The 56342-nt window shown below is 52.4% G+C and carries 60 protein-coding genes (1 of these 60 running past the window's edge); 29 read left to right on the plus strand and 31 right to left on the minus strand.

Translation table 11 applies throughout. The features are described from left to right. Positions 1-115: 115 nt before the first annotated feature. The 6 genes from AACY82_RS09610 to AACY82_RS09635 all read left to right on the plus strand — a co-directional run bounded on the left by AACY82_RS09610 (position 116) and on the right by AACY82_RS09635 (position 6211). On the plus strand, positions 116-454 hold the full coding sequence (locus AACY82_RS09610) for a hypothetical protein (RefSeq protein ID WP_339616591.1): 339 nt from the start codon (positions 116-118) through the stop codon (positions 452-454). 67 nt (positions 455-521) lie between these two features. Next, positions 522-953, plus strand: a complete 432-nt coding sequence (locus AACY82_RS09615; protein ID WP_339616592.1) for a YqaA family protein — start codon at positions 522-524, stop codon at positions 951-953. A 397-nt stretch (positions 954-1350) separates the two neighbouring features. Beyond that, positions 1351-3837 carry a ThuA domain-containing protein gene (locus tag AACY82_RS09620; RefSeq protein ID WP_339616593.1) on the plus strand — a complete coding sequence of 829 codons (2487 nt, stop codon included), beginning with the start codon at positions 1351-1353 and terminating at the stop codon, positions 3835-3837. A gap of 201 nt (positions 3838-4038) precedes the next feature. Continuing rightward, entirely contained in the window at positions 4039-5259 is a 1221-nt protein-coding gene (locus AACY82_RS09625) for a nucleoside recognition domain-containing protein (RefSeq protein WP_339616594.1), read from the plus strand. Between the two features lie 110 nt (positions 5260-5369). Further along, positions 5370-5765, plus strand: coding sequence for a VOC family protein (locus AACY82_RS09630; RefSeq protein WP_339616595.1), 396 nt, complete (start codon positions 5370-5372; stop codon positions 5763-5765). Further along, the gene (locus tag AACY82_RS09635) at positions 5744-6211 is read left to right on the plus strand and encodes an FAD-binding oxidoreductase (RefSeq protein ID WP_339616596.1); all 468 of its coding nucleotides are present in this window, start codon (positions 5744-5746) and stop codon (positions 6209-6211) included. The genes AACY82_RS09630 and AACY82_RS09635 overlap by 22 nt, the downstream gene beginning before the upstream one ends. 2 nt (positions 6212-6213) lie before the next feature. On the opposite strand, the gene AACY82_RS09640 is transcribed toward AACY82_RS09635, so the two are convergent. The 3 genes from AACY82_RS09640 to AACY82_RS09650 all read right to left on the minus strand — a co-directional run bounded on the left by AACY82_RS09640 (position 6214) and on the right by AACY82_RS09650 (position 11191). Then, on the minus strand, positions 6214-7710 hold the full coding sequence (locus AACY82_RS09640) for a methyl-accepting chemotaxis protein (RefSeq protein ID WP_339616597.1): 1497 nt from the start codon (positions 7708-7710) through the stop codon (positions 6214-6216). Next, complete coding sequence (locus AACY82_RS09645; RefSeq protein WP_339616598.1) at positions 7707-8660, minus strand: diguanylate cyclase; 954 nt, start codon at positions 8658-8660, stop codon at positions 7707-7709. Before AACY82_RS09645 ends, AACY82_RS09640 begins: the two co-directional genes overlap by 4 nt. 197 nt (positions 8661-8857) lie before the next feature. Continuing rightward, positions 8858-11191, minus strand: a complete 2334-nt coding sequence (locus AACY82_RS09650) for a Tex family protein (protein WP_339616599.1) — start codon at positions 11189-11191, stop codon at positions 8858-8860. Between the two features lie 239 nt (positions 11192-11430). Here AACY82_RS09650 and AACY82_RS09655 point away from each other — a divergent pair, with 239 nt between their 5' ends. From AACY82_RS09655 to AACY82_RS09680, 6 genes are read left to right on the plus strand one after another with little or no spacing between them, the layout of a single operon-like run. Next, positions 11431-12234: a hypothetical protein gene (locus tag AACY82_RS09655; protein WP_339616600.1), complete on the plus strand. Its 804-nt coding sequence runs from the start codon at positions 11431-11433 to the stop codon at positions 12232-12234. Further along, positions 12227-12415, plus strand: coding sequence for an antitermination protein NusB (locus AACY82_RS09660; protein WP_339616601.1), 189 nt, complete (start codon positions 12227-12229; stop codon positions 12413-12415). The genes AACY82_RS09655 and AACY82_RS09660 overlap by 8 nt, the downstream gene beginning before the upstream one ends. A 12-nt stretch (positions 12416-12427) precedes the next feature. Continuing rightward, the gene (locus tag AACY82_RS09665) at positions 12428-12832 is read left to right on the plus strand and encodes a nuclear transport factor 2 family protein (RefSeq protein WP_339616602.1); all 405 of its coding nucleotides are present in this window, start codon (positions 12428-12430) and stop codon (positions 12830-12832) included. Between the two features lie 11 nt (positions 12833-12843). Further along, positions 12844-13155, plus strand: coding sequence for a DUF3144 domain-containing protein (locus tag AACY82_RS09670; protein ID WP_339616603.1), 312 nt, complete (start codon positions 12844-12846; stop codon positions 13153-13155). A 19-nt stretch (positions 13156-13174) separates the two neighbouring features. After that, positions 13175-14164 (plus strand): lipid A deacylase LpxR family protein, encoded by a 990-nt coding sequence (locus AACY82_RS09675; RefSeq protein ID WP_339616604.1) that lies wholly within the window; start codon positions 13175-13177, stop codon positions 14162-14164. Then, positions 14165-15445, plus strand: coding sequence for a glycosyltransferase family 4 protein (locus AACY82_RS09680; RefSeq protein WP_339616605.1), 1281 nt, complete (start codon positions 14165-14167; stop codon positions 15443-15445). Here AACY82_RS09680 and AACY82_RS09685 read toward each other — a convergent pair. Both AACY82_RS09685 and AACY82_RS09690 read right to left on the minus strand, forming a co-directional pair. Beyond that, positions 15442-15876, minus strand: a complete 435-nt coding sequence (locus AACY82_RS09685; protein ID WP_339616606.1) for an MgtC/SapB family protein — start codon at positions 15874-15876, stop codon at positions 15442-15444. The genes AACY82_RS09680 and AACY82_RS09685 overlap by 4 nt on opposite strands. 27 nt (positions 15877-15903) lie before the next feature. Beyond that, positions 15904-16632 (minus strand): SIMPL domain-containing protein, encoded by a 729-nt coding sequence (locus AACY82_RS09690; protein ID WP_339616607.1) that lies wholly within the window; start codon positions 16630-16632, stop codon positions 15904-15906. Positions 16633-16793: 161 nt separating this feature from the next. Between AACY82_RS09690 and AACY82_RS09695 the strand changes: the two genes are divergently transcribed. Then, a complete protein-coding gene (locus AACY82_RS09695; RefSeq protein ID WP_339616608.1) occupies positions 16794-17783 on the plus strand; it encodes an alpha/beta hydrolase in 990 nt (329 codons plus the stop codon). Positions 17784-17795: 12 nt separating this feature from the next. On the opposite strand, the gene AACY82_RS09700 is transcribed toward AACY82_RS09695, so the two are convergent. Next, a complete protein-coding gene (locus tag AACY82_RS09700; protein ID WP_339616609.1) occupies positions 17796-19772 on the minus strand; it encodes a hydantoinase/oxoprolinase family protein in 1977 nt (658 codons plus the stop codon). Positions 19773-19972: 200 nt separating this feature from the next. On the opposite strand from AACY82_RS09700, the gene mutM reads away from it, so the two are divergent. Next, the gene (gene mutM, locus AACY82_RS09705) at positions 19973-20785 is read left to right on the plus strand and encodes a bifunctional DNA-formamidopyrimidine glycosylase/DNA-(apurinic or apyrimidinic site) lyase (RefSeq protein WP_339616610.1); all 813 of its coding nucleotides are present in this window, start codon (positions 19973-19975) and stop codon (positions 20783-20785) included. Between the two features lie 200 nt (positions 20786-20985). Beyond that, on the plus strand, positions 20986-21441 hold the full coding sequence (locus AACY82_RS09710; protein WP_339616611.1) for a DUF2059 domain-containing protein: 456 nt from the start codon (positions 20986-20988) through the stop codon (positions 21439-21441). A gap of 282 nt (positions 21442-21723) precedes the next feature. Here the strand turns inward: AACY82_RS09710 and AACY82_RS09715 are convergent, their stop codons facing one another. The 9 genes from AACY82_RS09715 to AACY82_RS09755 form a co-directional block, all read right to left on the minus strand. Continuing rightward, the gene (locus AACY82_RS09715) at positions 21724-22485 is read right to left on the minus strand and encodes a hypothetical protein (RefSeq protein ID WP_339616612.1); all 762 of its coding nucleotides are present in this window, start codon (positions 22483-22485) and stop codon (positions 21724-21726) included. Between the two features lie 39 nt (positions 22486-22524). Next, the gene (locus AACY82_RS09720; RefSeq protein WP_339616613.1) at positions 22525-23022 is read right to left on the minus strand and encodes a hypothetical protein; all 498 of its coding nucleotides are present in this window, start codon (positions 23020-23022) and stop codon (positions 22525-22527) included. Between the two features lie 490 nt (positions 23023-23512). Further along, on the minus strand, positions 23513-23671 hold the full coding sequence (locus AACY82_RS09725; protein WP_339616614.1) for a YqaE/Pmp3 family membrane protein: 159 nt from the start codon (positions 23669-23671) through the stop codon (positions 23513-23515). A gap of 124 nt (positions 23672-23795) precedes the next feature. Continuing rightward, positions 23796-24359, minus strand: a complete 564-nt coding sequence (locus AACY82_RS09730) for a type 1 glutamine amidotransferase domain-containing protein (RefSeq protein ID WP_339616615.1) — start codon at positions 24357-24359, stop codon at positions 23796-23798. Between the two features lie 209 nt (positions 24360-24568). Continuing rightward, positions 24569-25237 (minus strand): HAD family phosphatase, encoded by a 669-nt coding sequence (locus AACY82_RS09735; protein WP_339616616.1) that lies wholly within the window; start codon positions 25235-25237, stop codon positions 24569-24571. A 304-nt stretch (positions 25238-25541) separates the two neighbouring features. Next, on the minus strand, positions 25542-26084 hold the full coding sequence (locus AACY82_RS09740) for a hypothetical protein (RefSeq protein WP_339616617.1): 543 nt from the start codon (positions 26082-26084) through the stop codon (positions 25542-25544). 59 nt (positions 26085-26143) lie between these two features. Then, positions 26144-27715 carry a Tad domain-containing protein gene (locus AACY82_RS09745; RefSeq protein WP_339616618.1) on the minus strand — a complete coding sequence of 524 codons (1572 nt, stop codon included), beginning with the start codon at positions 27713-27715 and terminating at the stop codon, positions 26144-26146. Positions 27716-27743: 28 nt separating this feature from the next. Further along, the gene (locus AACY82_RS09750) at positions 27744-28265 is read right to left on the minus strand and encodes a hypothetical protein (RefSeq protein ID WP_339616619.1); all 522 of its coding nucleotides are present in this window, start codon (positions 28263-28265) and stop codon (positions 27744-27746) included. A gap of 62 nt (positions 28266-28327) precedes the next feature. After that, positions 28328-28480 (minus strand): hypothetical protein, encoded by a 153-nt coding sequence (locus AACY82_RS09755; protein WP_339616620.1) that lies wholly within the window; start codon positions 28478-28480, stop codon positions 28328-28330. A gap of 391 nt (positions 28481-28871) precedes the next feature. Between AACY82_RS09755 and AACY82_RS09760 the strand changes: the two genes are divergently transcribed. Next, the gene (locus AACY82_RS09760) at positions 28872-30386 is read left to right on the plus strand and encodes an OmpA family protein (RefSeq protein ID WP_339616621.1); all 1515 of its coding nucleotides are present in this window, start codon (positions 28872-28874) and stop codon (positions 30384-30386) included. A gap of 197 nt (positions 30387-30583) precedes the next feature. Next, entirely contained in the window at positions 30584-30820 is a 237-nt protein-coding gene (locus AACY82_RS09765) for a hypothetical protein (protein WP_339616622.1), read from the plus strand. A gap of 95 nt (positions 30821-30915) precedes the next feature. Here AACY82_RS09765 and nirD read toward each other — a convergent pair whose 3' ends face one another. From nirD to cobA, 3 genes are read right to left on the minus strand one after another with little or no spacing between them, the layout of a single operon-like run. Beyond that, positions 30916-31269, minus strand: coding sequence for a nitrite reductase small subunit NirD (gene nirD / locus AACY82_RS09770; RefSeq protein ID WP_339616623.1), 354 nt, complete (start codon positions 31267-31269; stop codon positions 30916-30918). 16 nt (positions 31270-31285) lie between these two features. Then, positions 31286-33826, minus strand: a complete 2541-nt coding sequence (nirB, locus tag AACY82_RS09775) for a nitrite reductase large subunit NirB (protein WP_339616624.1) — start codon at positions 33824-33826, stop codon at positions 31286-31288. Positions 33827-33859: 33 nt separating this feature from the next. Next, entirely contained in the window at positions 33860-34699 is an 840-nt protein-coding gene (gene cobA, locus AACY82_RS09780) for a uroporphyrinogen-III C-methyltransferase (protein WP_339616625.1), read from the minus strand. 503 nt (positions 34700-35202) lie between these two features. On the opposite strand from cobA, the gene moaA reads away from it, so the two are divergent. Genes moaA through glp form a run of 3 tightly spaced genes read left to right on the plus strand, consistent with a single transcriptional unit; the run spans position 35203 to position 38008 of the window. Continuing rightward, on the plus strand, positions 35203-36240 hold the full coding sequence (moaA, locus tag AACY82_RS09785) for a GTP 3',8-cyclase MoaA (RefSeq protein ID WP_339616626.1): 1038 nt from the start codon (positions 35203-35205) through the stop codon (positions 36238-36240). A 44-nt stretch (positions 36241-36284) separates the two neighbouring features. Next, positions 36285-36788, plus strand: a complete 504-nt coding sequence (moaB, locus tag AACY82_RS09790; protein WP_339616627.1) for a molybdenum cofactor biosynthesis protein B — start codon at positions 36285-36287, stop codon at positions 36786-36788. Then, positions 36788-38008: a gephyrin-like molybdotransferase Glp gene (gene glp / locus AACY82_RS09795; protein WP_339616628.1), complete on the plus strand. Its 1221-nt coding sequence runs from the start codon at positions 36788-36790 to the stop codon at positions 38006-38008. Before moaB ends, glp begins: the two co-directional genes overlap by 1 nt. Before the next feature lie 16 nt (positions 38009-38024). On the opposite strand, the gene AACY82_RS09800 is transcribed toward glp, so the two are convergent. From AACY82_RS09800 to nudE, 3 genes are all read right to left on the minus strand, one after another. Next, positions 38025-38264 carry a hypothetical protein gene (locus AACY82_RS09800; protein ID WP_339616629.1) on the minus strand — a complete coding sequence of 80 codons (240 nt, stop codon included), beginning with the start codon at positions 38262-38264 and terminating at the stop codon, positions 38025-38027. A gap of 200 nt (positions 38265-38464) precedes the next feature. Then, positions 38465-39307 (minus strand): 3'(2'),5'-bisphosphate nucleotidase CysQ, encoded by an 843-nt coding sequence (gene cysQ / locus AACY82_RS09805; RefSeq protein ID WP_339616630.1) that lies wholly within the window; start codon positions 39305-39307, stop codon positions 38465-38467. Then, positions 39300-39848, minus strand: coding sequence for an ADP compounds hydrolase NudE (nudE, locus tag AACY82_RS09810; protein WP_339616631.1), 549 nt, complete (start codon positions 39846-39848; stop codon positions 39300-39302). The genes cysQ and nudE overlap by 8 nt, the downstream gene beginning before the upstream one ends. Before the next feature lie 388 nt (positions 39849-40236). Here nudE and AACY82_RS09815 point away from each other — a divergent pair, with 388 nt between their 5' ends. The 9 genes from AACY82_RS09815 (at position 40237) to AACY82_RS09855 (ending at position 48236) form a co-directional block, all read left to right on the plus strand. Then, on the plus strand, positions 40237-40938 hold the full coding sequence (locus tag AACY82_RS09815) for an ABC transporter ATP-binding protein (protein WP_339616632.1): 702 nt from the start codon (positions 40237-40239) through the stop codon (positions 40936-40938). Between the two features lie 2 nt (positions 40939-40940). After that, positions 40941-42179 (plus strand): ABC transporter permease, encoded by a 1239-nt coding sequence (locus AACY82_RS09820; protein ID WP_339616633.1) that lies wholly within the window; start codon positions 40941-40943, stop codon positions 42177-42179. Positions 42180-42201: 22 nt separating this feature from the next. Then, on the plus strand, positions 42202-43461 hold the full coding sequence (locus AACY82_RS09825; RefSeq protein ID WP_339616634.1) for an ABC transporter permease: 1260 nt from the start codon (positions 42202-42204) through the stop codon (positions 43459-43461). A 37-nt stretch (positions 43462-43498) separates the two neighbouring features. Then, complete coding sequence (locus AACY82_RS09830) at positions 43499-44572, plus strand: efflux RND transporter periplasmic adaptor subunit (RefSeq protein WP_339616635.1); 1074 nt, start codon at positions 43499-43501, stop codon at positions 44570-44572. A gap of 74 nt (positions 44573-44646) precedes the next feature. Then, positions 44647-45309 (plus strand): GMP/IMP nucleotidase, encoded by a 663-nt coding sequence (gene yrfG, locus AACY82_RS09835; protein ID WP_339616636.1) that lies wholly within the window; start codon positions 44647-44649, stop codon positions 45307-45309. Continuing rightward, entirely contained in the window at positions 45302-45715 is a 414-nt protein-coding gene (locus AACY82_RS09840; RefSeq protein ID WP_339616637.1) for a S4 domain-containing protein, read from the plus strand. The genes yrfG and AACY82_RS09840 overlap by 8 nt, the downstream gene beginning before the upstream one ends. A 65-nt stretch (positions 45716-45780) precedes the next feature. Next, the gene (hslO, locus tag AACY82_RS09845) at positions 45781-46656 is read left to right on the plus strand and encodes an Hsp33 family molecular chaperone HslO (protein ID WP_339616638.1); all 876 of its coding nucleotides are present in this window, start codon (positions 45781-45783) and stop codon (positions 46654-46656) included. Further along, on the plus strand, positions 46653-47504 hold the full coding sequence (locus tag AACY82_RS09850) for a MipA/OmpV family protein (protein WP_339616639.1): 852 nt from the start codon (positions 46653-46655) through the stop codon (positions 47502-47504). Before hslO ends, AACY82_RS09850 begins: the two co-directional genes overlap by 4 nt. Before the next feature lie 84 nt (positions 47505-47588). Next, the gene (locus AACY82_RS09855; protein WP_339616640.1) at positions 47589-48236 is read left to right on the plus strand and encodes a putative glycoside hydrolase; all 648 of its coding nucleotides are present in this window, start codon (positions 47589-47591) and stop codon (positions 48234-48236) included. 32 nt (positions 48237-48268) lie between these two features. Here the strand turns inward: AACY82_RS09855 and AACY82_RS09860 are convergent, their stop codons facing one another. From AACY82_RS09860 to ubiA, 10 genes are all read right to left on the minus strand, one after another. Next, positions 48269-48721, minus strand: coding sequence for a DUF2147 domain-containing protein (locus AACY82_RS09860; RefSeq protein ID WP_339616641.1), 453 nt, complete (start codon positions 48719-48721; stop codon positions 48269-48271). 62 nt (positions 48722-48783) lie between these two features. Further along, on the minus strand, positions 48784-49728 hold the full coding sequence (locus AACY82_RS09865) for a diguanylate cyclase (protein WP_339616642.1): 945 nt from the start codon (positions 49726-49728) through the stop codon (positions 48784-48786). 107 nt (positions 49729-49835) lie between these two features. Beyond that, on the minus strand, positions 49836-50279 hold the full coding sequence (locus AACY82_RS09870; protein WP_339616643.1) for a hypothetical protein: 444 nt from the start codon (positions 50277-50279) through the stop codon (positions 49836-49838). 60 nt (positions 50280-50339) lie between these two features. Further along, a complete protein-coding gene (locus AACY82_RS09875) occupies positions 50340-52142 on the minus strand; it encodes a DUF885 domain-containing protein (RefSeq protein ID WP_339616644.1) in 1803 nt (600 codons plus the stop codon). An 8-nt stretch (positions 52143-52150) separates the two neighbouring features. Then, on the minus strand, positions 52151-52585 hold the full coding sequence (locus AACY82_RS09880; protein ID WP_339616645.1) for a hypothetical protein: 435 nt from the start codon (positions 52583-52585) through the stop codon (positions 52151-52153). A gap of 21 nt (positions 52586-52606) precedes the next feature. After that, positions 52607-52885, minus strand: a complete 279-nt coding sequence (locus AACY82_RS09885) for a dihydrouridine synthase (RefSeq protein WP_339616646.1) — start codon at positions 52883-52885, stop codon at positions 52607-52609. Between the two features lie 27 nt (positions 52886-52912). Further along, positions 52913-53896 carry a cellulase family glycosylhydrolase gene (locus tag AACY82_RS09890; protein WP_339616647.1) on the minus strand — a complete coding sequence of 328 codons (984 nt, stop codon included), beginning with the start codon at positions 53894-53896 and terminating at the stop codon, positions 52913-52915. A gap of 88 nt (positions 53897-53984) precedes the next feature. Then, on the minus strand, positions 53985-55271 hold the full coding sequence (gene phoR / locus AACY82_RS09895) for a phosphate regulon sensor histidine kinase PhoR (protein WP_339616648.1): 1287 nt from the start codon (positions 55269-55271) through the stop codon (positions 53985-53987). A 37-nt stretch (positions 55272-55308) separates the two neighbouring features. Then, positions 55309-56007, minus strand: a complete 699-nt coding sequence (gene phoB, locus AACY82_RS09900; protein WP_339616649.1) for a phosphate regulon transcriptional regulator PhoB — start codon at positions 56005-56007, stop codon at positions 55309-55311. A gap of 187 nt (positions 56008-56194) precedes the next feature. Further along, positions 56195-56342, minus strand: partial view of a 4-hydroxybenzoate octaprenyltransferase gene (ubiA, locus tag AACY82_RS09905; protein ID WP_339616650.1) — the end only. Its footprint extends 722 nt past the window's final position; the window shows 148 of its 870 coding nt (coding positions 723-870); its start codon lies beyond the right edge, outside the window; it ends in the stop codon at positions 56195-56197.

The following is a 56342-nucleotide window of genomic DNA, read 5'->3' on the forward strand; positions in this document are numbered from 1 at the left end:
AAACACATTAGCCTATGAAGCTAGTTGGCTGACACAGAGTTTTGAACACCCTCGAAGAAGAACACGATAAAATACGAATCACCCATTTAGAGTGACACTCAACAATAATCGAATTATGCGAAAAACCGATAAAAAAATAGATAACCACATTAGAAAGGCTTTAAGCGATGCTTGCGAGACAGCGTTAAATGATTTTTTCGGTTTTGTGTGGTTAACGCACTTGGTTGATTACTCGGCATTCCCGAAAAGTTTAAGGGTTGTTTGTGTGTTTGATACTAACGATAACCTTAAAGACTTTACGGAACAGAATGGTCGTAAAAAATTTGACGCTCTTATTCAAAAAAATCTAACAGCCGTTGGCGTTGCTATGGACTCTGGTCGTATTTATTACGATACCGAAGAGAGTTGTAACAAAGCGAATAATGGCAGCTGGACAGAAAGATTGGCTAAATAATTTCTGAATGGCCCGATTACGCTTCGTATGTGCTAACGGTTGTCGTTTAAATGGGTGTTAGACGTCAGTGGAATATTTTACAGAGTTTGGCTACGTCGGTCTTTTTGTCGCGGCTTTTTTGGCCGCAACGATTTTACCCTTAAGCTCGGAGATCGTATTAAGTGCTTTGTTGCTGAGTGGGCTGCCGCCTACAGCGCTGGTTCTTGTGGCAACGGTAGGGAACGTTCTGGGCTCTCTGACGAACTACGCATTAGGTTATTGGGCAGGCTTGGCTGTGATTAAAAAGTGGCTAAGAATGTCGGACGATGACTTTAATCGGGCAGAGCAGCGTTTTGCTAAATACGGATTACTGTCTTTATGTTTTGCTTGGGTGCCTATAATCGGTGATCCATTAACCGTTATGGCGGGCATACTGCGGGTTCGGCTAAGGTGGTTTATTCTGCTGGTAACGCTGGGTAAGTTATTTCGATATCTGGTGGTGGTTTATCTAATGACATAAAGCACCTAACTGAAGGGTGACTTTGGCATTGAGGGCCGACCATGCCTCTCAGCAATAGGGTTTGCTCGCGTCCGTCAGATTTACGGTTTGGAGTGTATCTCTCATGGTATTGTTAGGCATATAGCTTTTAATCCAGGGCTATTGTAACAAAAGTTTGACGCGATCTTTCAGGGCGCAGTACACCTCATAGCAATACACAAAAACTTGGCGCCGGGCGGATGAGTGATTGTTAAGAAGAGTATTAAGGAATCCTAATAATTGATAAGGGCCATGACGGCTGCGGCGTGCTGAGTTAGACTGATTTGATTGTTTTTTAAGCGGTTGTAGCTCTGTAAGAGTGGTTCTGACTGCTAAGCAAAATAATAATCTTTTCTATTAACTTAGTGTGCCCATAACTATGAATATTCCCCGTATTTTGATGGCATTGCTGTTGACGGTGTCAGCTATATTCGTCATTTCCTGCTCTGAGTCGGAGGTCGCGGTGGCGGCACAGCCGGCCGAGACTCATTCGCCAGATCAGCTACAGTCAGTTTTGATTTTCTCTAAAACGGCGGGCTGGGTTCACGATTCAATCCCTGAGGGGGTGGCGGCTGTCACCCGTCTGGTTGAGCAGAAAGGCTTAACCGCTGTGGCCACAGACGACGCCACTATCTTCACCGATGAAAAGCTGCAAGACATGGCGGCGGTGGTGTTTGTGAACACCACGGGGGATATCCTCAATAGTCAGCAGCAGCTGGCTATGGAGCGTTATATACAAGCGGGTGGCGGCTTTGTTGGTATTCACGCCGCCTCGGATACGGAGCGCGATGGTGGCTGGCATTGGTATCAGCGACTAGTGGGGGCGGAGTTTAAATCTCACCCGGGTGATCCCTCTAACGCGCAGAGCGCAAAGGTTAAAGTGGTTGCTAGCGACCATGTGTCGACGCAGGGGTTGCCCCGTGAGTTTACTATTGCTGATGAGTGGTACGATTTTACTAAGTTATCCGATCTTCGGCACGATTTACTGGTGGTAGACGAGCGTACTTATCAAGGTGGCGTCCACGGCGCCTATCACCCTATTGCCTGGTATCACGATTTTGATGGTGGTCGCTCTTTTTATACCGGTCTCGGGCACACCAAACAGACATTTAAAAACAACTGGTTTGTCGAGCATTTATCGGGCGGGCTCGATTACGCGCTGGCCGGGCGTGCGCCTTTAGATTACTCTGCTGCGAAACCAGATCCGCGCCGCTTTTCTCGGAATACACTGATTGAAGGCTTAAATGAACCGGTTAGCTTTGACGTAACGGCTGATTTTAGCGGGGCTATGATTGCCGAGCGCCAGGGTAAGTTATTTTGGATTGACGTTGCCAGCAAAAAGACTCACACCATGGCTGAGTTTGACGTGTTCGCACCGGCCAAAAAGATTGAGTTTGGTTTAATCGCTATTGCATTTGACCCGAATTTTTCGAGCAATCAATTGATTTACGCCATGTATAACTTGGCCGACGACAGTGGTGAGCACGAGTTATTGCAGCGTGTCGCGCAATTTACCGTTAATGACAAAACGGTGGATATGGCCTCGGAAAAAGTATTATTGGATATTCCCAACGATAACACCTGTTGTCACACCGGCGGAAACTTAGAGTTTGATCGCAATGGCAATCTCTTTATTGCCTTAGGTGATAACTCTAACCCCTTTGAGTCAAACGACTCGGGCCCGATGAATAACAAACCCGATGGCACTTATCACGATGCGTTGCGCAGCTCGGGCAATAGCCAAGATTTGCGCGGTAAAATTTTGCGTATTCACCCCGACCAAAATGGCGGGGATAGCATTCCTAAGGGCAATTTATTTGCATCGGCTGAGCGAGGCAGGCCAGAGATTTACGTCATGGGTACCCGTAACCCTTACACCATTGCGGTAGACGATAGCACTGGTGATCTTTACTACGGCGATATTGGCCCCGATGCTAAAGAAGATAGCGAAGAGTTTGGCCCGCGGGGTTACGATGAAATTAATAAAGTCACCGAGCCCGGTTTTTTTGGTTGGCCCACTATGGTGGCCAATAATAAGCCGTACCGCATGTACGACTATCAAGCGGGAGAAACCGGCAAATTTTTTGATCCGTTAGGCGCAAAAAACTTCTCACCACGCAATACCGGCTTAAAGGTGCTGCCGCCGGCGCAGCCCGCACTTATTTGGTACCCCTACGCCGGTTCTGAGCGCTTTCCCGAGCTTGGCCAAGGCGGCCGTAACGCTTTGGTGGCTGGTGTTTACCCTCAAAGCACTGATACGGAATTGGCCTACCCTGCGTACTACCAAAACAAGCTGTTTATCGGCGATTTTATGCGCAGCTGGATAAAAGTAGTGACGCTGGACGATTACGATAATGTGGTCAAAATTGACAGTTTTGCCCCATCGGTGAAGTTTGCCGGCCCACTTGATATGAAGCTGACTAAAGACGGTCGTTTGTGGGTGCTGGAATACGGCACGCAGTGGTGGGCTGGCGGTAATGAGGCGAAACTAAGTTATATAGAGTACGACCCAGATGCGGTTTTGGCAGCGCCCGTTGCGGATGATTCGGCCGCTAAGCTCGCCGCCGGTGGCCTAGGGCATGAGGCGCAATTGGAGATTGCCCAAGGTAAAGATCTTACACAGACCACTAGCTGTGTTGCTTGTCATAAAGAAAACGCCGCATCAGTCGGCCCCAGCTTTTTACAAATCAAGCAAAAATACGGCACCTTGGAAGATCCGAAAGCTTATATCGTCAATACGATTGCTCAGGGTAGTCGCGGTAAATGGGGCGAGCATGTTATGCCCGCTCATAGTTTTTTGGATGAGTCTACCCGCGGTAAGATTGCCTCCTATATTTTATCGGTTACCGCTGAACCTAACGAGTAATTAATAATTATTCGAGTTCTCGGCGGCCCAGTTCTGGGCCGCCATTTTTATCAAACGTTATCCCGCAGCTGTTAAATTAGCCATATTAGTAAAGGCGTAGTAGCCCAGTAACCGGTTATCGCTTAGCGATCCGCTAGTGGTAACGGCGGTGTTGGCTTATAGTGTGATTACTATAAGTGTTTTTACTAAAAGGGTTTTTCTTTGCTTAACCGCATCTGGGCCAGCCTGATCGTCATTTCTTTGCTGTGGGGAATCTCGGCGAGTTTGTTTGGCTATTCCGAGATCGCCAGTGCCTTGGTGGCATCGCTGTTTGATATGGCGGAGCTGGCTACAAAAATATGTCTCGGTCTGATTGGTGTGATGTGCTTTTGGTTAGGGCTGATGGAGATCGCCAATGTCAGCGGGCTAAGTGAAAAGTTGGCACGTGGCTTGGCGCCATTGTTTAGTCGCCTGATGCCCGAGGTGCCCCGTGGCGACAAAGCCATTAGTAGTATTAGCATGAATATGGCGGCCAATATGCTAGGCCTGGATAACGCGGCGACCCCGGCGGGTATTCAGGCGATGCGCGATCTACAAGTGCACAATAAAACGCCGAGTCTACTCAGCAACGCGCAAATACTATTTTTGGTGTTAAACACCTCCTCGGTAACGCTAATTCCTACTACGGTGTTTGTGTACCGTGCACAACTGGGCGCGATGACGCCTACCGATGTATTTTTACCGATATTACTGGCAACCAGTTGCTCGACCCTGGTGGGATTGTTAACCGTGGCATGGCTGCAAAAGCTTAAGTTATGGTCGCCGGTGGTGCTGGCCTATTTTATTGCCGCGGCGGTGATTGTCGGTGGTTTATTGGCAGCGAGTGTCGACGAGGGCGAGATCGGTAAACGCTCGGCATTGGTGGGCAACCTGACGCTGCTGGTGTTAATTGCCGGATTATTTTTGTATGGTTTTAAGCGCCGAGTGCGGATGTACGATGCCTTTATCGATGGTGCCAAAAATGGTTTTAGTATTGCTATTGGTATTATTCCCTATTTGGTGGCCATGCTGTTTGCGTTGGGTTTACTGCGCGCCTCCGGGGTGCTGGAGTTTGGCCTAGAGCAATTGCGTTACGCGGTGGCATTTATGGGCGGTGATACTCGCTTTGTGGATGCTCTGCCCACGGCACTTATGAAGCCGTTTTCTGGCTCGGGCTCGCGGGCGCTGATGATTGAGACGATGGAGGTGTACGGTGCCGACTCTTTCGCGGGCCGCTTAGCGGCCGTTTATCAGGGCAGTACTGAAACGACGTTTTATGTGCTGGCCGTCTATTGTGGTGCGGTTGCGATTACCCGAACCCGCTATGCTCTGGCCTGTGGTCTTATTGCCGACGGCGCCGGTATTGTGGCGGCCACTTTGCTGGCTTATTGCTTTTTTGGCTAACAGATACAGGCCGCTGCTATTGCTGTAACCTATTGGGCTTGAGCAAGATTTTGTAGGTTAGCCGTTTCAGGCTAACGCCGATACACACCGCAATAGGTAGGATAAACACTATGGCAAATACGATGGTTCCCATGTTGATGTTTGCAGGCGAAGCCGACGAGGCCGTTAGCTTTTACGTATCGCTATTTGAAAACTCCGGAGTCTTGTCGATAGAGTATTACGGGCCCGATGAACAAGGCGCCGAAGGTTCGGTTAAAAAGGCATTATTTGTGGTGGCGGGGCAACAACTATTGGCGATTGATAGCCCGGTTACCCATGAGTTTGGTTTTACGCCGGCCATCTCTTTGTTTGTGGAGTGCGATAGCAAAGCGCACTTTCAGGAGGCCTCGGCCAAATTATCCGAGGGCGGGACAGTGCTTATGCCGGCGGATAACTACGGTTTTAGTGAGTTATTCACGTGGGTGAACGATCGCTTTGGCGTCTCTTGGCAGTTGAGCGTCGGTTGATCCGGTTGTCGCTGTGCAAAAAATCACTGGCTGTCTACGCTGTGGTATTCGCAAGTGCCAGTGGGCCTGCTAACGCGCAAGATCTTTCGCCTTTTACCAGCGATGGTTGTAGCTCGTTCCCCGATGGCACCTTCGCTCAAGAGCAATTGTGGCTCGAGTGTTGCGAGGTGCACGATTTAGCTTACTGGCAAGGTGGCACTTATCAGCAGCGCTTAAGCGCTGATAGGGCTTTAGAGGCCTGCGTGGCAAAGGTGGGCGAGCCCGAGGTGGCACTGTTGATGTTGGCGGGTGTACGCGTCGGCGGTGGCCCGCTATTTATGACGGATTATCGCTGGGGCTATGGTTGGCCCTACCCTCGTTGGTACGGTGCGTTAACCGATGCCGAGCAGCGACAAGTTAAGCGGCTCATGCCAGCCGCGTCCTCCACGGTTGCTACTGAGCCTTAAGCTTAGGCTTTAAACTGCGACATTTCGTCACGCAGGTTATGGCTCTCTTCATCCAGTACCGCACTGGCTTTACGGACCACGTCGGCATTGTGCGAGACGTGCTCGGTTAAGTCGTGTATCGCGGTAATGTTTTGACTCACCTCGCTGGCCACCGAGCTTTGCTCGCCGGCGGCGGTGGCAATGTGGTGATTCATTGCGTTGATGGACTCGACGTTGGCGCGAATTTTTTCCAGTGCGCCATCCACTTGGCTCGAAGCATCAATGGTTTCTTGTACCGCTTTAACGCTGTACTCCATCGAATTGTGAGTATCGTCGGCGGACTTTTGCAGCTCGCGAATAATCGCCTCAATCTCTTCTGTCGATTGTTGGGTTTTTTGCGCCAGTGAGCGCACTTCGTCGGCCACAACCGCAAAGCCACGGCCTTGATCGCCGGCGCGCGCCGCCTCGATGGCGGCGTTAAGGGCGAGCAAATTAGTTTGCTCGGCAATGGAGCGAATAACCTCCATTACCGAGCCGATCGAGTCACTGCGCTCGCGTAGGCCTTTAATTTTATCGGCGGTGGTTTCAATTTGTGTGGTCAGCCGATGAATTGTCGTAATAGCGCCTTTTACAATCTCCGAGCCGTCGTCTGCTAAATGCAATGTGTCTTGTGTGTCGTCGGCCGTTTTGCGCGCGTGGCCAGCGACTTCATCAGCCGAGTGGGACATCTCTTGCAGGGCGGCGGCGACTTGTTCGATCTCGCGAATTTGCTGGCGAATCGAGTCTGAGGTGCCGGTGGCGGCGCCGGTCATTTTTTCGGTTTGTTCGGTCACGCTGGCACTGGATTGGTTAACGCGTTGAATAATGGAGGCAATTTGTTCCATTACCCGGTTAAAGTTGCCGCACAGTTCGGCAATCTCATCTTTGCTGCTGGTGGGTAGCCGACGGGTCAGGTCGCCCCCGCCATCGGCGATCTCCTGCAGTGACGCGCTAACCTCCAGCACCCGATGGGACACCATCTGACGCATCAATAAGGCGACGGTTAACAAGCCCGCCAGCAACAGTGCGATAACGGTTATGATCGTGCTTTGATTTTGGCTGTGGAGTACTGCCAGCATTTGCGCCTGAGAGAAATCGGCGCTGAAGTAACCAATCAGTTTATCTTTGCGAAAAATCTCATGGCGCGGTTTTTTGACCATGACGTCAGTGGCCGGTTGATTGTCGTCTTGCCCCTCGGCCAATAATTTACCGCGATGGTCGTATACCGCAAACGCGGCGATTAGCGGCGTGTTTGCCAACGATTGGGCAATGGCTTCGATCTGCGCCAGATCGTACGAGAATACCGGCTCGCGCAGGGCTGACTCTGCCAGTTGAATTTGACCCGCGACGCTGGAGTCAAAATCGGCCTGTTGCCGTTTGCTCTGTATCTGGTAGCTAACACTGACGATGACCGCTGCCACCAGCAGTAAAATCACAGTAAGGGCAAACATTAATTTAATGGTCAGGGTTCTTCTGATCATGGCGCGTCACTCGGTTGTGGCTCGTGGTTGTCGGTTGCTGAGTCGTCCTGTGACTGGGTGAGTAAATCTTGTTCGGGCTGCTCTGTCTTGTCTGCGGCAGCGGAGGCTGCGAGCTCCGCCGGATCAAACCATAATGTAGGGTTGTCGACAGGAGTCGCGGCGGGCAGATTGGGGTTTTCTAGCGCAAAGGCCCGGCGCTTGGCGATATTGCCCCGTGCCATGACGGTTTGTACGGTGGGGTCGTTCATGATCAGGGTATCGAAGCTGCCGTCCTCCAGGGCGATGGTTAAACCGGTGTTGAGAGCCTCGGCCAGCTCGGGGCGGCGCGGGCTGACAAATAAATAAAATGGCATGCGATAAACAAACATGAGGTTATCGTCAATTGCTAACTCTAGCTCGGAGCGGCTTGCCACCTCGCTCCAGGGTTCGTGGATGCCGCGGGGGAACGCATCAAAACGCTGTCCGTCGGCCATTAAAAATAGGCCTTCGTAGGTGCCGGTTTCGACCGTCAGGCCGTTGTGGCGCATGATGTCGGTGTCGGGCCAACCGCGGCCCTGACCAAACACCAGGCTTTTGAGCTGCGAATAATCCGTGATATCGGCAAACAGGTGGCGGTTGTCTTTGTGAATAATAAATACGCGGTAGCCCAGTAAGCCTTTGTACAGAGGGACGCGGATGGGAATCAGCTGTTGCTCGGTCTGTTTGGTGGTGGCGGCCCACATAATATCGATGGTGCCATCCAGGGCGTCTTGAATTTGTCGCGCGGCGGTAAGTGTGCCGGATGAAATATCGAGCTGATAATCGAGCCCGGCTTTATCGAGGGCGAGCTCAATAACGGCAATGGCGTGTTTGGCATTACTGTCATCGCGCGAGACAAGGGCAATATTCACTTGGGCTAGCGCCGGTAGCGTCAGGCACAGCGCTAACAATAACGTTAGTCGTTTTCTCACTGTGGTACCTTTTGCGGTTTTTATTGTTGTGGACTCAGAGCGATACCCATGAGCACTAGAATTCCGGGTTCCCTCGTGCCGTACAAAGACGGGCAAGAAACACAAAGGTCCCCGGTATCAAGGTTGACGGCGGCGGGTGAGAAAACTTGAGCGCCAATTAATACCTGCTCCGTTGCCGGAGCAGGTTAGCGGGCCGTTTAGTTCTTTTTCTTCATGGCTTGTTGCAATAGCGCACCCATGCTGCCCAGTGAGGCCTCTTTGCTGTTGCTGCCACGCGAGCTTTGATTGCGCGAACTGTCTTGCTTGCGCGCGCGGCGCGGGGCATCGCCGCCACCTGTTTTCTCGCCGGGGGTGTCGTCCAAACGCATGGACAAGCCAATACGCTTGCGGTCGACATCCACCTCCATCACTTTAACTTTAGCAATATCGCCGGCTTTTACCACCTCGCGCGGGTCTTTAACAAAAGTGTTAGACAGCGCCGAGATGTGCACCAAGCCGTCTTGGTGCACGCCGATATCGACAAAAGCCCCAAAGTTGGTGACATTGGTGACGGTGCCTTCCAGGATCATGCCCGGCTCAAGGTCTTTAAGGGTTTCGACGCCCTCCTGGAACTTGGCGGTACGAAACTCGGGTCGCGGGTCGCGGCCGGGTTTGTCCAGCTCTTTTAAAATATCGGTTACGGTGGGTAAACCGAATTGCTCGCTGGTGTAGTCGGCGGCTTTTAGGGTGCCCAAAAAGGCCGAGTCGCCAATCAGGCCGGCAATGCGACGTTCGTTTTTACTGGCAATGGCCTCAACCACGGCGTAGGACTCGGGGTGAACCGCCGAGGCATCCAGCGGGTTCTCGCCCCCGGCGACGCGCAAAAAGCCGGCGGCTTGCTCAAAGGTTTTGGCGCCAAAGCGGGTGACCTTTTTAAGCTGCTCGCGCGAGCTAAACGCGCCATTGGTGTTGCGAAAATCGACGATATTGTTAGCAAGTGTGGTGTTTAAGCCAGAAACTCGCGCTAACAGGGCGGCTGAGGCGGTGTTTACTTCAACCCCCACAGCGTTTACACAGTCCTCTACTACGGCATCCAGCGATCGCGCCAGCTGGGTTTGTGAGACGTCGTGTTGATACTGGCCCACACCGATGGATTTAGGGTCAATTTTCACCAGCTCGGCCAGTGGATCTTGCAGGCGGCGCGCGATAGAGATAGCGCCGCGAATGGTCACATCCAAATCGGGGAACTCTTTAGCGGCAAACTCAGAGGCGGAGTACACCGAGGCGCCGGCCTCGTTCACCATAACCGGTTTGGCGGTTAGCTCGGGGTACTTGCCCAGCATGTCCTTAACAAATTTCTCAGTCTCGCGACTGGCGGTGCCGTTGCCGATGGCGATTAGGCCGACGTTGTACTTTTGGCACAGGGCCGAGAGGGTCTTCTCGGACTCCGCAGTACGCATTTGCGGCATTGTGGGGTAGATGGCGCAGTGATCCAGCACTTTGCCAGTGGCGTCGACCACCGCTACTTTAACACCGGTACGCAAACCAGGATCCAGGCCGATGGTGGCTTTTTGCCCTGCGGGGGCGGCCAGCAATAAATCGTTTAAGTTAGAGGCAAACACTTTAATGGCGCCCTCTTCGGCCCGGTCGCGCAGCTCGCCCAGTAGGTCGGTCTCTAGGTGGGTCAATAACTTAACGCGCCATGCCCAGCGCACCACCTCGGATAGCCATTTATCGGCGGCGCGGCCGTTATCGATAATGCGCCAGTGGTCGGCAACCATGGCCTCACAGGGGTGCGAGGCGGCCGGCTCGTTGGGGTCGCCGACGGTAATCGCGATGGTTAGCACGCCCTCATTGCGGCCGCGAAACATCGCCAGTGCGCGGTGCGATGGAGTGGATTTAAGGGGTTCATCGTGCTCAAAGTAGTCGCGAAACTTTTGCACTTCTTGCGAGTTGTTGGTGTCTTTACCCGTGGCCACGCGGGCGCTGATATTGGCTTCTTTTTGCAGAAAATCACGCAATTTAGCCAGCAAGTTGGCATCTTCGCTGAACTTTTCCATCAGGATAAACTTGGCGCCATCCAGTGCGGCCTTGGTGTCTGTGATCTTGTGTTCGGGGTTGAGGTATTTGGCGGCCTCCGTTTCCGGCTCCAGCGTTGGGTCGGCCAATAGTCCTTCAGCCAAGGGTTCAAGGCCGGCCTCGATGGCGATCTGGCCTTTGGTGCGGCGCTTGGGCTTGTAGGGCAAATACAGATCTTCCAGCCGGGTTTTGGTGTCGGCGGCGCGGATGTCGTTTTCCAGCGCGGGGGTGAGCTTTTCTTGCTCGGTAATACTCTTCAAAATCGCGTCGCGGCGGTCTTCCAGTTCGCGCAAATAGCGCAGCCGCTCCTCTAGGTTACGCATCTGGGTATCATCCAGGCCACCGGTTACCTCTTTACGGTAGCGGGAGATAAACGGCACGGTGGCCCCTTCGTCCAGCAGTGCCACAGCGGCATCTACCTGTTGTTCGCGTACACTCAGCTCGTCGGCGATACGTTGAAAAATACTGCTCATGGATCTTGCCTATTCAGTTCAGAGGGTCTTGTGGGCTCACGCAAGCGGCGTGTGTTCAGCATTATGCGTAAAACCTGCGATGATAACAGTCTTGAATTGCAGCTTGGTTTGTGCCTTTTGTACTGGCGCACACGGTGATTGGCACAGGCGGGCTATGCTGCAAGGGGCGGTTGCGATTTGAACCTGGCGCTAGCCGGGTGGTCGAGGATGCATACATCAACACTTAAGGGGCTCTGTGAGTGATAAAAACACACATTTTGATGGTAGGACTGTTGGTTTTTTGCGGGTGTGCTACTGCGATTGCGGCCGATGATGGAGCCGGGGCCGACGCCGACTTTAGCCAAGCCAGCTTGCGCGACTTAAAGGCGTCCCTGGCGCGCTTAACGGCCGATAGCAATTTAGTCGCCGAGGTGGTGGTTAACTCGGCCCACAATGCGGGGGAGGATGAAGAGCTGGTCTCGCGCACGGGGGCGGCCCGGGTTACTGTGGTTGATGATGACACCGGTTTGAGTGTGCGTTATTCGACGCAGTTACTGCAGCAAATGGCGGCGGAGGCCTCGGCCCGGGCGGCGGACTCGGACGCGCCTACCCCGGCCTATGACGGCGTTGATGAACTGTCTTTACCGGATATACAACCGATGTTGCGCGCGGCTCGGGCCATCGGGCAAGAGCTAGACTCGGCCGAGTTTATTGGCGCTGAAGCCGATACCTATCAAGGTAATAATGCGCGCCGGCTGGATTTTGCCCTCGGGGAAGATCGGCTGACCAAGCGCCAGCGCAAATACGTTAAAGAGTACGATGGCAGCTTTACGGTTTGGATTGATGAACAAGGCGCTCCGCTGGCCAGCCGTACTCGTATCCACGCTCGTGGCCGGGCGTTTATCGTAATCAGCTTTAGCATTACAATAGAGTCCGATAGTCATTACCGGGTAGACAATGATCGTCTGATAACCACCCGCCGAGCTGACTATCAGCTCTCGGCGGGCGCCGGCGAGCGTTCAGAGCGTTTGGTGAACAAAACCCTAGAGGTGATCGATGAATGACACAGTGATAGTCAGCAGTGGTTATGTGGTCGGTTGGGGCACCTTGGCATTAATTAATGCCGGTTTAGCCCAGGGCAAAAATCGCAGTGGTTTGGGTTGGTTTTTGCTCTCGTTATTGCTCGGCCCCATCGCCACCTTGGTTTTAGTGTTGCTGGGCAAACGCAATCGACCCTTTGGTTAACAAGAGCGAGTTATGCCATATTTTATAAACCGCTACACCGTGGCCGCGGTACTTTTTTGGTTAAGCAGCAGCGTGTTAGCCGCACCGTTAGAAACCCTCATCGAGGGGCAAACCCGCGCCTATAATAATCACGATGTGGACGCCTATTCAGGTTACTTTCATCCCGATATCGAAGTTTACAATTATCCCGACCACCCTATCACCGCCGGTCACGGGGCGTTAGTTGAAGCGACCAGCAAAACGTTTAAAGAGCGTAAGCCGCAAGCGGTGGTCGAAAATATAATGGTGTTGGGAGATAAGGCCGTTACCTTAGAGAAGGCGAGTTTTAATGCCGGCGGCATGCGCCGGACGGCCAAAATCATCAAAATTTATCAATTCCAAGACGGCTTGATACGCCGTATGACTTTTATGAATTAAGTAGAGAATTTATGTCACAAGCCGATGACGAACGCCAGTACTGGGATCTGGTTGACGATTTTATCTCCCGCGCGAACGAGCACTGCGACACGGTTGATCCGAGCATGGTCAGTGCAGCGATGCTTCAGGCCGCCTCGCGCTTTAACGCTTTTATTGTTGCTAGCTCGTCGGTTGACCGTAAAGAATATACGGAAGAGTTAGACGCCTCATTACGTTACCTGACCAATCAATATCGAGATTATTTACGCGATAATCTGGAGGACTATCGCGAGAATTTTAAAGTATACACTCGCACTGAAGGCGACGAGTTGAATGACGACTAACCGAGTAGGAAATAGGTCATTGATTAAGAGCAGCAGGTTTAGCGCCTATTTACCCCGCCGGTTATCGCTGGCTGTTTTGGCGGCCGCAATGGCCCACGCGGGCCAAGCGCAGGCCACTGATTGGCTGTCGCTGGTGTGGCAAAATGATTTGTTTGCCGGCCGCGATGGCGGGGGTTACACCAACGGCTTGTTTGTTTCAGTGTACCAAGTGGCCGACGCTGAACCAATCGACGAACCGTTATTTACCAAACCACTTAACTGGATGCTAAACGACAGCTTTGATCTGGCGTTTAACGAGCACACAGTGGGTCAAGCGATGGTGACACCAGCGGATATTAGCAAGCCGGTACCAGATCCCAATGATGTTCCCTATGCCGGACTATTGATCTACCGCGCCAGTCGCGTTTTGGTAGACGACAATATTGCCGATATGGTGCGCACCACCATTGGCGTTGTAGGGCCGGCATCCCTGGCCGAGCAAACGCAAAAGTTTATTCACAAAGTGGTGGGCTCGGCTGAACCAAAAGGTTGGGATTATCAACTCGAGAATGAACCGGTGTTTGCCTTGCGCCGGGCGCGGGTGTGGCGCTATGAGTTAAGCGCTATGAGCGATGTCGTGTTGTTGGCTCAGGCGCGAGCGGGCAATTTAGAATCAGCCGTAGGGGGTGGTGCTATTGTTCGTTTTGGGCGCGGATTAGCAAATAGTTTTGCAACAACGCTGCTGCAGCAAGGGCGTACCAGCAGCCCGGCAGCGGTCGAGAGCGGCTGGTACGTATATGGCGGTTTTGAAACTGACTATGTGTTTAACAATATTTTAGTTAATGGCAATAGTTATCGCGACAGCCCCTCATCCGATTTGCGTCACGAACAACTCAGTTTTACCGCCGGCGTTAGTTACGCATGGGATTCGCTCAGTCTCACCTTTGGTTACAAGTCGGGCACCAAGCTCGATACCCATGACTCTTCGCGCGATAATTTTGGCACCCTCAGCGTTGCCTGGAAACTGTAAATGCAAACGGCATTAATTGTTGGCTATGTCTGGCCCGAGCCTAATTCCTCTGCGGCTGGTCGACGAGTTCTCGATCTAATTGACGCGCTTCAGGCAGGTGGTATTGCGGTACACTTTGCTTGTGCTGCCTCGCCGACGAAGCATCAATGCGATTTGCGTGCGCTTAATGTCACGACTCACGCGATCGCCTTAAATTGCGATAGTGTTGACCGCTGGGTGGCAGAGCTTGCGCCGGATGTTGTGGTGTTTGACCGCTTTGTTACCGAGGAGCAATTTGGCTGGCGTGTTGCCAGTGCGGCGCCAAACGCGCTGCGAGTGTTAGACACAGAAGATTTCCACAGCTTACGGGCCGCTCGCGAATTAGCTTTAAAGCGCGCACTGGCCGGCAACCCGAGTGCGGATGTCGCCGCCATAACCGTTGGTAACGCCGAGCTGTATGAGTTAATGCGCGAGGACGATAGGTTGCTGCGCGAGTTGGCGGCAATTTTCCGTTGTGACATCAGTTTAATGATTTCGAGTTTTGAGGTGACGCTGCTGCAGGAGTATTGCCAGGTGCCGCCCCAACTGTTGTATCACTTGCCGTTTACGGTGGACCAACCAGCGATGACTTACCCAGACTTTGCGGCGCGCGAGCACTTTGTCAGTATTGGCAACTTCCGTCATCGCCCTAACTGGGATACTGTTTTATGGCTCAAACAGCATGTGTGGCCCGCCATTCGCCAGCAATTACCTCGCGCCGAGTTGCATATTTACGGCGCCTATCCGCCACCCAAAGCGACGGCATTGCACAATAAACGCCAAGGTTTTTTGGTTAAAGGCTGGGCAGATGATGCCTTAACGGTGGTTGCTCGGCACAAAGTGTTGCTGGCCCCGCTGCGAGTGGGCGCTGGAATAAAAGGCAAGCTATTGGATGCGATGCTAACTGGAACACCCAGCGTAACGACTGATATTGGCGCCGAGGGTATGTGCGGTGAGTGTCAGTGGCCGGGTGCGGTTGCCAATGATTCAAAAGCCATAGCCGCGCAAGCGGTGAGTTTATATCAAGATGAGTCGCAATGGCGGCTAGCCGCTAACGCCTGCGGGCCGCTGCTGGCGAAACATTACTCTCGCGCTGATCTGGGCCCCAAGTTAGTAACGGTATTGCGTGAGCGTCACTTGAACCTTAACGCATGGCGGCGTGACAATATATTGGGTGCGCTGTTTAATTTTCACAGTATACGCAGTACTGAGTTTATGTCCCGCTGGATTGAAGTGAAAAGCCGCTTAAACAAAGCTGATTAATCGGCTTTTGGTTTTTTCTTAAAGGGGCTGGCGAATTGTAGAATAAGAAAGTTGGTGAGCGAGAGCACCAATGCGATCTCGTAACGATTGTAAGCGACTGAAACGCCAATCGCGCCGGTATTCCAAATGCTGGCGGCCGTGGCGGTACCCACGGTGTGGTCGTCGGTTTTTAAGATGGCACCACCGCCGATAAAACCAATACCGGTAATAATGCCGTACATCACTCGCGCTTCGGCATCGGAGCCGGAATACACTTCCATCCCCACGAGCATATAAGCGCAGGCCGCTAGTGCCACCAAGGGGAATGTGCGCAGACCGGCCCCGCGCGCGCTTTGCTCACGATTAAAAGCCATCGGCAGCGCTAACACTAAGGCAATGCCCAAGCGCAACAAGTTCTCAATAATTTCCTGTAAGCTTAAATCGAAGTTCATGGAGCATCCGTACCGGTTATAGAAAGGTTAGTCGGCCAAGTAATACTCGACAGTAGACACCACCCGTACTTTTTTAATGTGCGGGTTATTGGCGTCGCGGGCATCAATCGAAAACTGCCCCTGGGAGGCACGCTTAATTTTGCCCAAGCGACTGTTGGAATCGGCGGCAAATTTACCGGCGACTTCCCGTGCGTTTTTTGTCGCCTGCTCGATCATGCCGGGTTTAATATCGTTTAGGCCGGTAAATAAATATTGTGTTTGACTGTCGTAGTTGCCGGCGGTAAGCACAATGCCTTGCTTGCCGAGTTCGCCGACGTTGTTCATGGTGCTGCGTACCGTGTCGATAGCGGTGCTGTAAACGGTCACGACTTGGCTGGCCGAGTAGCGAAACGTCGGTTGTGGACCGCCATAGGACTGTGCGGTTTTATCGGTAATAATTGGGGCGTTAACACTAATATCGGCGGCGGCAATATCGTGTGCCAGCAAAAACTGGCGAATCGCCTCGCTATTGTTGTCTATGTCGCGGTACAAAGCCGCTAAATCATTGCTGGCCAAGGCGTAACTCACCGGCCATATGACAATGTCGGCCGGCAGTTCGCGCTCGGCTAAACCTTTTACGGTCACAGTGCGTTCGTACTCTTTAACGGCGATAGCGGTGTCGTTTAGCTGGTAGCCCAATAAGCCGGCGCCGGCGAATAGACAGACGCCCAGTATCAAAGCGGCGAGTGTGTTTGAGCGGGGCGTGTGGTCGGTCACGTTAAGGCCTCGTGCTGATAGTTAGCAGTATTGACTAAAGCGTTATAGTCTATCCTCAGATAAGCAGAGTGTCATGTATCTATGGCAATATTGAGTTTGCGACAGGTCGGTTAAAATTCTAGGGATAGAAACGCGTTAGACGGTTATTAAGGGGTACAGCAGTGAACGCACAAGTGGGTAACCAGTGGATCGCCGATACCGAGCTCGAGGGTTTTGAGCAAACTCGGTTGACGGTGGCGTATAAAAAACGTGCCTTTAGCGCCACCTTGGTGCGCGCGGCCGATAACCCTAAAGTGGCACGGCGCGCGGTTTTGTATATACACGGGCTGACGGATTATTTTTTTCAGGTGCACTTGGCCGAGGCTTATCGCGCCGAGGGCTACGCCTTTTACGCCCTCGACTTGCACGGCTATGGTCGCTCGTTGCAGCCGGGCGAGCGGCCAAACTACTGTGCCGATATCGCCGAGTATTACCCCGAGATTGACGCGGCTATCGCGCAAATCAAAAGCGCTGGTGCCGAGCAGTTATTGCTTGACGCTCACTCTACCGGAGGCTTGATATCGGCGCTTTACGCCCACGAGGGTCGCTACCGCGAGGCGCTCAGCGCTTTATATTTAAACAGCCCGTTTTTTGAATTTCCGCTTCGGGGCTGGGAGCGTATTGCCCTGCGTGCACTGGTGGCACTGGGTCGGTGGTTTCCGCATATTGCTTATCATCACGGCATGCCTTCTTACTATGCCAAGAGCTTGCATCGTGACTTTCGTGGCGAGTGGCACTACAACAAAAAGCTGAAGCCGACCGATGGCTTCCCCATCACCGCAGGCTGGGCGCGGGCTGTTTATCGGGCGCAGCGGCGCCTGCAAAAAGGCCTGAATATTGTTTGTCCGGTGCTGGTGATGCACTCGGCGCGCTCCATGCGAGCATCGCAGTGGAGTGACGATTTATTTGCGGTTGATACGGTATTAAACGTCGATCATATGCGCCGCTACGGCCCGGCGCTGGGCGATCAGGTGGCGCTGGCCGAGATTGAAGGCGGTATGCACGATTTAGCTCTGTCGCCTCCGGTGGTTCGCGCCGAGGTGCAAACCGTTAAGTTCTCGTGGCTTGGGCAAGTGTTGCGGCAGATACCTGATAGCTCGCGCGATACCTGAGCGCAAGACGAGTCAACCTTTGTTTAGGTGCAAGTTACCGTAGGCATCTACCCTTGCGTGCCAGTTTGCTGCTAACAGCGTGGTCGAGACTTGCTCGCAAATAAGCGCGGGGCCGGTTAGCCGGGTTTCTAGTCCGAGGTTTTGGCGCAAGTAAACGGGGGTTGGCCCGAGCTCGGCTAAATCTACTGTGTATTCCGGCTCTATAGTGGCTTGTGCGGTTACTCGGGGTAGCGACGGAGCGTTGCTGGTCGTGCTCACCCGCACCCGCACATTGACCAGCTCTACCGGGATATCCAGTTGATGGCCGTAACGCTGGGCGTGAGCTGCATGAAACTCATCGCTGACGCGGCTCAGTGGGACAAAAGGCCGGTTTAAGGTAAAGCTTTGGCCGTGATAGCGCAGATCCAGGCTTACTTGGGTACGGATGTACTCAGGCTGAGCGCCCTCGCGAATTAGCTGTTCGGTGCCGTCCCGGCTTAGCTCGTCTATTAAAGCGTCGATATGGTTGGCGTCACACTCGCTAACCCGCGTGGCTAACGTGCGCGATAATTGTCTCTCGCGCGGTGCGACTAGCATTCCCAGTGCTGATAGCACGCCGCCGTGCATTGGTACCAAGGCACGAGTGGTGCCCAGCTCATCGGCTAAGGCACAAACGTGTAGCCCTCCGGCGCCGCCAAAGCAACACAAGCTAAATTCGCGCGGGTCGCGACCGCGCTGCACGGACATGACCCGCAAAGCGCTGACCATACGTTCGTTTGCCAGCTGAATAATACCCGCAGCGGCGGCTATACGCGACAAACCCAAAGGCGCGGCGATCGCATCAATCGCTCCCTCGGCGGCGGCGCAATCGAGCGACATAGCGCCGCCTAAGAAAAACTCTGGCCGCAGTCGGCCCAGCACCGCATTGGCATCGGTGACGGTGGCGCGGGTGCCGCCCTTGCCGTAGCAGGCGGGACCGGGGTCGGCGCCGGCCGATTCTGGCCCCACTTGCAGCAATCCGCCGGCATCAATATGTGCCTCGGAGCCGCCACCGGCGCCAATGGTATGCATATCGACCATGGGCACGGCTACCGGGTAGGGGCCGAGTTTTCCTTCGCTGGTTAATTGCAGCTCGCCATCCACCAGCGCCACGTCTGTCGAGGTGCCGCCCATATCGAAGGTAAGCAGCTTTTCGGGTTGACCGTTGTTGCCCACAAGTTGCGCCAAGTGGGCGGCAGCCGCCAAACCGCCGGCGGGGCCGGATAACAGCAAGTTAACGGCGCGATCACCAGCTTGAGCGGCATCGATGGTGCCGCCGGAAGATTGCATCACTCCCAGTGGGCAGGGGCTGATGCCCTCCTGCAGCCGTGTTAGATAGCCCTGCACTTTAGGGCCAAGATAGGCATTAAGCCAGGTGGCGATGCCGCGCTCATACTCGCGGTACTCGGGCAGCACAAATGACGATCGGCTGGTGAAAACGGTATTGGGGCAAGCCGCTTGCAGGCGTTTTTCGTCGCGATCATCGATAAAGGAGAACAACAAGTTAATGGCGACGGCGGCGGGTTGGCGCTCGGCGATAGCGGCCTGCAGGCGATCAATGTCTGCCTGAATAAGCTCGGTTATCGGCTCGCCCGTGGCGCTTAGGCGGCAATCGACCTCTAGACAATCTTGCGGTGCCACTGGTACCTCACGCGCCTGAGGCTGCAAATTGTATAACTGATCGCGGGTTTGGCGGCCAATACTGAGTAAATCGGCACAACCGCGATTCGTCACGTACAGGGTATGAACGCCTTTGCGCTCGAGCGCCGCGTTGGTGGCCACGGTACTGCCGTGAATTACCGTTAGTTGGCCCCGTGTGGCGGCCTGGGCTACTCCAAGCTCGGCAATGCCCTGCAAAATCGCCCGCTCTGGGGCCTCCGGGGTAGAGAGCACTTTGTGGATGTGCAAGCGGCCATCGCGCGCGAGTACAAAGTCGGTAAAGGTTCCGCCGGTATCAACACCTAACAGCATAAATACGCCAGTCTTTTAAGAGGACAAAGTCGCTATTGTAAGGGGCGAGCGGCGCTGCGGTAAGGGGCGAGTGTAAACTCGGGTATTGCTTGCCTAGGATACTCTAGCGATAGTGGGGGGAGTTTACGGCGGCGTGTTTTTTTGGCCCAATAGCCGCTGCCCATTAACCCCAGCGTTATTCTCTGAGATGCTCGTGCCCTATGCCTGAATTACCCGAAGTCGAAACTACTCTGCGCGGCGTGTCGCCGCATATTATGGGGCGCGCCGTTGCCGGCGTGGTCGTGCGCGAGCCGCGCTTGCGCTGGCCGGTCCCCCCAGAGTTGCACGGGTTGTTGGTGGGGCAAAGCTTAGTGAGTGCATCGCGCCGGGGTAAGTATCTGTTGCTCGCGTTTGCCAATGGTACTTTGATGATCCACTTGGGAATGTCGGGTAGTTTGCGAATTGTGCCGGTAGGTACCCCGGCGGCGCTGCACGACCATGTCGATATTATATTTGGCCGCAATTTGCTGCGCTATCACGACCCGCGTCGCTTTGGCTCGATTTTGTGGCAGCCAGGGGATGTTACTGAGCACGCACTTTTAGCGCATCTCGGGCCTGAGCCTTTAAGTGATGAGTTTACCGGAGAATACCTGTTTCAGCGCAGCCGTAAGCGCACGCAGAATATCAAACAATTTTTAATGGACAGCAAAGTAGTGGTAGGTGTGGGTAATATTTATGCCAACGAGGCTTTGTTTATGGCCGGTATTAAACCCATTCGCAAGGCGGGAACCATAACCCGACATCAGTACCAAGCGTTGGTGGAGCGTGTAAAATTTGTTCTCGCGCGTTCTATCGAGCAAGGTGGAACAACGCTGCGGGACTTTGTCGGTGGTGATGGTAAACCGGGTTACTTTAAACAACAGTTATTGGCCTATGGCCGTGGTGGGGAGCCCTGCGTGCAGTGCCAAAAGCCCCTTAAAGAGGTGCGATTAGGCCAGCGTACGACAGTGTACTGCACCGTTTGCCAATCCTAACGGGGAGTTCTGGCGTATTTGTGCCGGCTGGTTACCTAAGCGATGGCTAAATATGCTATAACTGCACCGCGTTTTTTTAACGTGGCAGCCCTGTGCGGCTTGTCACACTCACGACAAGGTGTCTGATAACGCTAACGAATGCGCCCCTTGGGGGGACAGTGAGCATGTTTCAGCCATCTGCAACTTATGGATAGAATGCAATGAAAAAACTACTTGCCGCCGCCCTGATGACTTTATGCATGTCCACCCAAGCGGCCGAACCCGTTTATGAATTAATGGATTTAGTGGGCAGCAAAGATCAAATGGATCAGATGTCAACGCAAATGGTGACTATGATCGTCTCATCTAACCCCGCGCTTGAACCACATCGCGATGATATCCAAGCCTGGACCACGAAATACTTTACGTGGGATGCCATGAAAGACGACATGGCGGAGATTTATCGTAAATACTTTACCGATGACGAAATCAAAAAGCTGATTGAGTTTTACGAGACACCGGTAGGGCAAAAAGCCATTGAAGTAATGCCTCAATTGTTTCAAGAGGGCAGTCAAATTGGTATGAGAATCGCCCAAGAGCATCAGGCTGAGCTACAGGCTATTTTAGAAAAGGCCCAATCTGAAACGGAAGCTGAGCCAGATTCAGCAACAGAATAATAGAAATTCTGTAAGGCGCCGACGACAAGCTCGGCGCCTTTTATTTATCTAGAAACTCTTATAATAAACGTAAAGGGACTTTACCAAGGAATGCGGAATACTCTCCTTCGGTAGGATACTTAATATTGAACCAGTTTTTCTATGTGTATATTAAGCGGTTAGCAGTTAAGTAAGTGCCGCACAGGCCTAGCCCCGATACTCTTATAAGCCGCCAGAGCTGAAGCAAGGTTTAATGTTTCATAAACTTGCATATTTCATTGATTTCACCCTATCAACTTAACTCTAGCTATCAAAAGAATTTAAACCAAGCTCACGCCTTTTCTTGTTGAGATCCTTATAAATAGATGCGGCTCGGCGGTCAATAATTTTTTTATTGTCTTCTGTAAAAACGAAGTTGGTATCATCAACAAACCCCCTTCGAAAGTCCCGAAGTCCTATATCATTCCCCATTTTTGAAGACACGGCACATAGAGCAAGTACGTCGTAAGCCGCTTCCTTAGCCGCGTTCTCGTCGTAAAGCTCCGCCTTCAGCCGAGAGGATATCGATATAGCCCTGGTTACCAAAGCGGAGGTCGCGCCTCTGGCCGCCGCCTCCATTAAAACATCGCTTTCTTTATCGAAATCTAAGCGCCGGACATGTCGGTCTGACAACTTTATTAACGCTCTAATGTCTCCAGCGTCACCTAATGAACGCAAGGTTTCATCGCTATAGCCATCGTAAGTCTTTAGCTCAACATCATCAAAGTAGCCATGCTGCTCATTCAGTGAAGCTTGGTTTTCCATTGCCCTATTGAGTGCTTCTTCGCTATGCTCAGCGCCGTCTTGGCTCTCAATAATAGCCTGTTCTGACTGAGCCTTCGCACTCGGCCCTGCACTATCATCAAGCTCGCGCGTATAGCCAGCACTAGACGATGTGTTGTTCTCTACGACAGCTGGCTTTTTCGATGTACCACTTTTTACGTCAGCGTTCTGGCTATAGAGGTAAGCTGTCAAAACGACACAAATCAGACCGACACCAACGTAGATCGTTGAAATATTCTTCATACTTTGAATTTCTCCATTCGAACATCGTCATCCATACAGCTACAGGTGATCTGTACATGCTAGGTTATCTAGACTCAAATCAAGATCGCACCCTGACTGAAACTCCAAGTAGCGTGCAGCTCGTGTACTTCTACAAACGCCGACGTTAGCATCCACCATACCGGAGACTAGCGGATTAATGGTAGTAACCGACAAGCCCAAGCTAAAATTATTACAGAATTCTACCGCTTTTCGGTTGTTTTTGTGCAGCGTATCCATACAAAACCGGTGGTTTACCGTAGCAACTGCCTTGCACTTTTCATACTTCTTACGTGCTTCTGCTTCTTGTCTTGCTTGCGAATGTGCTGCTGCTCGCGCCGCATTTTGTCTTCGTGCCTGTTCCGCGTAATATTTATTCGCCTGATAGTAAGACCAGTTATAGTCCTCAGCATAACTCCCTGCGGTTTTGTTTCCAGTAACCGTTACTTCAGGTATCGAGTCGGCAAAAACATAAGAAGCAAACAAAGAAATTATCAAAGCGAAGGGAAAACCTTTCATGGTGCATAGTCCTTTAATTTATAATTTATGGCGTTGCAATGTACTAAAGAAGAGGATTGTATGACGAAAAATGTATACGGTTACATTGTTTCGGGTTATTATAGTAACGTTTTGATAGATATGTGACGTGCGTCACATTATCGATTACATTTTAAATATTTGGAGAAATAGTTCTAATGGGGAGTTCTTAACATCCCATTTTAGGGAAAATTCAAAGCCATACTCTTCGAGTGTGGAGCTTTACTTCCTTGATTACGGCCTAGGCAGCGAAACTGGAGAAGGTTTGCCTAGCTTTAAGCACACTTTGGATTAGGCCTATCGAGTCCTGCACGTGCGCAAACGCCGAGCTACGAAGATTATTTCATTGAGCTATTTAAAGCGATGCCGAATGTGCGAATTGGTAATGCGCCTGTAATCCCCCCAATAATCCAAGGCTGTTTAAAGTGGGGGGAGTACACCGCAATTAAAAACTCAATAACGACTGCAGGACTTATTTCCGCGCAATAATCCAAACGGCGTGAATAATACCGGGAAGATAGCCGCATAACGTCAGTAAGATGTTCAGCCAAAAATGCAGGCCAAGCCCTACCTGTAAAAATACCCCAACGGGCGGCAGTAAAATTGAGAGTATTAAACGAATAATGTCCATAATATTTCCTTTTCTTGTTGTTCCTGAGAGTTACAGATTAATAAAGCATTAGTAAAAATGCGCGCGCGGCATCTGGTGGTAGGCTGAGTGGGCCATTCGGTCAATGTCACGCGCGCATGTTGGATTACGCCACTTGGCGCTTGTGCTTGCCTTCGGCGAGCTCTTCAATCAACTTATTGTTGAAGGCCTCCAAGTCGGCAGGGCTGCGGCTGGTTACTAAGCCGCTGTCGCACACTACTTCTTGGTCGTGCCAGTTGGCGCCAGCGTTAACTAGGTCGTCTTTGATGGAAGGGTAGGAAGTCAGGTCTCGACCTCCGACCACACCCGCACTGACCAATACCCACGGCCCGTGGCAAATGGCGCCGACGGGTTTGTGTTGCTCAAAAAAGTGGCGAGTAAACGTCAATGCTTTTTTATTTACGCGCAAGGCGTCCGGGTTATACAGTCCACCGGGAATAACCAGCATGTCGTAGTCATCGGCGTTGGCCTCTCCAAGCGCGCGATCCACGGGGTAATCGTCGCCCCAGTCGGTTTTTGCCCACGCTTTTACCTGACTGTCTTCGGGCGATACGATATCCACTTCAACGCCTGCCGCTTTTAACGTTTGGCGCGGGGACTGCAGCTCGGACTCTTCAAAACCGTTGGCCGCTAAAATAGCAACTCGTTTACCTTTGAGTGAATAACTCATACAAACCTCCGTTCACCTTTCATTAAAGGGGTTGGCTTAGGCGGTTTAACCGCGTGTGAGGTAGGTTGCAAAGGTTGAACCACAATGGCGAGATCGGTGTGAAAAATCATAAGCGCCACGGTTAGTGGGTGCTAGTGGCGGCTTATGGCGAAGCGGGGGTAAAAAGACGGGTGTACGCGCTTGCGGTATCTGCGCATGAGTTGAAAACTTTACAAGCTATAGCGCTGGGCGAGCCACTCTTGTGCCTCTTGCATAGAGTCGAGTACGACGGTGGCACCACTAAAATCTAAGCCGCGAGAATACTCGTTTTGAACGACGATGCAGGGCAGTCCGGCGGCCAGAGCCGAGCGCAAACCGGTGGGGCTGTCTTCAATCGCGATGCCGGTGTCGGCGCCGATCCCCATGTGTTTGAGGGCGTGGAGGTAGACATCGGGAGCCGGTTTGGCGTTGATAACATCGTCGCGGGTGGCAACAATGGGAAAGTAGCGGCCAAAGTCGTAATGGCTCAGGGTTGGCTGCACCTCGAGTGGTGCGGCGCCCGTGGCGATGGCCATTTTTAATGATTTACTTGCAACCCACTCGACCAATTCACGAGCGCCGGGTATTAACGGGCAGGGGTGTTTGCCAAAAGCTTCCTGAGTCAGGCGTTCGCGCTGGGCAAATAGCGCCTTTGCCGACATTGGCAATGGGTAATGAGCGACTAAATACTCGGCATTAAAGTGGGTGGGTACACCGGCTAGATGAGCTTTGTACTCGGCCTCGGGAAAGTCGATATCATGCTCGGCGAGCAGGGTAACCCAAAGCTGATAGTGCTTGCGCTCGGAGTCAACCAGAGTGCCGTCGTGATCAAAAATGACGCCTTGGAGCATAAAGGGCATATCGCTATCCTATATAATTTGGTCGGAAAGCTAAGCTATCTAAAAAAGCCGAATGAATGTTATCCGATTTTTAAGGGTGGGATCTACGCTGCCATCGGGAGCCGACCCAAAATACGCTACCCGCTCCCAAACCGAGTAACGCGCGGCCTGCTCAATCATCTGCCGGCTCTCGATATATTTATACATAACGGGCACGAGCAGGATAAGTGATAAAAGCACAAAGCCGACCACAATAACAAATTCGGTTAACACACTTCCTTTGTGTAGCTTCACGCTCACACCTACTTTTGACTATATGTACCATTCACTCTACAAAAAGCTCTTTAGGTATTGTTAAACAGTAATCCCACATTACCTGCTGTGCTACTGAGGTTTTATCTGTAGTTGCAGCGGGTTTCTCATAGTCTTTATAGTACCCCCACATTAAATCCAAGGTTCGTTTAACTAGCATTTTAGAAATATTCTCAGTCGAATCACCCTTAGCCCAAGGCTCAAGCGCTCTTTTTGGTTCAGGTTTATAGCCCTCAACCCTTTCTTGCCTAGGGAGATCTTTAGCAAGAAGCTCCATACTGTCACCTTTCCGAAAATGCTCGTCATATAGACCTTCAGCACCAGAGCCAACATCATTAGATTGGCCGACACACGTGTGAAGTTTTTCTTCGGATGCTGAGTCTAGCGCCACCATTGCTCTAATGTCGGCGGGTAAAGACCAGTGAAACTTCTCCATATAGGGGTTCTTAACTGGGGGACGATAGTCCAATGCAAGGGAATAACTGGGAAAATAGGTGATAGCAAAAATCATAAAACACTTAACCATATTTTTTTTAAAAGATAGATTGAGTTGCATACTTTCCTCACCATTACATTTTCATTCGAATAATATTGCTTTTACGGTATTCCGGCACACTATAAAATGCCAGAACTTGTAAGAATCGATAAAATCGGCTTAGACTCATCGACAAGTCTAGATTGCCAAAAAGGGTTATATAGGTTGCCGTACTCGTGCAAACTATCGCTACGACCCCACTCTATATTCCACGAGTACCCTCTACCACCATAATGTGACTCATCTGGCCTAGCAAAGAAGCTTTGAGCACTCGCTGATGCCCACAACTTATTACCTGGGATTCCGCCGTCATCCTCGATAGTCAACCGATCACTTCGGTTGTAATTATTTATAGATTCGTCAACTGTCTTTTGTGTTCTTATACTATTTTCACTTTTACTTAAAAACAAACTAACGCTAGGAATACTATCGGTTTTTTTATCCGACTCGAAATCGTAAAAATTACGCAAGCCTTTTGTGCTCTTTATATTGTTATCTTCATATCTTTTGCCACTTCCAATAAAAGACTTGTATCGTAATAAAGTCGCGGCCCTGTCGTTACTCCAAGAATTTCCCCACCAGCGTTTATTATCATTGCCGGTATAATCTATCGACGTCCACTTATTTTTATCGTAGTTCCGACGATGACTATCTTTTTGGTCTCGGTATTTATACGTATTACTCTCATGTTTCTCATTTAAAGTGTGAGCTGCGCCCCAACCCATGGGTAATTCGTCCTTGTCCCACCCTGTCAGTTTGAGAGTTTGCGTATAAAACGACAGGGTGTCGGCTGCCGTCCAGTTCCAGCGAATGACAGTTTTACCGCCATCATTAACCTCGACGGGCACAAAGTCAGATCCGCCATTTTTTTGGAACCATACTCTAAGCTTGGATATTCCTTCATCCATAAACCGATAAGATCGGTCACCTGAAAACCGATCCCGAGAGTCGTTCACTAAGTTGGCAAACTCCGTGAACCTTTGCGTTGTTCTGTTATCCCCGCCATTCGAGTCTTTGGCAACCTTGTTACGATCGAATCGTTTTATATCGCCACCCCAAGACTCCAATACACTTTGTATGTTTGCGGCGTTACCTAGTACACTCGAAGACACGTTGGGGTCATTTCTCTTTAGCACGTCTTGATATACTGAATAGGTTGAGCCTAACGTTAACGCGTGATTTACGCGCTGAAATTCACTCAGCGCGCCTATTATTCTCTCTTGTATTTGATCAACAATAAAATCACCAGCTTCAAAAAAACTGACCATTGCTCCGGTTGCTTGTGCTAAGGCCTCTGTCGCTCGCTCTATAAATTTACCGACAACAGGTATAACTTGAGCTATATCTCCGACTGTCTCTAAGTTTTCTCCAAACTCATTCAACTCGTTCGACCAAGACACCAAACCAATATACTGGCCAATTACCACCTGATTGGCGATCATCGCGCGGTTGGTAATAGCGATCATATTCAAATCGCGGGTTTGAACATTGACGGTACTGTAAACGGTATTGTCAGCGGTGTTTTGCAAGCGTATACGTTCTGAAGCGACCCAACCGACATCGTATAGCGAGAATACGGCCAAAGCGATGGCCGCAAAAAACTCAATAGTAAAGACCGTGGCGTAACCTGACTGTCTTCTCTTGTGATTCATTGGGCACCGACATTTAAATCGTAGTTAATCAGGTTTTATGATTTCTCAGCATGGCTTCGCCCTGTGACACACAAAAATCCCACACCTCTCTTTGAGTAGTGTCTGGAAAGTCATCACCAAAGCTCTTGCCTTCGTAGTCAGCCCTATACTTAAGCGCCACCAAGGTCGTGTTCCGACGTACATTGTCGGCCAAAGCGCTTTTTACGTCGCTCGGAATATCGCTCCCCGAAACCGAACCATTTAAATACTTACTATCGTCATAGAACATCACCGTCTCTTCGCCATCGTTCGGATCTACACTAATAATGCTTTCATCCGCCTTAATATCTTCTACCTTAAGACCTTGGAATCTGATAAGAGCGCTTATCCCTGCCGAAAGATATTTTGCGTAAATCGCCTCATCAGAGCATTCGAATTCTAAGCTACCTTGCTGATAGCGGAGGCCACTTTTCTCAGCGTCAAAAGAGTTTTTCCAAGGTTTTTCATCCGCCATAGATGCAGCGGATGTGACGACACCAAAAACTAATAACGAGAATGCTATTTTTTTCATTAACTTACCTCTACAGAAAAAATGGGACCGCTTTATCTGAAGTCGAGCCCTTTGTTATATACTTAGCTGCCACCACTTTTGCCGCCAGCTGTGGCTGTTTTATCATAGTTACTTAAATTTACTTCTTCCTTGGCATTCTTTACGGCTGCGTTACCCGATTTATTGGCTTCTGTAATAGCTGTTTTGCCCGTTTCACCACCCAACTCAGATGCCATCGCAGCAACTTGATTTCGGGCAGTCTTACCAAACAGTGTGAAGGCCGACAATGGCGGTAATGGCAAGCAATTATTATCAGGCCAAAATTAGAGAGGTCGTTTCTAATGGTGTTTTTGGCCATTAAAATTTTATGGCTGTGCGATAGTAAATCTAGGCAAGAACAAACCGTTTGGCAATCGATTCCTTCGTCCGTAAAAATTACGACTTTTTCACAAATACACCTTGTCATCCTGACTTATATGCCGCTGTACGCCACAGGTGGCGTAGATTTAATATTTAGGGGGTATTATCGAGGATTCATTATTAAGCATGCTACCATTGTTTTTTTACAGTCTCTCTAGGTGAGATGCCCATCACAAAAAAATATTAATTTATGCAAAGGAAGGTAGAATGAAATCTTTTATAGTCGGCTTGACTACGTTGTCAATTGGCCTGCTCTTGTGTTCGGCCAATGCAGAAGAGTCTGATCACCCGTTGGTATCTCGCTATGGCGATGCCGAGATATATCAACAGCGCGAAGCCCATTATACCGAGTCTTACGTAGCGTTATCTCAGCTTAAAGAAGACGAAACTATTGATAAACTAGCGGTTATTGGTAAACAGACGATGCACGTTTACACATTGGGAGGTAGCAGATCACCCCTTGAGGTTGCTGAGAACTATAAGCAAGCCGTCGATAAACTTGGGGGGGAGGTTCTTTTATATTGTCACACAGAAGACCCTTGTGGTTTTGATTTTTCTAGGCGGCTTCTAAAGCCCGTATGGATCTCAAGTGCAGCGTCGAGCTTCTCCGCCTTCAGCCAGTCATCGGACGGCTATCAGTTTATCTCGGCCAAAGTGGGGCCAGACTCTAGCCCCACCTATTTACAGTGGATTATTAAAGAAGAGTACTCCGACACCCTCGAGATTGTACAAATAATCACAGAGCCAGAATCGTTATTATTGGGTCAAGTTACCGTAGATACTAATGCCATTAAAGAGTCCAGCGAGCCTAGCCCTATATCCATAAGTAAGAAAGAGGATGACGCAGGTCAAGATCACCCTATTATATCTCGCTATCAAGGTAGCGCTATTACGCGTTACCTTGAGTCTGAGTTTGCCGAGGTACGACTTGCCACCGGAATCGCCGATAAAAACGATAAGGTCCCGTACCTAGACCTGAAGGGTAAATCGACCCTAATTGGTTACTCAGCCCCAAAAGATCAGTCGACATTGCAAGTATTCGCGAATTATATCAATGCGCTTAAAAAGTCTGACTTTAAGATTCTGTTTCAGTGTGAGCATAAAGCGTGTGGCGATGAACAAATAACACATCTATGGAGCGGTTCATCACAAACTGAGCGTTTTGGCAGTGCGATAGCTACCAGTATTTATGAACGCGAAGATTACCGCATGTTGACCGCAAAAAAAGGAGTTGGCCAGAAAGAGGTTTACTTATCCATCTATATTTATAAAAGTAGCGCCATTGATGAAGTTGAAATTGTACACGATATTGTAGAGCCCAGCCAAATAAGTACCGACCGCGTTAGTATTAATACTAAATACTTGACAGACTCCCTCGCCCGCGAAGGTAAAGTGGTTTTGAACGGCTTAAACTTTGACACCGGTAAAGCAGAATTACTGCCTAGCTCACAGCAAGCGCTTGACGTTATTGTGGCATACCTAGAGTCGGCGCCTGAGCAACAGTTTTACGTAGTGGGCCATACCGACACTACGGGGGATCATGGGCTTAACATCAAATTATCGGAAGATCGCGCCGAGAGTATTCGCGGTGCATTAGTGGAGCAAGGTGTAACAGCCGATCGCTTAATGGCCGCCGGTGTTGGCGCCATGGCGCCGGTTAGTACCAACGGGTCGGACGATGGTCGGGCGAAAAACCGCCGGGTAGAGTTGGTGTTGCATTAACGCTTGTGATGCCCGCTGGGTAATTCTAATGCTTAAAAGCTGCCGATGCTGAGCCTTAACCTTATCTGCAGGGGGGCTCGTGGCCTATTATGCCAACAAATCGATGAATTTCTAGGTTGGCGGAGTGAGTCTGTGTACAAAGTCTTTCCAGCATCGCAAAATACAGGCAAAAGGTGGCTAATAATACGGAGTTATTGATGAGATCCTTTATTGTCATTGTGGCTATGCTGGCGCTGTGCTGGATATTCACCGATGTGCGCTCAGATAACGCGCTGTTTAATGTGCTGGCACCTCTAGGGGCCGTGGTTTTTACGGTGGCGCTGCTGATTTGGGGGGTGTTTGCCGTGGCTGCACGGCGTGAAAGCAATAGCGGCCCGCCGCCTACCCCAGATTTTTTTGACTCGGGGCGTGGCCCTGAAGGCGGTCCAGATTAACGATTTAGACGCCTCGCTATAAGCGAAGGTATAAAAAAGGGGTAGCCCAAAGGCTACCCCAAATCCGATTTCATGAAGCTATCGGGGGAAGATGATTAAGCTAATACGCTGATCCAGCCGTCCTCCAGACGCAGTTCGTAAGTGGGGATACTTACGCCCTCCTCCTCAAGGCACTCACCGGTGCGCAGATCGAAATGTTGTTTGTACAACGGCGATGCGACGCAAATTCGCTCGCCTTGCGAGCCAATCAGACCGCGCGATAATACGTAGGCTTTGCCGATGGGGTCGTAGTTGCCCACCGCGAACAGCTCGTCTAGATGGCGCGAATAAAAAATAGCGACTTGTTGGCCGTTGGCCAAGGCACACACACCAGTGTCGGGGGCTAACGCGCTTTTCTCGCACACTTTGACCCAGATGGCGTCGGTATTTTCTGCAGTTGCTGTATTCATTGTGTTCTCCACGTTACTACGCCAGTTCGACGGCTGGGATTTGGTTTTCACGCTCTTCTTCACGGGCCGGACGCTTTTGTCCGCGCTCGGCAACGTATGCCAAGCTGCTGTCAGGTTCGGCGGCGTTAATGTAGTGACTAAAACGCTTAAGTTTTTCTGGGCTCTCGATGGTGGTTTTCCACTCGCACTGGTATTTGCCAATGTTGTGGGTCATCTCGTCTTCGAGCTCTTGGCCCAGATTAAGTTTGTCGTTGATTACTACCTCGCGCAGGTAGTCCAAACCGCCTTCTAAGTTTTCTAGCCACACCGAGGTGCGTTGTAGGCGGTCGGCGGTGCGAATGTAAAACATCAGTACGCGGTCGATGTACTTCACGAGCGTTTCGTCATCGAGGTCGGTGGCAAATAAGTCGCCGTGACGTGGACGCATACCGCCATTACCGCACACGTATAAGTTCCAGCCGTTTTCGGTGGCGATTACGCCGATGTCTTTTGATTGCGCCTCGGCACACTCACGGGTACAACCCGAAACCGCAAATTTAATTTTGTGCGGCGAGCGCAAGCCTTTGTAGCGATCTTCTAATGCGATGGCCATACCGACGCTGTCTTGTACGCCGTAACGGCACCAGGTATTACCGACACACGATTTAACGGTCCGCAAAGATTTACCGTAGGCGTGGCCAGTTTCAAAGCCGGCGTCTACTAGTGTGCGCCAAATCTCGGGTAGCTCGTGCAGTTGCGCGCCGAATAAGTCGATACGCTGGCCACCGGTGATTTTGGTGTATAAGTCGTACTTTTTAGCGACTTCACCCAATACAATCAGTTTATCGGGGGTGATCTCACCGCCGGCAACCCGAGGCACCACGGAGTAAGTACCGTCTTTTTGCATGTTGCCTAAGTAGATATCGTTGGTGTCTTGCAGGCCCACCAAATTGTCACTCAAGACATACTCGTTCCAGTAAGACGCCAAAATAGAACCGATGGCGGGCTTACAAATCTCACAACCTAAACCGTTGCCGTGGCTCTGTAACAGTTCATCAAAGCTCTCGATTTTTTTCACGCGGATAATGTCGGCCAGTTCAACCCGGCTGTAGGCAAAGTGCTCGCAGATATCGTTTTTTACTTCGATGCCTAAGTTTTCCAGCTCGCTGTCCATCACCTGTTTAACCAGCGCGGTACAGCCGCCGCAGCCGGTTGTCGCGCCAGTGCAAGACTTAATGCCGCCCATGTCGGTGCAGCCACCTTGTACCGCCTCGACGATGTCGCCTTTGCTTACATCCAGACAGCTACACAATTGTGCGGTGTCGGGCAGTGCATCAACGCCCATACCTACGCTGACAGTGCCGTCAGTTTGCGGCAAAATCATTTGCTCGGGGTCGGCGGGCAAGTCCATGTTGTTGACGCAAATTTGCTGCAAGGTCCCGTAGGCCTCGGCTTCGCCCACCAGCACAGCGCCTAGTAATTTTTTGCCGTCTTCTGAGATGATCATGCGTTTGTAAACGCCTTTAACGCCATCTTCAAAGGTATAGCTTTGCGCGCCTGGGGTGCGGGCGTGGGCATCGCCGATGCTGGCAACGTCTACGCCTAGTAATTTAAGTTTGGTGCTCATGTCGGCGCCGGTAAACTGCTCGTCGCCGCCCTGAATGTGTGAAAGTGCCACCTTGGCCATTTGGTAGCCGGGGGCGACTAAACCAAAAATTTTGCTGTCCCACAGGGCACATTCGCCGATGGCGTAAATGTCTTTGACCGAAGTGCGGCAATAGTTGTCGATAGTGATACCGCCGCGTTCGCCAATGTCGATGCCGTTGTTGCGGGCGATTTCATCTTGTGGGCGAATACCGGCCGAAAACACGATCATGTCGGTATCTAAATGGCTGCCGTCGGCAAACTCCATGCGATAGCGGCATTCATCACCGGCGACAATCTGCTGAGTATTTTTCTCGGTGTGTACCGATACGCCCAGCTCTTCAATCTTGCGACGCAATAAGCTGCCGCCGCCTTCGTCTAACTGCACGGCCATCAAGCGCGGCGCGAATTCGATGACGTGGGTGTCGAGCCCTAAGTTTTGCAGTGCGTTGGCCGCCTCAAGCCCCAGCAAACCACCGCCAACAACGACGCCGGTTTTACTTTGCTTGGCTGACTCGGTGATCGCCTCTAAATCTTCAATGGTGCGATAGACCAAACAGTGGGGCTGATCTTTGCCCGGAATCGGCGGTACAAACGGATAAGAGCCGGTGGCCAGAATCAGTTTGTCGTAGCCTTCGACACGGCCCGCCGCTGTTTTAACGGTCTGAGCGTCGTGATCGATTTCGACCACCTTATCGTTTAGGGTGTAAACCACGCCGCTATTTCTGTAGCTTTCCTCCGAGGTTAGCATCAGGTCTTCGACGCTGGAGCCCGAGAAATAGCTGGAGAGTTTTACCCGGTCGTACGCCAGGCGCGGTTCTTCCGAGAAGGTGATGACCTCGTATTGATCGGCTTGATCGCTGGTGACGACCGCGTCGATGAATTTGTGGCCGACCATGCCGTTGCCTACTACGATAATGCGTTGCTTACTCATAACGATCCTCTACTAAATTCGGTTGCGTGGTGCTTACGCGCTTAGGCTGTTGCAGAGCGCGTGACTGTTAACCAGAGCTCGCGCGTTCAGTTGGCTGTGCAGGTCAACCACGTGGCCCACCATAATGATGGCCGGTGATTTCACCTGATGTTTGTCGACGGCTTGGGCTAGCTCGGCCAGCGTGGTGGTTACCACCCGCTGGTTGCTACGGCAACCGTTTTCGATAATGGCGGCGGGCGTCGTGCCTGCGAGGCCGGCGCCGGTTAATTGTGAGCTGATGAGTCCGGCGCGGCTGACGCCCATGTAAAACACTAGGGTATGCTCCAGTGCCGCCAGCGCCTGCCAATCGACGTTAAGAGTGGTTTCGCCGTGGCCGGTCACTAGGGTGCAGCCCTGCGCGATACCGCGGTGGGTCAGCGGAATATCGGCCGAGGTTGAGCAGCCAGAGGCGGCGGTAATACCGGGTACCACCTCGGCCTCGATGCCCGCTTGGCGCAGGGTTAATAATTCTTCGCCGCCGCGACCAAAAATAAACGGGTCGCCGCCTTTAATGCGGCACACGGTTAGACCGGTTAGGGCGTGATCCACCAACATTTGGTTGAGATCCTCTTGCGCTACTGAGTGGTGATTTTTAACTTTGCCCACGTACACCGCTGGGGTGTTTTTGGGGAACAGCGCGCGAATGGCGCCGCTGACTAATTGATCGTAAAAAATAATATCGGCTGATTGAATCAAGCGTAAAGCTTTAACCGTTAGGAGCTCGGCATCACCGGGGCCGGCACCCACTAGCCAAACTTTACCCGGCACGCGGCGGGTTTTGGCCGGTATCAGCGTATGGATCTGAGCGCGGGTGGATGTTTGATTGTTGTGCATGGCACTTTCTCTTGGCTAGTTCACGGGTTTTGAGCGTCTTGTGGCGCTGCTTGATAGGGATAAGAGCAAAGACGGTGCCAAGGCCCGGCAATAATATTTTTTTGGTTGATTATTTCTGTAAAAACAAAGGCTTATAGATTTTAAGTTGCGCGGTAAGAAGGCCCAATAAAAATTAACTGTGCTCCACCGTGGCGCCATGTGCACGCAAAAATGCACGATGCCGGCGCGCAATGGGCAACTTTTCTGTGTTCTATTTTGGTGCGTGTTGGCCCAAATTGATATGTCCGTGTCCGAAGTGGTGCGTGCTTTTGCCTTTTGCTAGGGCGATGCCGGCAGGTCTCGGCCTGGTAAGCTGACGGTTAAAGGTAATCTGGGTATTATTGGCGGGTTGGTTTGCTAATTGCTCCCTATATCCTGGTATGAATGCCGCGTACACTTTTAACAATACCTGTAAGCTAGACAGTCGCTACGCTAAATACACCTGCATCGGATTCCGCCAATCTATGATTGATAGCAACGCATTATCGCCCTCGCCTCGTGCTGCATCAGCCGCGCCGCTGGTGGATAATTTTGGTCGCGAGATTACCTACCTACGTATGTCGGTAACCGATCGCTGCGATTTGCGTTGTGTTTACTGCATGGCCGAGGACATGACATTTTTGCCGCGCAGTGAAGTGCTAAGCATTGAAGAGCTAACCGAGCTGGGCCGCACCTTTGTTGCCATGGGCGTGCGTAAGTTGCGCATTACCGGCGGCGAGCCGCTGATTCGCAAAGGCATTATTACGCTTATGCAAAACCTCGGTGCGCTGGATGGGCTCGACGAGTTATGCCTGACGACTAACGGCACGCATCTGGCGCAACACGCCCAAGCCTTAAAAGACGCGGGGGTGGATCGTATTAATATCTCGCTGGATACTTTAAGCCCCGAGCGCTTTCGCAGCCTGACCCGTTTTGGCGATGTAAATTCGGTGCTAGAGGGTATTGCCGCGGCGCAGGCCGTGGGTTTTAAGCGTATTAAGCTTAACTGTGTGGCGCTAAAAAATCGCAACGCCGAAGAGGTAGATTCGCTGGTGGGCTTTGCCCTAGAGCGCGGCTTGGATATCAGCTTTATTGAGGAAATGCCCCTTGGCGCCATCACCGAGCACGGCCGCGCCGAAGAGTTTGTTTCAAGTTCAGAGCTGCGCCGGATTATCGGGCGGCGCTACCCACTCACGCCCAGCGACGAAGATTCTGGCGGCCCTGCGCGCTACTGGCGCCACGCCGGTTACGATTCGCGCATTGGGTTTATTTCGCCTCACAGTAATAACTTTTGTGCCAGCTGCAATCGCGTGCGTTTAACCGCGACGGGCAACTTATTGCTTTGCCTCGGGCAAGAGCACAGTCGCGATTTGCGCGCAGTGATCCGCGATCCAGACCTTGATGAAGCCAAGCTGCACGAGGCGATTGTCGCGGCTATTGCCATTAAACCCAAAGAGCACACCTTTGATGTGGCCGCCGATGAGCCGCAAATTGTGCGCTTTATGAATACCACCGGCGGTTAAACCGTTAAACAACAACTAGAAAACCCCTACAACAGAGTACCCCGATGAGCCGTTCCAGCGAATTTATCCCCCTGAATATTTGTGTGCTTACCGTGTCCGACACCCGCACCGAGGCTAATGATACCTCGGGCCAAGCTTTGGTCGATCAGTTGCGCGAGGCGGGTCATCAGTTGTTTGCCCGCGATTTAGTACCCGACGACATCTACCAAATTCGGGCCAGGCTTTCTAACTGGATCGCCGCCCCCGAGCCGCAAGTGGTGCTGATTACCGGCGGCACCGGCTTTGCCGGGCGCGATAGCACGGTGGAGGCGGTAACGCCGCTGTTTGATAAAACCGTGGTGGGCTTTGGCGAGTTGTTTCGGCAAATATCGTTCGCTGAAATCGGCAGCTCGACGATTCAGTCGCGCGCGACCGCCGGGCTTGCCAATCGCACTTTGATTTTTTGCCTGCCGGGTTCTACCGGTGCTTGCAAAACGGCGTGGGGCATTATTCGCGACCAGCTGGATGCGCGCCACCAACCCTGTAACTTTGTCGGGCAGTTGCGTTAATGGCTGGTATGTTAGCGGTTGCCGAGGCACGCGAGCGCCTGTGCGCCGATGCCCGGTTGCAGTTGCAAAAGCGTGTGGCTGCGACGCAGATGATGCCTTTGCTGCAAGCCTGTGGGCGTATCTTGGCGCAGGATGTCGTGGCCGGGATCAATGTGCCGCCGGCGGCCAATAGCGCTATGGATGGCTACGCCTTAGCGGCGGCTGACGCTCGTTTAGGCGCTGTACTAACTGTGAGCCAGCGCATTGGTGCGGGTTCGGTGGCGCAACCTTTGGCGGCCGGTACCTGCGCGCGTATTTTGACCGGAGCCGAGCTACCGGCAGGCGCCGATACGGTGGTTATTCAAGAAAACTGCGATCGCACGGGAGATCAGGTCACCCTCAACCAAGCGGCTGAGCGGGGCGATAATATCCGCCCTCAGGGGCAGGATATTGCGGCCGGCAGCGTGGTGTTAGAGGCCGGTCGCCGCTTGCGAGCGCAGGATCTTGCGCTGCTGGCCAGTATTGGCTTAACAGAAGTCGCTGTGCACGCGCCGCTCAAGGTGGCGGTGCTGGCTACCGGCGATGAGCTGGTCGAGCCCGGCGAGGCGCTCAAGCCCGGGCAGATTTACAACTCTAACCGCTATTTATTGACGGCCATGTTGGCGGAGCTAGGCGCCGAGGTGGAGTATTTACCGGCTGTTGCCGACACCTTAGCGGCGACTTGCGAGGCGCTGCGCCAAGCGGCCAAGCGCGCGGACATTATCGTGACGACCGGTGGCGTCTCGGTGGGTGATGCGGATTTTGTTAAGCCCGCGGTTGAGGTTTTGGGGCAGCTGGATATTTGGAGGGTGGCACTTAAGCCCGGCAAGCCGCTGGCGTTTGGCCGTGTAGGTGAGACGCCGTTTATCGGTTTGCCGGGTAACCCCGTCTCGGCGTTTGTGACTTTTGTCTTGTTGCTCGAACCTTATGTGCAGATTATGCAAGGCGCTGAAGCGGCAGACTTAGAGATTTACACGCTTGCCGCCAATTTTAGCCGCAATAAACCAGGCGGGCGCGATGAGTATTTGCGTGGTCGGATGACGGATGAAGGCGTAACCCTGCATCCACAGCAAAGTTCGGGGGCCTTGTCGTCGGTTATTGGGGCCGACTGTTTGGTGTGGCTTAAGGCCGGCGAGACGGTCGAACATGGCACTTTGGTGCGCGTGCTACCGCTGCGCCAATGGCGCGCGGCACAAGCGTAATAAGTACGTTAGCGAATTACCAGCACCAAGAGGTTGGCAGCTTTTTAAGGTAGGCTCGGCGGCTGCCAATTAGCTCGTTGTAAGAGGCCATTAGGGATAAATCCACCGCCCGCCCGCCGAGCTTTAGCTCGTGAACTTGACGCTCTAAATCGGTGATCTCCGAGATCAGCTGACGGCGCAACGCCCCAGTATGATTGATGTTGATAGACACCCCAAAGGCGCTACCGGCTTGTTTGTGTGAGTGGCGTGATGCCATGGTCTTCTCCGTTACCTTGTTAGCGGTGCGGCGTTCGTATAACCCGCACAATCGTCCAGTGATTTAATGCTTGTTCGGTCATGCTATGTAATCAGCTTAGCATGCGCCTGTGGTTACAGAGTGTGACGAGTGTGGTGCGGTTAGAATTTTTTAATCCAGTAGCCTCGTTGTTTTAGCAACCGGTTGTTATATATGTTGCGTTAGGTGCTGTGCCGGCGCAGGGTTTGCCAAAAACCGAAGCTGCTAGGGTGCCCATCGGCCACAGCCCAAAATGGCGGGTTGAGAATACTGTCGCGGCGGTTGTAACCCAAAGGTTCCAGCGTGCGGGCCTCCAGCACCGCACCACCGGCGGCTTCTAACACGACTTGGCCGGCGGCAGTGTCCCACTCGCTGGTGGGGCCTAAGCGCGGATATAAATCGTAGCGCCCCTCGGCCAATAGGCAAAATTTTATCGAGCTGCCCATTCGGGTTGGCGCTTCGCTGTGCCCGGTAAGCTCGCTTAGGGCGCGGCGCAATTGGGCCTCGGTGGCGCTGCCCTGGCGGTGGCCGCAAATCAGGGTGGGCTCGGCGGGCAAGCGGCGGGCGCTAAGGGGCAGCCAGTGGTGGTTGCCATCGGTGGCTTTAAAGCTGCCCACTGGCCCGTGAGTCGCGTTGTGGTTGCCAAGGTACAGGCGCCGGCTGGCGGGGCAATAGACGATGCCTATTTCGGCCTTGCCGGCGGTAATTAGGGCAATGTTTACGGTGTATTCTGGGCGCGCGCGAATAAACTCCCGGGTGCCGTCCAGTGGGTCTATCAGCCAATAACGGGCCCACTCGCTGCGGGTCTTGAATGGGGCCAAGGCGTCTTCTTCAGAGATAATCGGCACATCAATAATGCCGGGCAAAGCGGCGCTGATGATGTCGTGAGCGGCGAGGTCCGCTTGCGTCACCGGCGATAGATCGGATTTTTCGGTTATCTCCCAGCGCGCTTCGCGGGCGACCGCTTCGATGGCCTCGCCGGCCTCAATGGCTAATGCGCCCAAGCGGCTTAGGGTATTATCCATGGCGCGCGAGCCAGGCGCGGGCCATAAACAGGGCGGCGATGGTACGCCCTTCTATCACGTCGTCGCGCATGGTTAGCGCTAGTAAGTCGTCGATGTTGCAGGGCACGATCTCGAGCGGTTCGGGCTCGTCGCCGGCAAGGCGTTCGGGGTACAGGTCGCGCGCCAGTAGCACGTGAATTTTGTGCTCCATGTACGAGGGTGATAAGTGCAGGCACTTTAGGTAATCGAGTTTACTCGCGCCGTAGCCTACCTCTTCTTTAAGCTCGCGGTTGGCCGATTGTTCGGGAGTCTCGCCTTTATCCATCGCACCTTTGGGTAGCGACAAATGGTAATCCTCTAGGCCGCCGGCGTATTCGCGTACCATCAGCACGGTATTGGGGTCGAGCATGGGCACCATTAACACGGCACCGGGGCCGCCACTGCAGAGCTTTTCGTAGCGACGCTCGACGCCATTGCTAAAGCGTAAGTCCAGCTGCTCGGCGCGAAACAACCGGCTTTGGGCGACGGTTTGACGCTGCAAAATTTTAGGTTTTTCGGGCATGTAAGTGTCCGTAAGCTTGCCGTTAACGAGGCGGTGAACGCCGTCGAAATGGGTTACACTGGCGCTCGCTATTGTGGTGAGGCCAGTAAGTAGCGCTTGAGCGGTTTTAATCAGAGTGGTTGGTGTAAAACAAATCTTATCAGTGCTTAGCGCTGCTACATCAATAGTAACAAGAAGCGCCCTATAAACACGACCATAAATGTCGGCGTTGCCACTTAGATAAACCTAGATTCACTCAAAAATAGCTTAGGGATAGGCCCGCAACTCTCAGTTGTACAGATTTCAAGCTACCCCTTTCCCAAGGCGCCGGTGCAACCAAAACGGTTGTGGGTGCGTCTGATGATTAGCTCGCGCGACAGGACGCGCATGAAACCAACGGGATGTTTGCATGATCAGGTTAAATAATATTCATAAATACTACCGTACCGGCGAGCAGTCTTTGCATGTGCTAAAGGGCATTGATCTGCATATTGCCGAGGGCGAATTGGTTTCTATTATGGGGTCGTCCGGCTCGGGTAAATCAACTTTGCTGAATATTCTGGGTGTGCTGGATCACTACGACAGTGGCGAGTACACCCTCGCCGGACATCCGATCAATCATATTAAAGAGCGTCAAGCCGCCGATTTACGCAATCGATTTATCGGTTTTGTGTTTCAGTCGTTTAACTTACTGCCATTTAAAAACGCGCTGGAGAATGTCGCACTGCCGCTGTACTACCAGAAAGTCAGCCGCAAAGTGCGCAACGCCCGCGCGCTGGAGTATTTAGATATGGTGGGCTTGGCCGATCGCGCCGAGCATATGCCCTACCAGTTGTCGGGCGGACAAAAGCAGCGGGTGGCGATGGCCCGCGCGTTGGTAACGCAACCCAAAGTAATTCTCGCCGACGAACCTACCGGTGCGCTCGACAGTAAAACCACCGATGAGGTTATGGCGGTGATGCATCAAGTGCATCAAATGGGTAATACCATTGTGATCGTCACCCATGAACAGGACATTGCCAATCAGACCCAGCGGCAAATTATTTTGCGCGATGGCCGTGTGGTGAATGCCGAGGGCGAGCCCTTACCAGCGGCGCCTGCGGAGGCTTAAGAATGTGGGATAGCCTGCAGGAAATTCTTTTTACCCTACGGCAAAATAAATTGCGTACCGCCCTAACCGCCTTTGGTGTGTTTTGGGGCATTTTTATGCTGATTTTATTGCTCGGTGCCGGCCGCGGGATGCAAAACGGAGTGATGAATACCTTTGGCGATGAGTCACTCGATTCGATTGTGATTTGGACCGGAACCACGTCGGTGGCGTATCAGGGCCGGGGGCTGGGGCGAAAAATCATGTATACCAACGAGGATATCGAGGCAGTTCGCCGTCAGGTTGAAGGCCTGCGTTATGTGACCGGTGCCAACTCGATGGGTCAGGGATCGGTGGTGTACCACAATAAACAAGGCATGTTTGAAACCTACGGCATTGATGATCGGTTTTTTAAAATTCGCGATAAAGTTCCCTTTCGGGCCGGCCGTACCATCAATGTACTGGATGAGCTTAATACCCGAAAAATTGCTGTTGTTGGCACCAGTGTACGAGACCGCTTGTTTGGTGCGAGTGCTGACCCGGTAGGCGAGTGGATTAAAGTTAACAATGTACATTTAAAGGTGATCGGCGTATTTCACGACCGGGGCAATAACGGTCGCGACTCTGAGCGCGTCTATGTGCCCTACAGTACTTTTGCCAAAACTTTTGGGCGTGGTAACCAAGTGCATACCATTTGGGCGCGCCCCGATGCCGACGCCGATGGTTTTGCCGTGCAAGAGCGCATCATCAAATTACTTAAGCAGCGTCATGGGGTATCACCGGATGATCGCCGCGCGATTCAATCGTTTAACTTTGCCGAACCGGCAAAAATGGTGAAAGGCCTGTTTGTGGCCATTAATGGTTTTATTTGGTTTGTCGGTCTCGGTACTCTCACCGCCGGAATTGTCGGTATCAGCAATATTATGATTATTACCGTTAAAGAGCGCACCCGCGAGATTGGTATTCGCAAAGCCCTTGGTGCCACGCCTTTTAGTATTGTCAGTACGCTGTTAATGGAGTCGGTGTTGGTGACCAGTATTGCCGGTTACTGCGGCTTAGTGCTGGGGGTGGGGTTGGTCGAGTTGATGGCTTACGGCTTAAAAGTCTCGGGGGCCGAGTTGGAGTTTTTTCGCCGCCCCGAGGTGAATTTTCAGGCGGCGGTAACGGCCGTGGTGTTATTGATTGTGGTGGGCGCGCTAGCGGGTTTAATTCCGGCCATGCGCGCGGCGCGCATTATGCCCGTTGAAGCCATGAAGGCGGAGTAGTGATGAATCAAGGACACAGCTTGTGATTGATTTCGATAAATGGCAAGAAATACTCACCTCGCTTGCACAGCATAAATTGCGTACCGCACTAACCGCGTTTGGTGTGTTTTGGGGGATTTTTATGCTCACCGTGTTGCTCGGTGCCGGCACGGGATTACGCAATGGCGTTATGGATGGGTTTCCGGCATCGCCCAACAATGTTTTTATTTGGAGTGGCAGCACCACGCAGCTGCCGTATAAGGGTTTACCTATTGGCCGCCGCGTGACGCTTAAACCAGAGGATGTAGCGGCGATTAAACGCGACGTGCCCAGTGTGCGCGAGGTTTACGGGCAAAACAGTATCGGAGTCTGGTCGGGTACTCCGCCTTATACGGTGCATAAAAATAATAGTGGGACTTTTTTTGTGCAGGGCTCGCACGCGGGGATGGCGCCGATCAATTCGGTTACCGTAACGCAGGGGCGCTACTTAAACGAAATCGATGATCGCGATAAGCGCAAAGTGGCGGTGATTGGCGCGCGGGCTAAAGAGCAGTTGTTTGATGCCGGCGACCCGGTGATTGGCGCTAACATCCGTATTGCCGGTATTAATTTTCAAGTGGTGGGTACGTTTGACTCGCAGCAGCGCGGCAATAATTCGCAGGATGAAGAAAAAATACATATTCCTAACGATACTCTGCGCCACGCATTTAATCAGTCCGGCTGGATTGGCAGTTTTGTGATTCAGCCCAAACCCGGCATTCATGCCAGTGTTGCCGAACAAGAGGTTAAAAAGTATCTGTATCAGCGCAAAGACGTGCACCCCGATGATGTTGGCGTATTGGGCAGTTTTAACTTGCAGGTGGAGTACGACAAAATTCAAGGGTTGTTTACCGGCATTAAATTTTTTAGTTGGCTGGTGGCGGTAGGCACGATTACCGCCGGTGCTATTGGGGTGGGCAATATTATGTTGATTGTGGTGAAAGAGCGCACCCGCGAGATAGGTGTGCGCAAAGCGCTGGGCGCGACGCCGGCGTCGATTGTGTCGATGATTGTGCAAGAGTCAGTACTGATTACGGCGGTTGCGGGGTATTTTGGTTTAGTGGTTGGCGTTTTTTTACTGGCAGGCGTTGCTAATGTTTTAGAGATGACCGGCGGCGCCGATATGTTTGCCAGGCCGTCAGTGGATTTTACGACCGCCTTGATTGCTGTGCTGGTTTTGATTGTTTCTGGCGTGCTGGCCTCTTTGTTGCCGGCGGCCAAAGCGGCGGCGGTTAACCCTATTGTTGCTTTGCAAGACGAATAACATACAACGTACATCATTACTTATTGAGTTAACTGTTATGAAAAAATTTATATGGATGTTCTTTCTGTTGTTAATAGCCGTTATTTTTGTTGGTACAGCGGTATTTTTGTATCAGAAATCACAAGAGGCTCCGGTGGTGTATGAAACAACGTCGCCGTTTACCACCACGGTTGTGAAAAAGACGGTGGCGACCGGTAAGGTGATTCCGCGTAAACAGGTTAACGTTACCTCGCAAGTGTCCGGCGTTGTGGATGAGTTATACGTGACTGCTGGCGAAACCGTTAAGAAAGGCGATTTAGTGGCCAGAATATCGATGGCCCCCAATATGGTGACGCTTAACCACGCTGAGTCGCAGCTTGAGAGTGCGCGCATTAGTTTTAACAACGCCGAAGATGAGCTGAACCGACAGAAAAATCTCTTGGAGCAAGAGTTAGTGTCGGTGTCAGCCTATAACAAGTTTCGCCTGAGCTACGAGTTAGCGAAAGAGTCGATGCACTCGGCCGAGAATAATTTACTGTTGATTCGCGAAGGGGCAACCCGTCAGTCTGATTTAGTGTCCAATATGATTCGCGCGACGGCGGACGGTATGATTTTGGATGTTCCCCATAAAGAGGGTGCTTTTATTGTTGAGTCGAGCACCTATGGTGCCGGCACCACCGTTGCTGCGCTGGCGGATATGACCGATATGATTTTTGAAGGCCTGGTAGACGAGGCCGAGGTGGGAAAAATTAGCGAGGGGATGGAGCTGCTGCTCGATGTTGGCGCCCTGGAGGGGGAGCCCTTCTCGGCCGTATTGGAGTATATCTCGCCGCAGGGGCAAGATGATCAGGGCACCATTAAGTTTGAAATTCGCGCTGCGGTGACTTTGTCCGATAAGTTATTTCTGCGCGCCAACTACAGCGCCAATGCCGATATCGTGCTCGATAAGCGTGAAGATGTGTTGGCGATCAACGAAAGTAATCTACTGATCGAAGAGGATCAGTATTTTGTCGAGGTACAAACGGCGCCGCAGCAGTTTGCGCGGCGCGAAATTGAAGTAGGTCTGTCTGACGGTATTAATATTGAGGTTGTATCTGGCCTAGCGGAAAGTGATAAAATCAAGCAACAGTAGCGTCTAGGGTAACTCTGGGCGTTAATCTATGGGTGCCACCAATGGCGCCCGAGCCCAGACTCTAGAGGTACACAATGATCGATTGGCAAGCTATTGATACCGTTATGCTGGACATGGACGGTACCTTGCTCGATCTGCATTTCGATAACTACTTTTGGCTGCATCACCTGCCGGCCCGTTACAGTGAGATCCACGGGGTCGATTTTGAGGCTGCCCGCGCCAAGCTCGCGGCACGAATCGACGAGCATGTGGGCAGCTTGCAGTGGTACTGCCTAGAGTTTTGGTCCGACGCGCTTGAGCTGGATATCCGGGCGCTAAAAGAAGAGATTAAACATAAAATTCAGATACGCCCCCACACCGAGGAGTTTCTCGATCGTTTGCGCGCCGCCGGTAAACACGTGATGCTGGTCACCAATGCCCATCCGCAGAGCATGTCACTGAAGTTTGAGGTCACCCAGATCGACAAGCACTTTGATTTAATCGTCTCCTCCCACGAGTTTTCACACGCCAAAGAAGCGCAAGAGTTCTGGCGCTCACTGGCCGCGCGCGAGCCGTTTGATCCAGCGCGCACCCTATTTGTCGACGATACGTTGCGGGTGCTGGATTCGGCGCGGGATTTTGGCATTGCCCATTTACTGGCGATTCACCAACCGGACAGTCAAGTGGCGCGCCGCGTTGCGGGCTACCCTGCGATTGAGCACTTTAGTGAAATTATGCCGGAGGTGCCCCGTGGCTGAACCTGCCAGCGCTAAAGTCCGCGTCGATAAATGGTTGTGGGCGGCGCGCTTTTTTAAAACTCGAAGCCTCGCCAAAGCTGCCATAGAAGGTGGTAAAATCAATGCCGACGGTCAGCGTATTAAACCCAGTCGCGAGCTGGAAGTGGGTATGACGCTCACTATTCGTCAGGGTTGGGATGATAAAACCGTCGAGGTGCTCGCACTGTCGGATAAGCGGCGTGGCGCCCCCGAGGCACAGCTGCTGTACCGCGAAACCGAGGCTAGTATTGTCTTGCGCGAGCAGCGTGCGGCCGAGCGCAAGGCGGGATTGGGGAGTTTTATTGTCAGTGACCACCGTCCCAATAAAAAGGAACGGCGCCAGATTCACCGGTTTCAGCGCAACATGAACATGGATGAATCCAGCTAGAGTTTGCCTCGTTTTATCGACGACCTTTCGCGCGAGCGCGCATTTTACCCGTTTTGGAACCCGCTATGATCAGCAACGACTTACTGCACCGCTTTATTTTTGATGACTGTGATATTCGCGGTGAGATAGTAACGCTTGGTGCCAGCTACCAAGAGATTCTCGCGCACAACGATTACCCTAAGGTTGTACAGGCGCTGTTGGGCGAATTTGTCGCGGCGGTGGCGCTATTGTCGAGCACATTAAAATTTGATGGTGTGGTGACGTTACAAGCCCGCGGTGAGGGTGCTTTGTCGTTGGTGATGGCCGAATGTAGCCACCACAATGAGATTCGGGCGATTGTGCGCCCCGCCCCCGATGGTGAGATTGACGCCGAGGCGGCTACCCTACCCGATTTGCTCGGGGGTGGCGTGTTGGCTATTACCCTTGACCCGGCAAAAGGAGAGCGCTATCAGGGCGTGGTGCCCCTGGAGGCCGATGATCTGGCGGGCTGCCTAGAGCACTATTTTCGCCAAAGTGAGCAATTAGAGACGCGTTTTTGGTTGGCGGCCGATCAGGACGCGGCCTCGGGCCTTATGTTGCAGGCATTGCCGCAGCAGCTAGCGGCCAGCGCCGAGGATAACGCCGATCAATGGCGCACCGCTCAGGCCTTAGCCGACACCGTGTCGAGCGACGAGTTGCGGCGGGTTGATCACAACCAGCTGTTGTACCGGTTGTTTCACGAACAGTCCTTGCGGCTATTTAGCCCCAGCGCTATCCACTTTGCCTGCAGCTGCTCACGGGAGCGCAGTGCCGAGGCGTTGAAGTCGTTAGGGCAGAGTGATGTCGAGCAACTGTTAATCGAAAAAGGTGAAATCGAGATCGACTGTCAATTTTGTAACCAGCTTTATCGCTATAGCGCGGCGGATATTCGCGCACTCTTTGGCCAGGAGACGTTGCATTGAGATTGCTATACAAAGGTTGGGTTGCTGTACTTGGCAGTTGTTTTGTGCTCGCGACGCACGCGCAAACGACGCCAGAGGCGACAACTGAGCCACACAGAAGTGCTGGCTTGGTGAAAGAAGAGCCCGAAAAACGCTGGGAAGCGGGCATCGGAGTGGGCGGTTTATATGGCCCAGACTATCGCGGCTCCAAATCCTATCGCGATTATATCGCCCCGATTCCTTACGTGGTGTATCGCGGGCCGGTGTTTCGTACCGACGGTGACGGTTTGCAGGGCGACTTTTTACGCACCGATGCGCTGGAGCTAACCGCCAGTATGGCCGTGTCGGTAACCCCCGACAGCGATAAAAACGAACTGCGCGAGGGGATGGAAGAGCTTGGCTCTACCCTAGAGGCGGGGCCCGCGGTTAAGGTTAATTTAACCGGGCCTAATTTCTCTCAAGGCTTTTCGCTCTCGTTGCCGCTGCGGGCGGTCATCGCTTTGGGTGACGGCTCGCCCGAATATATTGGGGTCGTGAGTACCCCATCGTTGGTCTATAAACAGTCCATCAAAGGTGGTTGGAAGTGGACCGCCCGCACGGGGCCGGTGTTTGCCTCGGGTAAATACCACGATTATTACTACACGGTTAAGCCAGAGTACGCCCTACCCGATCGGCCAGCTTACGAGGCGAGCAGTGGCTACAATGGTTTTAATGCTCAGGCGGCTTTAAGCCGGCGCTTTAGCGATTATTGGTTTGCGTTTTATCTGCGCTACTCTAATTTGCAGGGGACGGACTTTCGCGATAGTCCGCTGGTGGAAACCGAGCACAATGTAATGGGCGGCTTTGCTATTAGTTGGGTCATTTTTTAAGCAGTCATCTCGTGGTTGACGCTCTACAGTGCCAAGCATAATATTAATCATCACATAATTAATAATAATCGTGAGGATGATTGAATGTTTCGTACCATTGTAATGGGTGTCGCCCTAGCCTTATTGCCTAGTACTGCCGCCTTAGCCGCCGATCAGGCGCCTCTGAACCCCACTTTTATCTATTTTGCCAAAGGCCAGACGCCCGATGCTTGGCACTGGGTGTTGTCTGATCCGGGTAACTGGTGGCAACCGCTAGAGGCTAACGAAGGCAAAAGCAGTAGCGGCAAGGTTCGTATGTCGAGTGCGGCGACTGAGCAGTTCCCCGATGCCATCAAGCTGAAATGGGATCGTAAAGATAATTGGGGCGGTGTCGCTATTAGTGGCCGCAGCGTGGATTTATCTAAGTTTGAGCAGGCCGCCGAGCTAATAGTTGCCCTTAAAGTTGAGAGCCGGGTGCCGGGCTCCGTTAAGGTCAAAATGAGCTGTGGTGAAGGTTGTGAAGCCGAGGTTGATGTGGCGGATAACCTCAGGGGGATGCCTCGTGGTCAGTGGATGGCGCTGCCTTTGGCACTGGATTGCTTTGCCGCCAACGGACTTGATCTAAGCAAAGTGGCTTCGCCCTTTAGCATCGGCACCACGGGCGCTTTGGAGCTGCATATTGCGGAAATTAGCCTCGGCTCTATGGCTGCCGGCGATGAAGGCTGCGTGCCTAACGATCAAGCGGCGCCATAGTGGTCGATACGCTTTGGCACCGCTATTTAGACTTAGGGGGTATAGCGCTCCCAAGTCTGGCTGCGGCCAAACAGTGATATACCGATAAACCCGCGTACCGTCAGGCTGTTGCCTCCTTCGTTGAGCTCCAGCTTGGCTTTATAGATTTTGCCGGTTTTAGGGTCGAGAATGCTACCGCCAGCCCACTCGCCCTCGGCTTCGCGGGTTAGCCCCCACATAAACGTTAGCCCCTCTAAGGGCTGGTCTTTAAAGTTCTCGGGGCATTTTTCACACCGTGAGCCTTTGGCCTCTTCGCGCAAGAGCTGGGTGATTGTGCCCTGTAGCTCGCCCGCCGCGTTTAAATTTAGGGTGACGATACTTTTGCGACTGCCGTCGCGGTCATCGATCGTGATCCAGCGCCCCTCGACGGCTGCGGCTTGGCAAAGGGTGCTAAAAGCAGCGAATACTATCAGCAGGATAAGGCGAAATTGGGAGCGTGTCTGCATAGCTTACCTCGACGTTAGAGGTGCCTGTAGAGTGAGAGTTGTCGGTTGGGCACCACTGTAAACTATAGATCCATCGAGGGCGGGCTGCCAGTATCCGGCGTGCGGTATTTTACGCAATTGCGCCCGGCGTGTTTGGCGCGATAGAGCGCGTCGTCGGTGTGTCTGAGTAGGTCGGTAATGTCACGATCGGTTTTGGTGGCAACGCTGAGGCCAATGCTGATCGTGATGGCCGCGTTATTGGTGGTGCTGGCAAAACGCATTTGCTCACAGTCGAGGCGCAACCGCTCGGCCAGTTGCAAAGCTTGTTTAAGCTCAGTGTTGGGTAATACTAGAGCAAACTCCTCCCCGCCAAAACGCCCTAAGGTGTCCGGCTCGCGCAGCTGGGATTGGCATTGCTGCGCCAGATCGCGCAGCACTTGATCACCAAATAGGTGGCCGTGCTGATCGTTGACGAGCTTGAAATAATCAATATCAAAAATGAGCAGCGCTAACGGTGTGTGATAGCGCTGAAACTTGGCAAAATTTTGCTCAAGTTCGGCCAATAGTTTACGGCGATTGTAGACCCCGGTGAGTTCGTCGGTCTCGCTTAAAGTTTGCAGTTGCCCCTGGAGGTCGTGGCGCTCGGTAATGTTGGAGGCGACCCACACGACTGCCCGCTCGCCATTAATAGGGTTGGCCAGCGGCTGAATGCGCCCCTCAAACCAAAGGTCGCCCCTTGGGCCGGTATCGGTCGGTAGCCCCGAGACATCTCGGCCCGCCAAGCTGTATTCCACGATACGTAAGCGGTTTTGGTGGATAGTGGTGCGTATCTCTTGGAGAAACCAATCCGCCTTTTCTGCCGGTAAAACGTCATTGAGGGTGAAATCTACCAGGTGTGAGCCGTCGTGATAGTACTGGCGATCGTGGCCTCCGAGCAATGCCACATAACGCCCTGACTCGGTTAACACAAACACCGGGTCGGGCAGGGCTGCGATCATATCCAGCAGCAAATCTTGGGCGTCGCTCATGGGCTTACCAAAGGTAAGAGAAGTTTTTATTTATAAGATCTTAGGCGCCATTACGGGGGTAAGGCAAGCGGCGCGTCACAATGGTACGCGCCGCTGCGAAGGTTATATTACCGCCGGCGCATTGGCACAGGTACGTCTTTGGGTTTAACAAGTGCCGGCTCGGACTCAAAACGGGCATAAGCTTCACTGTGGGCTTTGGCAATGCGGCCCAGTGCGGCGGTTAGCTTGGGGTCTTCGCAGCCTTCGATACTTTCCCAGAGCTTATCGACGGTGGCCAGTGCATTTTTTTTGTCGTCGGATTTATTGATGCTCATCATCAGCTGGATGTAATTCTGAATACCAAGCTTATTTTGCATGGCTCTCTCGACGATAGGCCGGGATTGCATTTCGGGTAAAGTAATATCCGGGCAGCGCTGTTTTATGGCTTGGTTCATGGTGTAGTTTGACATCATGGTGCGAAAGTCCGTCCCCAGCTGTTTTAAATCGGCGTGGGCATTTAGCGCGACGGTCGTGAGTAGCAAAGTAAGCGCGGTGCGAATCAGTGTGTGCATAAAGCCTCTTGATGGTCGGTAAACAGGTTCAGTGCGAATAGGTCGGCAATTGTATCACCGTCATTGCGGCTCGTCCGCGCGGGGTGCTATCCAGCGTTGTATGCGCCGCGCCAGAATGCTTAATGGCAGCGCGCCGGCCCCCAATATTTGATCGTGAAAGGCTTTGAGGGAGAAGTCTTCGCCTAGTTCCCTTTGGGCTTGAGTACGCAGCGCAAGTATGGCGTTCATGCCGATTTTATAGCTGGTGGCTTGACCCGGCATAACGATATAGCGCTCGACCTCGCGGCGCGCGTCATCGCGAATCATGGGCGTGTTAGCGACAAAGTAATCAATGGCTTGCTCGCGGGTCCATTTTAAGTGGTGGATGCCGGTATCTACCACCAAACGCACGGCGCGCCATAGCTCAAAACTTAAGCGACCAAAGTCAGAGTATGGATCGGCGTAAAGGCCAATTTCCTTGGGCACTTGCTCGGCATACAGGCCCCAGCCTTCGGTGTAGGCGGTGTAGCCGCCGTGGCGGCGAAACGCCGGTAAATCGGCAAGCTCTTGGGCAATGGCAATTTGCATGTGGTGGCCGGGCAAGGCCTCGTGGTAAGCGAGTGCCTCCATTTGGTAGCGGGGCATGGCACTTAAGTCGTGCAGATTGACGTAATAAATACCCGGGCGCGAGCCGTCGGCGGCAGGCGATTGGTAAAAGGCTTTACCGGCCGACTTCTCGCGAAACGGCTCCACCGCTTTTACGCGTAGATCGGCTTTAGGTAAGTGACCAAATAGCTCGGGCAAGCGGTCGCGCATAGTGTCGATCAGGACGCGGGTGTCTCTAAGGTACTGCGCTCGGCCTGCGTCGCTGTCGCGGTAGTAGAGTTCGGGGTCGTCCTGCAACTTTTTATAAAACTCCGGCAAGCTGCCAGCGAAGCCTACGGCCTTTTTAATATGCTCCATCTCGGCGTGAATGCGCGCAACTTCGGCCAGTCCCAGCTGGTGGATTTCGTCGGCACTCATGTCGGTGGTTGTGATGTTCGCTAGTGCGAACTGATAGTAGGCATCGCCTTGGGGAAACTTCCACACACCGTCACGGGTGTCAGCTTGTTCGGCCAGTTTGTCCCACACCGTTAACAGCTGTTGGTAGCCGGGCTGAACGCTTTTGAGTAGTGCTTGGTTTGCGTCGCTCAGTAATTGTGTGCGTCGCTCAGGCGTTATCTCAAGCGCATCTATTTTGCGCGTAAAGTCGGCCAGGAGCGGGCTCGACTCACTGGCGTCTTGATTAAATGGTTTGCCGGTCGTGATATTGACGATGTCGCTGCGCACTTGTGGGTAGACAAAAGCCGGAGCCAAGATGCCCTTTTGTGCACGGCGCTTAAGGTTAACGCTTAATTGTTCCAGTAACGGCTTAACCCCTTGCAGGCGCGAGATATAAGCGGTCGCATCATCGACGTTAGTAATTTGGTGTGAGTTGATCAAAAACGAAACGACGGTGGCGTGTAGGCCAAACATCTGGTTGACCGGGTAGTTGTAATCGCGCCATTGGTAACTATTAATATCTTGCTCAAGTTCGAAGCGCATTAACTCGACACTGAACTGGTTATCGGCATTGAGTTTGCTGCTGTCGAGTTCGTTTAATCGGGTGAGTTGATCCTGGTTGAGTCTGTGATACAGCGCACTTTGCGCGGAGCTAATATCGTCCCATTCGCCATAGTGGGTTTTGCGCCCTAAATGGGTTTGGTACATAGGGCTAAGAGATACTTGCTCTTCAAAAAACTGCTCGAACAGAGCGAGTGCTTGTTGGTCGGCGGTTCTCGCCGCTGACAACTGGCTAACCAAAAGCAGTAGAGCGCTTATTATCACGCGCTTAGTTAAACTCATGAAAGTCCTTAGTGGTGTTTGTGGTTTTGTCTGGGTTGTTCCATGGCGACATCGGCGCGACTGCGCAGTTTGTCTTTGCTGCGAATATTGGCAAAAGGGTCTGGGCCTGCCGCCTCGGGTGGCGGATGGGCCGTACGGCGCGATTGTTTATTGTGAGGTTTTGTGTGGCGCTCGGCATCGGTTTCGTTATTGATTTTTGCTAGGCTGCGGGTATTAAACCAATAATATAAAAGTGTAATGCCGATGAGCGCTAGCCACTTAACCACAAACGATGCCCAAAGGTTGTCGTGTTGCGCTGTGGTGGTTGCCCACGAGACGTAATCGCTGTGAACCATGGCGATAAAAAAGTAACTGATAAACAGCGCTAGCGTCGATACGATGGGGCGCCGGTAGCGCTTCCAAATAACCGTGGCTAAAGCCGACTTAGCGAGAAACCGAAACATATCGTCGCCCTACCCTCTGCCTTACGGAAACAAGCTCAAGCCCAGCGCGGCAATCAGCGCTACGATACCGCGGGATTTATACTCGCTGATGATTTTGTCTTCTTCTTCTTTGACGATAACCTCTAGCACATCCGGCTCGTAATCTTCTGGCTTGCGGCCGTGCAAATAAATGCGAGTGCGCGCCCGTTCAATGGCTTTGTGGCGAATTTTTCCGGCGTATTTGTGTTTTACTTTGTCGTAGTTGCGGCGCAAAAAATTACTGCGTTTGTTATCGCGCAACTGATTTTCCGGTAGGTTCATAGTCGCTCCGATTTTTGGCGCGCCCGGTTACGGGCATTCGCCGGTATTTTGTAAGTGGGTGCGCTTGGCGTTGCGGGCTATGGCGTAGGTTTCGTCGAGCATAATTTCGCGGCCCCAGCCGGTTAATCCTTCGACGGTACCATCGTCACTCATGTCTAGATGTTTTTGGGGTTTATTGCCCGGGCCCCATGACCAAGGCAAAAAGCCAATGTCAAATTCCAGAGCCGTTTGCACAATGGTGCGGTAGGGAATCGCGCCGCCTTCACTGTCATCCCAGCGATCGCCAAACTCGCCAATAATGAGCGGTAAATCGGCATCGACAGACTCTTGCATTTCGGCCCGTACCCGGGCGGCATCAAAGCCCCACATTTTGGGCCACCACATGTGGATCGACAATAAAATATTTTTTTGCGGGTCGGCTTTTATCAGCGCTGGCCCCGCCGCTTGTAAGGTATCGATATCTTTGCCCCAGCCGGGTGCATCGATCATTAAGGGGACACGGTAGCCCGACTCGCGCAAACGGGTAATGGCGCGGGTGTAGCCTTTGGTGTACGCATCAAGGGCGACTTTGTCGCCCACTTCATTGCCGATATTAACAATTGTGTAGCGCTGATGTTTAGCGATGGTGGCGGCTATCTCGGGTTGCGTCCAATAGTCGATCAGTAAGTCCAACTTAGACCAGTCGCCGGTGGCGTCGTGCAGCTCGATAATAGGAAACAGTTTTTGCTTAAACGCATTTTTTAACACAGCGTCCAATTCGGCGGGTTTGCCTTCGGTACTCCAGACGATGCGCACGGTGTTGGCGCCGGTTTTGGCGATCTCACTAAAGCTCGATAACCCGGTGCGGTCAAGCCAAAACACCATGCGATTGGGTCCCATAGGCACGAAGTGCTCGCCACAGGCATCAAACAACTGGCGGCCTTTAACACTAAACGTTGCCGTAGAGGGGGTATCAGCCGCGTTGGCGCCGCTGATGAGCAAGAGGGTTATAAGTAATAGCGATAATTTCATGCTGCCTATCTGTTTCCGCCAAAAGGGATCGGGTTTGCCTACAGTTTAACCCGATTTGATGCGTCGATAGGCGATTGTCGTTAAAAAATTATGACAGGGTTGTGTCGTTGGCGGGTAGCACGCAAGTAAAGACGCTGCCCTTACCTACTTCACTGTTGATTTGCAGCTCGGCATCGTGGCGCAGCAATACATGCTTGACGATTGCGAGCCCTAACCCGGTGCCGCCGGTGCCACTGTTGCGGCTGGCATCCACACGGTAGAACCGCTCGGTTAAGTGCGGAATATGTTTGGCGTCAAAGCCGACGCCGTTATCGCTGACCGAATAGTAAATACGTGGGCCACTGCGCCATAAACGCATGGCAATTTTGCCCCCCTCGGGGGTGTATTTGACGGCGTTAACCACTAAGTTAGAAAACGCGCTGTGTAGCTCTTTTTCGTTGCCAATGATCGATAACTTGGGGGTGCATTCAAGGGTGAGAGTTTGTTGCTTTTCGTCGCTGAGCACGGCGGCCTCGGACTTTACGGTTTGCAGCAGAGGCTCTAACTCGACGCGTTTTTGGTTAAACCCGGTATCGGTGGTTTCCAGCTTAGACAGCATAATCAAATCGTTAATTAACAGCGACATGCGTTTGGACTGCTGCTGCATCTGCTCCAGCGGCTTGTCCCAGGTGGGGGTTTTATTGTTGTCGGCCATGGTTTCTAAGTAACCGCTAATTACGGTTAACGGCGTGCGTAGTTCGTGGGAGACGTTGGCGACAAAGTCTTTGCGCATTTGTTCTAAGTGGTAAATTTGGGTGATATCGCGCACCACAATCAAGCGCTCGTTTTTACCAAAACGGGTGATTTGAAACTGCAAGCGCTTGTCGGGAAAGCGCGGCGAGGGGATATCCAGCGGCTCGGAGTAATCGCCCGCTTCAAAGTAATCGACAAAGCGCGGATGACGAATAAAGTTAATGACCGATTGGCCTTGATCTGAGTTGTAAAACCCCAGTAAGCGCTGGGCGGCAGGGTTCCACCAATCGAGGTAACCGCGCCAGTCGAGCAAAATTACGCCGTCTTTAAGGGCCGAGGTGGTCTCTTGCACGCGATTGATAACCGCCTGAAGGTTTTTCTTCTCGCGTTTTTGGCGCCGCTGTAAGTGGTAAATGGCATCGAATACGTCGCCCCACAGGCCGGTCGCCTCGGGCGGTTGGCTTTTGCGACTGCCGTTGAGCCAGATATTGAGGCGCAGCATTTGCCACAGGCACCAGCCGATATACCAAAAGGCAAAGAGCACCAAGGTCCACGCAAGCTGGTCAATTAGCATGCCGATAATAACGGCGATGATAAAGATAACGGCCAAGCGTTTCAGCTCGGCATTGAATCCCTGTAGCAAAATGGTGTCAGTCCTGTATCGGCGTGATCAGAGGCTTTTAGCTGGCCTTGGTCGAAAAGCGGTAGCCCGTGCCGCGTACGGTCTGGACTAAGTTTTCGTGTTGATCGACCGTTAGCGCCTTGCGCAGGCGGCGGATATGAACATCGACGGTGCGCTCTTCGACATAGACGTTACCACCCCAAACGTGATCTAACAATTGGCTGCGGGTGTAAGCGCGCTCTTGGTGCGTTAAGAAAAACTGCAACAGACGAAACTCGGTGGGACCCATATCCACTTCGCGCTCGTTAATGGTAACGCGGTGGCTGGATGGGTCTAAGCACAAGCCCTGAACCTGTATGGGTTGGTGGCTGTTGGCGTGGGGGTCGGCGCGGCGCAGCACCGCTTTAAGGCGCGCTACCAGCTCGCGAGGCGAGAAAGGCTTGGTAATATAATCGTCGGCGCCTACCTCTAGCCCTTGGATTTTATTGTCCTCTTCGCCTTTGGCGGTGAGCATAATAATGGGGATGTTGGCGGTAACTTCGTCGCGCTTTAAGCGCCGCGCCAGCTCGATGCCACTGGTGCCGGGCATCATCCAGTCAAGCAGAATCAAGTCGGGTTTTTCATCGACGATCAGGCCGTGAGCGTCCTGTGCATTGCTGGCCTCTAAGCAGCGGTATTCGGCCATCTCGAGGGCGATACGCAGCATATCGCGGATTGCGGATTCGTCGTCAACGATAAGGATGGTGCGACTTGTCATAGTGCCTGCCTGTATGTTCCATCAATTGCGGATAATCAGTGAAGCGGTGGCTGCGGCTGATAACCGATCAGCGTAGATTCGCCCCCTTCTTTGCAAGCGTATTTAATGGTTAAATTGTTGCATATTTATGACAGCCCGGCGGTAAATTTTACCGCCAAAGCCAGTTTGCGGGTAAAACCGCGAGGTTTTACCACTTTATTAGACCTGCAATAATGCCGGCGAAAACGGCGACACCGACCCAGTTGTTGTTGAGAAAAGCGCTAAAACAGGGGCCGCGCTGACGGTAGCGAATCAGCCGCTGTTGATAGACAAACAGCCCTGCCGCCACGGCCACC

Source organism: uncultured Gilvimarinus sp., from assembly GCF_963972205.1.
Lineage (GTDB): Bacteria > Pseudomonadota > Gammaproteobacteria > Pseudomonadales > Cellvibrionaceae > Gilvimarinus > Gilvimarinus japonicus.

Bases quoted from the DNA above. Each gene is read 5' to 3' on its own strand.
- AACY82_RS09610 (WP_339616591.1), top strand. From the start codon at position 116: ATGCGAAAAACCGATAAAAAAATAGATAACCACATTAGAAAGGCTTTA.
- AACY82_RS09620 (WP_339616593.1), top strand. From the start codon at position 1,351: ATGAATATTCCCCGTATTTTGATGGCATTGCTGTTGACGGTGTCAGCT.
- AACY82_RS09630 (WP_339616595.1), top strand. From the start codon at position 5,370: ATGGCAAATACGATGGTTCCCATGTTGATGTTTGCAGGCGAAGCCGAC.
- AACY82_RS09640 (WP_339616597.1), bottom strand. From the start codon at position 7,710: ATGATCAGAAGAACCCTGACCATTAAATTAATGTTTGCCCTTACTGTG.
- AACY82_RS09650 (WP_339616599.1), bottom strand. From the start codon at position 11,191: ATGAGCAGTATTTTTCAACGTATCGCCGACGAGCTGAGTGTACGCGAA.
- AACY82_RS09660 (WP_339616601.1), top strand. From the start codon at position 12,227: ATGAATGACACAGTGATAGTCAGCAGTGGTTATGTGGTCGGTTGGGGC.
- AACY82_RS09665 (WP_339616602.1), top strand. From the start codon at position 12,428: ATGCCATATTTTATAAACCGCTACACCGTGGCCGCGGTACTTTTTTGG.
- AACY82_RS09670 (WP_339616603.1), top strand. From the start codon at position 12,844: ATGTCACAAGCCGATGACGAACGCCAGTACTGGGATCTGGTTGACGAT.
- AACY82_RS09680 (WP_339616605.1), top strand. From the start codon at position 14,165: ATGCAAACGGCATTAATTGTTGGCTATGTCTGGCCCGAGCCTAATTCC.
- AACY82_RS09685 (WP_339616606.1), bottom strand. From the start codon at position 15,876: ATGAACTTCGATTTAAGCTTACAGGAAATTATTGAGAACTTGTTGCGC.
- AACY82_RS09700 (WP_339616609.1), bottom strand. From the start codon at position 19,772: ATGCTGTTAGGTGTTGATACCGGCGGAACCTTTACCGACTTTGTACTC.
- mutM (WP_339616610.1), top strand. From the start codon at position 19,973: ATGCCTGAATTACCCGAAGTCGAAACTACTCTGCGCGGCGTGTCGCCG.
- AACY82_RS09710 (WP_339616611.1), top strand. From the start codon at position 20,986: ATGAAAAAACTACTTGCCGCCGCCCTGATGACTTTATGCATGTCCACC.
- AACY82_RS09715 (WP_339616612.1), bottom strand. From the start codon at position 22,485: ATGAAGAATATTTCAACGATCTACGTTGGTGTCGGTCTGATTTGTGTC.
- AACY82_RS09720 (WP_339616613.1), bottom strand. From the start codon at position 23,022: ATGAAAGGTTTTCCCTTCGCTTTGATAATTTCTTTGTTTGCTTCTTAT.
- AACY82_RS09725 (WP_339616614.1), bottom strand. From the start codon at position 23,671: ATGGACATTATTCGTTTAATACTCTCAATTTTACTGCCGCCCGTTGGG.
- AACY82_RS09730 (WP_339616615.1), bottom strand. From the start codon at position 24,359: ATGAGTTATTCACTCAAAGGTAAACGAGTTGCTATTTTAGCGGCCAAC.
- AACY82_RS09735 (WP_339616616.1), bottom strand. From the start codon at position 25,237: ATGCCCTTTATGCTCCAAGGCGTCATTTTTGATCACGACGGCACTCTG.
- AACY82_RS09740 (WP_339616617.1), bottom strand. From the start codon at position 26,084: ATGCAACTCAATCTATCTTTTAAAAAAAATATGGTTAAGTGTTTTATG.
- AACY82_RS09745 (WP_339616618.1), bottom strand. From the start codon at position 27,715: ATGAATCACAAGAGAAGACAGTCAGGTTACGCCACGGTCTTTACTATT.
- AACY82_RS09750 (WP_339616619.1), bottom strand. From the start codon at position 28,265: ATGAAAAAAATAGCATTCTCGTTATTAGTTTTTGGTGTCGTCACATCC.
- AACY82_RS09755 (WP_339616620.1), bottom strand. From the start codon at position 28,480: ATGGCATCTGAGTTGGGTGGTGAAACGGGCAAAACAGCTATTACAGAA.
- AACY82_RS09760 (WP_339616621.1), top strand. From the start codon at position 28,872: ATGAAATCTTTTATAGTCGGCTTGACTACGTTGTCAATTGGCCTGCTC.
- AACY82_RS09765 (WP_339616622.1), top strand. From the start codon at position 30,584: ATGAGATCCTTTATTGTCATTGTGGCTATGCTGGCGCTGTGCTGGATA.
- nirD (WP_339616623.1), bottom strand. From the start codon at position 31,269: ATGAATACAGCAACTGCAGAAAATACCGACGCCATCTGGGTCAAAGTG.
- nirB (WP_339616624.1), bottom strand. From the start codon at position 33,826: ATGAGTAAGCAACGCATTATCGTAGTAGGCAACGGCATGGTCGGCCAC.
- cobA (WP_339616625.1), bottom strand. From the start codon at position 34,699: ATGCACAACAATCAAACATCCACCCGCGCTCAGATCCATACGCTGATA.
- moaA (WP_339616626.1), top strand. From the start codon at position 35,203: ATGATTGATAGCAACGCATTATCGCCCTCGCCTCGTGCTGCATCAGCC.
- moaB (WP_339616627.1), top strand. From the start codon at position 36,285: ATGAGCCGTTCCAGCGAATTTATCCCCCTGAATATTTGTGTGCTTACC.
- glp (WP_339616628.1), top strand. From the start codon at position 36,788: ATGGCTGGTATGTTAGCGGTTGCCGAGGCACGCGAGCGCCTGTGCGCC.
- AACY82_RS09800 (WP_339616629.1), bottom strand. From the start codon at position 38,264: ATGGCATCACGCCACTCACACAAACAAGCCGGTAGCGCCTTTGGGGTG.
- cysQ (WP_339616630.1), bottom strand. From the start codon at position 39,307: ATGGATAATACCCTAAGCCGCTTGGGCGCATTAGCCATTGAGGCCGGC.
- nudE (WP_339616631.1), bottom strand. From the start codon at position 39,848: ATGCCCGAAAAACCTAAAATTTTGCAGCGTCAAACCGTCGCCCAAAGC.
- AACY82_RS09815 (WP_339616632.1), top strand. From the start codon at position 40,237: ATGATCAGGTTAAATAATATTCATAAATACTACCGTACCGGCGAGCAG.
- AACY82_RS09820 (WP_339616633.1), top strand. From the start codon at position 40,941: ATGTGGGATAGCCTGCAGGAAATTCTTTTTACCCTACGGCAAAATAAA.
- AACY82_RS09830 (WP_339616635.1), top strand. From the start codon at position 43,499: ATGAAAAAATTTATATGGATGTTCTTTCTGTTGTTAATAGCCGTTATT.
- yrfG (WP_339616636.1), top strand. From the start codon at position 44,647: ATGATCGATTGGCAAGCTATTGATACCGTTATGCTGGACATGGACGGT.
- hslO (WP_339616638.1), top strand. From the start codon at position 45,781: ATGATCAGCAACGACTTACTGCACCGCTTTATTTTTGATGACTGTGAT.
- AACY82_RS09855 (WP_339616640.1), top strand. From the start codon at position 47,589: ATGTTTCGTACCATTGTAATGGGTGTCGCCCTAGCCTTATTGCCTAGT.
- AACY82_RS09860 (WP_339616641.1), bottom strand. From the start codon at position 48,721: ATGCAGACACGCTCCCAATTTCGCCTTATCCTGCTGATAGTATTCGCT.
- AACY82_RS09865 (WP_339616642.1), bottom strand. From the start codon at position 49,728: ATGAGCGACGCCCAAGATTTGCTGCTGGATATGATCGCAGCCCTGCCC.
- AACY82_RS09870 (WP_339616643.1), bottom strand. From the start codon at position 50,279: ATGCACACACTGATTCGCACCGCGCTTACTTTGCTACTCACGACCGTC.
- AACY82_RS09875 (WP_339616644.1), bottom strand. From the start codon at position 52,142: ATGAGTTTAACTAAGCGCGTGATAATAAGCGCTCTACTGCTTTTGGTT.
- AACY82_RS09880 (WP_339616645.1), bottom strand. From the start codon at position 52,585: ATGTTTCGGTTTCTCGCTAAGTCGGCTTTAGCCACGGTTATTTGGAAG.
- AACY82_RS09885 (WP_339616646.1), bottom strand. From the start codon at position 52,885: ATGAACCTACCGGAAAATCAGTTGCGCGATAACAAACGCAGTAATTTT.
- AACY82_RS09890 (WP_339616647.1), bottom strand. From the start codon at position 53,896: ATGAAATTATCGCTATTACTTATAACCCTCTTGCTCATCAGCGGCGCC.
- phoB (WP_339616649.1), bottom strand. From the start codon at position 56,007: ATGACAAGTCGCACCATCCTTATCGTTGACGACGAATCCGCAATCCGC.